Below are 55,882 nucleotides of genomic sequence, written 5' to 3' on the forward strand. Positions count from 1 at the left end.
CGGCCGTCAGTATGCCCGCCGACGCGCCGACCAGCCCGAGCGCCACCAGCCCATCGTCAGGCATCTACATAACGAACCTGGGCTGCCGTACTAGATTTGCCTCACTGAGGTAGCCCTCAATTGCCATTGATCTGCCGTCGGAAAGTTCTGCCGTGAACTTGACAGAGGAATCCACACCCATCAAGCTTAGGCTAATCTTCCTCAGGAATGAGGCACTGGGCGAAACGCTCATAAAGCCGTCATTGATAGATGACTCAAGGCGCCGAAGTAGGTCAAGAATGTGGCCAATTTTCTGCGTTTTTTGTATAATTCTCAGCTGATCATTGAGTTGGGCCGACATCCTGCAGTTTGAATTGTATTCAGTGCGTAGATCGTTAAGTTCCCGCTCTTCTGCACTGAGCCTGCGCCTACCGGAGAGGCGTTTTTGAATCCGCTGACTTAGTCCTCGCTGGGCGAAGATCGAGTCAAGCGCGCCGGGGTTGAAATGCTTAATACTCGATGGCGCAACCTTCAGAGTTGCTGCCAACTTTACGATCACCTCACGCTGATCCTCGTTTACTGATTCAAGCTTGCCCCTAAGCGCGCCTGCTTCTTCGTCCACATCTGGTTGATCTCCCGCTATCTTTACAGCGATTCGCCGAAGAAACGAAGCGAAGACTAGCGGTCTAGATTCGAACGGAATTCTCATGAAGAATGCAATATCTTCACGTCGCAATACCAATGCTGCCGCGTCAAATTCTGCGATCGGAGAATCGGGAACGATCCTCAGGCCTTTTCGGCGACGGCTTTCAACAATCGACCGCCTGAAGATCCCTCCGTCTGACAGTTTAACTTCGACCCAGCAGTCTTCGGTTAGTGAATTCAGATTGCGGAGAGGATCTAGTCCGCGACCCGCAGACTTTCCTTGCAAAACAAATTCAATTGCATCTACGACGGTTGACTTGCCAGTGCCGTTGTCGCCCAAAAGAAGACAGCTTACCGGCTTCGATCCTTGTGACGTTAGATCAATCTCAACGCTATGTGGAACTGAGCGAAACCCATGGAGCGTGAGTCGTGTAACTTTAGCACCCGACATGCCTCTCCTTACCAGATTTGTCCCATACGCCTGTTGGCGTATGGGAGACGTTGACAGCGCCCTGGTTGAACCTCAGATTACGCAGCCGCATTCGTCTTGCTTTAGCCTAGGGCCTGTCCAGCGGACAGGATCGGAAGAGGTTAAAAGTGCTTGCTTTGTAATGCCATTAGACATCTTCCAATATGCCACAACCGTCTTGAAGGCGAGAGACGCACGCTAGAAGATTTTATAGTCAATATGCATAGATTCGGGGATATCCGCGTTCTCTGCTGAATGGATGATCGCCGCCAGGGTTGTAGGAAGCCGCCACTCCCTGCACATTTCCTCATACATTCGTCCGAGATTTTCAGCTCTATCAAGCGCTTGTCCGACCAGCATTAAATAGAGTTGCACTGGATCGGCTCCGGCGAGATCTGGGGGAAGTCTTGGAAGTTTTTCTCTGGATAGAAGGTCTTTTAAATTCAGGAGGTCAGCGCGCACATCTCTTAGAGGCGACCAGAACCCTCTATCCGTATTAGTCCAAATATCTAGCTCAAGACTGGTTTCAAAAAAGACTTCAAGCATCTCGCCGACCGGGGAGCCTCTGAAAGTCTGCCAGTCTCCAAGCATCTCCGGAGTAGCGATCGCCATCGAGCGATCGAACTCGTAACGCTTATAAGAGAACGATAGGAATGCAGAATATAGCTTCGATCGACGCGCCAGTAACTGTATATAGACGAACTCTAAGTGATTCGAGTCAAGCCTGTTGAAAGTCGGAATTTTAATGGTCGAAGAACCCTGTTCTCGCCAGTTTCGATTCTCGGGCGTCAACACCTTATCGATATAATCGTTCAAGCAAACGTAGTACGCCACTTTGATGGTCAAGTCCACCAATATCAGGAGTACCGGGACGGACGCTCCCATGGATTCGACCGTTCGAAGCTCAACAGTGTCCATCGAAAACTTTACAACTGAAAGCTCAACGGCACTCTCGCTGTCATCATACTTCAGCTTTGCTTTAGCTACGTTTCCTCGATTCCGCACCGTTTCTTTTTCGATTTTGAATGACTGCGAGCTCTTTACTTGGGCATAGAAATGCTCACCCATAGCGTCAGCGCTTCCGTCGCCGTCTGCTATTGGTTCAAATACTTCGATATGTAGGTCAAGACCATAGTCGGGCGCCAGCTCTCGCGTAACCCAATGAGCAGGGAGCAAACGTTCGACCAACTCGATACCCGATTCGCCGGTCACGTGCGTCATGGGTCGACGTTTGGTCCGCGCTCTGGCCATAGCGCAATTTTACGGCACCGCTCCGCACAGGGCGGTGGTGGCGAACGCGTCGAGTTTCCGGCATTCCGGTGCAATACCTCGGCCGGGCATTGATGGCCTGGGTACCACTGGCGTTGACCAGCGGACACACGGCTGGGCTCGGCGGCTCCGAACGGCTGTGCCAGCGATTCGGCAGCGCTGGCACGGCACCGGCGTGGCGTCAGCTAAGCCCGACGTACACGGCGGGGAGCGTCCCCCGAGGCCAAGCTCTGAGTGGCGAACTGAGTGACAACGGCGCGACGCGACCACAGACGCCTGCGGACGCCGAGGGACTGGATTGAAGGCCCCGCGCCTTCGAGAACCAAGGGCAGCTCGCAGGGATTGCGCGTTCACACCGAAGAGGTCACTGGTTCGATCCCAGTATCGCCCACGCGAAGGACGGCCCCTGCTCAACGGCGGGGGCCGTTTTCGTTCGGGTTCGCGTGGTGTCATTCGCGCAGGCTTCGCCTGCTCCCCGGCGGGGGTTCCCACCCGCACCCCCATGCTCGCTGCGCTCGCACTGCCTGCGCTGCGCGCGGCAGGATTCGCGCCTCCGCGCGGGCATCGTCGGGGGTTCAGGTTCTGGGTCAGGTGGGTTTACGTGAGGCCGGACAGCCACACGATCAGCATGACGCCCAGGGTGCCGAGCACGAACCAGACGAGCGCTGTCCAGATCGCCGAGCCGAGGCTTGGAGGTCGTTGCGCGTGTCTGGCCATCGCGTCATCATCCCCTGTCGGGCCGTCCGAGGACGCGTTGAACGCCTTCGCCGGCGCGGACGCCGAGGCGCTCACGCGGGACGGGCCGCGCCGCTGGGCGACGGCCGCCCGGCTGGCCGGTGGCGTCACGATCGGCCCGGCCCTGCCACCGGACGCCGGCGACCCACGTGCGGGCCGCGCGGAGGAGCGCATGACGTCGTACCGCGACCCGGAGACGGCGGCGGCGATCATCGCCGAGGCTCGCGCCGAGCTGGCGGCCGGCCCGCGTACGCGCTCGTCGTGGGCCGTGAGCTGCACTGGTTCGACGCCGACGACCACCGGGCGGAGGCGACGGAACTGCTCGTGGGCGCGTGCCGGGCGCTGGGCCGTGACGCACTGGCCGACATCGCCGAGGTGCACCACGCGAACCGCGATCTACGGTCGGTGGACGTCCTCGCGCACTGAGCGATCTCCGGGGCCGCCCCGGGCCGTGGCAGGGGAGACGCAGCGGCCGGCCCGGGTTGGCCGGGCCGGCCGCGAGTGGCTGGGTGGGTCAGGTGGGGTCGTAGGCGAGGTTCGGGCGGAGCCAGCGTTCGATCTCGGCCACGGGCAGGCCGCGGCGGGTCGCGTAGTCCTCGACCTGGTCGCGGTTGATGCGGCCGACCGTGAAGTAGCGGGAGTCGGGGTGGGCGAAGATCAGGCCGCTGACCGCCGCGGCCGGGGTCATCGCGAAGGACTCCGTCAGGGCGAGGCCGAGCTGGTCGGCTTCGAGGAGGTCGAACAGGGCCTGCTTCAGGGAGTGGTCGGGGCTGGCGGGGTAGCCGAGCGCGGGGCGGATGCCGCGGAAGCGTTCGGCGTGCAGGTCCTCCAGGGCGGGCTCGGCGCCGGGCTCGAACCAGGCTCGGCGGGCCTCCAGGTGGATGTACTCGGCGAAGGCCTCGGCGAGGCGGTCCGCGAGGGCTTTGACCATGATGGCGCGGTAGTCGTCGTTGTCGGCCTCGTACCGGGCGGCCAGCTCCTCGGCGCCGTGGATGGCGACGGCGAAGCCGCCCAGGTGGTCGGGGAACGCCGAGGAGGGGCCGGCGGGGGCGATGTAGTCGGCGAGGCAGCGGTTGGGGCGGCCGTCGGGCTTCTCCGTCTGCTGGCGCAGCATGGGGAAGGTGACGCCGCCGGACAGGACGATGTCGTCGCCGGAGGAGGCGGCGGGCCAGTAGCCGTAGGCGCCGCGGGCGGTCAGGGAGCCGTTGGCGATGATCTCGTCGAGCAGGGCGTTGCCCTCGGCGAAGAGGTCGGCGGCGACGGGCTGGTCGAGGATGGCGGGGAACTTGCCCTTCAGCTCCCAGGCGAGGAAGAAGAACTGCCAGTCGATCATCTCGCGGAGGGTCTTCAGGCCGGGTTCGACGACTCGTACGCCGGTGAAGTCCGGGGTGGGGAGGTCGGTGAACGACACGTCGGACGCGTTCGCGCGGGCCTGGTCCAGGGTGAGCAGCGCGGTGTGGCGGCGCTCGGCGTGCTGGCGGCGCAGGCGCTCCTGCTCCTCGCGGTTGTCGGCGGTGAGCTGCTCGACCCGGTCGGCGTCCAGCAGGCCGGCGACGACCCCGACGACGCGCGAGGCGTCCTGGACGTGGACGGTGTTGCCGTCGTACGCCGGAGCCACCCGCACCGCCGTGTGCTGCCGTGACGTCGTGGCGCCGCCGATGAGCAGGGGCAGCTTCAGGCCGCGGCGCTGCATCTCGGCCGCGACGGCCACCATCTCGTCCAGCGAGGGGGTGATGAGCCCGGACAGGCCGATCGCGTCGGCGCCCTCGGCGACGGCGGTGTCGAGGATCTTCGCCGCGGGGACCATGACGCCGAGGTCGATGACCTCGTAGTTGTTGCAGCCGAGGACGACGCCGACGATGTTCTTGCCGATGTCGTGGACGTCGCCCTTGACGGTGGCCATGACGACCTTGCCCTGGCCGCTGCGGCCGCTGGTGACCGTGCCGGCGGCGCGGGCGGCCTCCTTCTCGGCCTCCATGAACGGCTCCAGGTACGCCACCGAACGCTTCATGACGCGGGCGCTCTTCACGACCTGGGGCAGGAACATCTTGCCGCTGCCGAAGAGGTCGCCGACGACCTTCATGCCGTCCATCAGCGGGCCCTCGATCACTTCGAGGGGGCGCTTGGCGGCCTGGCGGGCCTCCTCGGTGTCCTCCTCGATGAAGTCGACGATGCCGTGCACGAGCGCGTGCGACAGCCGCTCGTTGACCGGCGACTCGCGCCACGACAGGTCGACGACCCGCTGCGTCCCGGAGCCGCTGACGGTGCCGGCGAACGTGACGAGCCGGTCGGTCGCGTCCTCGCGCCGGTCGAACAGCACGTCCTCGACGAGCTCGAGCAGGTCGGCGGGGATGTCGGCGTAGACGGCGAGCTGGCCGGCGTTGACGATGCCCATGTCGAGCCCGGCGCGGACCGCGTGCAGCAGGAACGCCGAGTGCATGGCCTCGCGGACGACGTCGTTGCCGCGGAAGGAGAACGACAGGTTGGAGATGCCGCCGCTGGTGCGCACGCCGGGGCAGCGCTGCTTGATCAGCGGCAGCGCGTCGATGAAGGCCTTGGCGTAGCCGTTGTGCTCGGCGATGCCGGTGGCGACGGCGAGCACGTTCGGGTCGAAGATGATGTCCTCGGGTGCGAATCCCGCCTGGTGTACGAGCAGGTCGTAGGCCCGCCCGCAGATCTCGACCTTGCGCTCGGTGGTGTCGGCCTGGCCGAGCTCGTCGAACGCCATGACGACGACGCCGGCGCCGTAGGAGCGGATGGTGCGCGCCTGCTCCAGGAACGGCGCCTCCCCCTCCTTGAGGCTGATCGAGTTGACGACGCCCTTGCCCTGCACGCACTTGAGGCCCGCTTCGAGGACGCTCCAGCGCGAGCTGTCGATCATGATCGGGATGCGGGCGACCTCGGGCTCGGTGGCGATGAGGTTGAGGAACGTGGTCATCGCCTGCTCGCTGTCGAGCAGGTCGGCGTCCATGTTGACGTCGAGGAGGTTGGCGCCGCCGCGGACCTGCTCGAGCGCGACGTCGACCGCGCCCTGGTGGTCGTCGGACTCGATGAGCCGGCGGAAGCGCTTCGAGCCGGTGACGTTGGTCCGCTCGCCGATCATGACGAAGCCGGTGTCGGGACCGATCTCGAACGGCTCCAGGCCGCTGAACCGGGTCGCCGGAGCGGGCGCCGGGACCTGCCTCGGCGCCATCCCCTGCACCGATTCGGCGATCTTGGCGATGTGCGCGGGTGACGTACCGCAGCAGCCGCCGACGACGTTGACGAGGTGGTCGGACACGAAACCGGCGAGGAGGCCACCGGTCTCGGCGGGCGTCTGGTCGTAGCCGCCGAACGCGTTGGGCAGACCGGCGTTGGGGTGCGCGGCGACATACGTGCCGGCGAGGCGGGCCAGGTCGGCGACGTGCGGGCGCATCTCGGCCGCGCCGAGCGAGCAGTTGACCCCGACGATGAGCGGCTCGGCGTGCTCGACGGACCGCCAGAACGCCTCGACCGTCTGCCCGGACAGCGTGCGGCCGCTCAGGTCGACGATCGTGACCGAGATCCACAGCGGCAGGTGCGGCGCGACGTCGCGGGCCGCGGCGACGGCGGCCTTCACGTTGAGCGTGTCGAAGATCGTCTCGATGAGCAGCAGGTCGACGCCGCCCTCGGCGAGCGCGCTGATCTGCTCGGCATACGTGGCGCGGACCGTGTCGAACGTCACGGCCCGGTAGGACGGGTCGTCGACCTTCGGCGACAGCGACAGCGTGACGTTGAGCGGGCCGACCGACCCGGCGACGAACCGCGGCCGGTCCGGCGTGGAGAACTCGTCCGCCGCCTGCCGCGCCAGCCGGGCACCCTGCACGTTCATGTCGCGGACCAGCGACTCCAGACCGTAGTCGGCCTGGGCGATGCTGGTGGCGGTGAACGTGTTGGTGGTGGTGATGTCGGCGCCCGCGGCCAGATACTGGCGGTGGACGTCGAGGATCACGTCGGGCCTGGTCAGGATCAGCAGGTCCGGGTCGCCGGTGACGTCCTTCGGGTGATCCGGCGCGATCAGGTCCGCGCGGTAGTCTTCGGGGGTGAGCCCGGCCGCCTGGAGCATGGTGCCCCACGCACCGTCGAGCACGACCACCCGCTCGTCGAGGAGCTTGCGCAGATCTGCGATCGGCATGGATCCACCTTCCGTGGGTCAGACGGAAGGCGCCCTTGCGGAGTGTGATGTCAGGTCGAGCGTGGCGGATCGTCGATGATCCGTTGCAGCGCCTCTCGTCCCGGTCGTCGATTCTAGCCTGTTACCGTGGTTGGCCGTCACGCAGTCGAGGCGAACCAGGGAGTTCCCTAATGAGCGCGCAGAGTTCGGAATCGGTCGCGGTCAACGCGGCACTCGACGTGGTAAGGGCCGTCGAGCCGCGGATCGCGGACGCCATCGGCGCTGAACTGACCGCCCAGCGCGAGTCGCTCAAGCTCATCGCCAGCGAGAACTACGCGTCCCCCGCGACGCTGCTCGCGATGGGCAACTGGCTGTCGGACAAGTACGCGGAGGGCACCGTCGGCCGCCGCTTCTACGCCGGCTGCCAGCAGGTCGACACCGTCGAGTCGATCGCCGCCGAGCACGCCCGGGAACTGTTCGGCGCGTCACACGCCTACGTCCAACCACATTCTGGGATCGATGCGAATCTTGTCGCGTTCTGGGCGGTTCTGGCGCAGCGGGTGGAGGCGCCGTTCCTGAAGGAGAAGTCGGTCCGCCAGGTCAACGACCTCACCGAGAGTGACTGGGCACAGCTCCGCCGCGACTTCGGCGACCAGCGGATGCTCGGCATGTCCCTGGACGCCGGCGGGCACCTCACCCACGGCTTCCGGCCCAACATCTCCGGCAAGATGTTCCACCAGCGCAGCTACGGCACCAACCCGGAGACGGGCCTGCTGGACTACGACGCGCTGCGCGAGACCGCCCGCGACTTCCGCCCGATGATCATCGTCGGTGGCTATTCGGCGTACCCCCGCAAGGTGAACTTCGCGAAGCTGCGCGAGATCGCCGACGAGGTCGGCGCCACCCTCATGGTCGACATGGCGCACTTCGCCGGGCTCGTCGCCGGCAAGGTCTTCACCGGCGACTTCGACCCGGTGCCGCACGCCCACATCGTGACCACCACGACCCACAAGACGCTGCGCGGCCCGCGCGGCGGCATGGTCCTCTGCCAGGCGGAGCTCGCCGACCAGGTCGACCGCGGCTGCCCGATGGTCCTCGGCGGTCCCCTGCCGCACGTCATGGCCGCGAAGGCCGTCGCGCTGGCCGAGGCCCGCACCCAGTCGTTCCGCGACTACGCCCAGCGGGTCGTCGACAACGCCGCCGCGCTCGCCGAGGGCCTGCAGCGCCGCGGCGTCCGCCTCGTCACCGGCGGCACCGAGAACCACCTGGTCCTCATCGACGCCTCCCAGCTCAGCGGCACCCCGACCGGGCTCACCGGCCGGCAGGCGGAGGCGGCGCTGCTGGACGCCGGCATCGTCACCAACCGCAACGCGATCCCGCAGGACCCGAACGGCGCCTGGTACACGTCCGGCGTGCGCGTCGGCACCCCGGCGCTGACCACCCGCGGCCTCGGCGTCGCCGAGATGGACACGATCGCCGAGCTCATCGCCACCGTGCTGACCAGCACGAAGCCCGCCGCCGACTCGAAGGCGAAGTACACCCTCGACGAGTCGGTCGCCGCCAAGGTGTCCGGTCAGGCGTCCGAGCTGCTGGCGGGCTTCCCGCTGTACCCCTCGATCACGCTGCACTGAGGTTTCCCGCCGCTCGTGGCGACCGCTGATCCTCCCCCGCCGGACATCGACCGGCGGGTGGGGGGTGGCCGCAACGGGCGCGTCCCAGCGCCGAGGGCCCCCCGGACCGTGATCGAGCGATCACGGTGGGGAGCATGCTCGGCGGCGCCGAAGAGGCACCCGGACGCCGCGCGCCGACCGGCCGCGGCGGACATGGCCGGGGAGCACACGCGGATGCGGCAGGACGTCGCTGAGCGGCGCCAGGCCACCCGAGACCGTCAAGGCCACGAGCGCGTGTCTCGACCAGGATTCAGCGACGAGCACTGCGGCGCAGGCGCGTTCCGGCGTCCGGTGCCGCGGGTCAGCTCATCGCGGGAAGCCCACACCCGCCGCCACCCGCCCAACGCCGCCCGCCCCGCTGCGGCCTGCCCGCCGCCCGGTGCTGGCCGGCAGCGGACGGCGGGTGCCGCCGGTGGACGGTCGTCAGCCGGCGACGGTCTCGGGCTCCGGCTCGGCGGTGGCGCGGCCACGGAGGTCGGCGTGGGCGTCATACTCGTGGATCCAGCTGACCATGTCGGGCAGGTTGGTGAGCCGCTCGTTGCGGGCCTGGGCCTCGGGGCCGTCGGGGACCTGGAAGCACTTCGCGTTGCCGCGGGAGCCGAGCTGCAGCTGGCGGGCGCGCGGCTTGCGGACCGTCTCGTAGGCGGCGAGGGCCTCGCTCACCGGAAGGTCCCGCCGGCCGAGGAAGTGGGCGAGGACCGCGGCGTCCTCGACGGCCTGGTTGCTGCCCTGGCCGGCGTGCGGCAGCATCGGGTGGGCGGCGTCGCCGAGGAGGGTGACCCGGCCGGTGCTCCACTGGCGCAGCGGCTCCCGGTCGAAGAGCGCCCAGCGGCCGGTGTCCTCCACTGCGGAGAGCATCGTGAGGACCGTGTCGTTGAAGCCGTCGAACGCGGCGACCGCCTGGCTCGCGTCGCCCTTCGCCGACCAGGACTCGTCGGTCCAGGCGGCGTCGCGGGTGTATGCCACGAAGTTGATGAGCTCGCCGCGGCGGACCGGGTAGACGACGAGGTGGCTGATCGGGCCGAGGAAGAACGTGAGGCCCATCGTGTCGCCGCCGGGGACCTTGTCGATCGGGACGAGACCGCGGAAGCAGCTCATGCCGGCGAAGACGGCCTCGTCGGGGCCGGCGACGTGCTGCCGGACGGTGGAGCGGACACCGTCGGCGCCGATGACCACGTCGGCCTGGACCCGGGTGCCGTCGGCGAACGCCAGGTCGACCTCGTCGGGCGTCTCGCCGATCGTGACGCAGCGCTTGCCGAGGTGGACCTGGCCGCCGCCGGCGCGGAACGCGTCGAGGAGCACCTGGTGCAGGTCGGCGCGGTGCAGGCCGAGGAACGGGGCACCGAAGCGGCCCGTATACCAGTCGCCCATCGGGTGCTCGTAGAACAGGTCACCGGTGCGCCAGTCGTGGAACTGGATGCGTTGCAGGTCACACCCGACCTCGCGCAGCGCCGGGCCGAGCCCGAGCCGGTCGATCAGGCGGGAGCCGTTGGCCCCGAGGGCCACGCCGGCGCCGATCGCGCTGAACGTCGCGGCCTGGTCATACACCTCGACCTCGTGGCCTTCGGCGCGCAGTGCGATCGCCGCGGTGAGACCACCGATCCCCGACCCGATGACTACGACACGTGACGTCATGGCACCCCCAGACTCGTACGCCGCACAGCGGCCACCGCCGCATTGCGACAACTGCCGCGAAGCGACGACCAGGACAGCGACGGGAGCCTATCACCGCAAAATCCACAGTGGATGATGTGATTCCGGCCCCTGTGGACAACGCCCGGGCTGTGGACGGCCGCCGGGTAGCCTTGCCCGGTGCGTACGGCGGAGGAACAGATCAGAGCGGTGCTCGACGGCAGCGTCGGATATGAACGCGGCCTCGACACCCTCACCGTCGCGCCCGCCGCCGACGTCGACGCCGCCCTGTTCACCGCCCTGCTGACGGCCTGCGCGCGGCTGTTCGACCGCGGCTGGCAACCCGGTGAACTGCACCGGGTCGTCGGGCGGCGCGGCACCGTGCCGCACACCCACGTCGTCACCGACGCGGTCGTGGCGCACCTGCGCGGCTTCCGGCCGGCGCTGGTCGACCCGCGCTGGCGGGCCCAGGCCGACGCGCTCGGCGCCACCGTGTGGTGGAAGACCGACGGCGCCTACCTCGACGGGCTCGCCGCACGATGGCGGGTCGACCGGGTCGAGGTCCTCGACACGATCCTGGTGCTGCTCGGCATCCTGCGCACCCTCCCACCGATCGAGACCCTGATCCCGCCGCCCGGGACCGCCCCCGCACCGGCCGCACCCACCGGCAGCGGCGTCGACGTGCGGCTGCTCGACCGGGTCCGGGCACTGCTGGCGAAGGCGGAGTCCACGACGTACCCGGCCGAGGCCGAGACCTACACGGCGAAGGCGCAGGAGCTCGTCGCCCGGCACAGCATCGACGAGGCCCTGCTCGTCGCCCGCGGGGCCACGAAGGCGGTCGTGCCGTTCGCCCGCCGGATCGGCGTCGACCATCCGTACGAGAGCGAGAAGGCCGCCCTCCTCGACGCCGTCGCCGGCGCGAACCGCTGCCACGCCGTGTGGTCACCCGAGCTGGGGTTCGCGACCGTGTTCGGCTTCGACACCGACATCGACGCGGTCGACCTGCTCCACACGTCGTTGCTGGTGCAGGCGAACCGGGCGATGTCAGCGGTCGAACCGCCCGGCGGGAAGGCGGGCCGCGCGCGGCTGAAGACGTTCCGGCAGTCGTTCCTCGTCGGGTTCGCCGTCCGGATCGGCGAACGCCTCGAACAGGCCCGCGAGGAGGTGCAGGTCGCCGTCGACGCCGGTGACCTGCTGCCGGTCCTCGCCGCCCGCGACGCGCAGGTCCGCGAGACGATGGACCGGATCTTCCCCCGTACCGTCAGAGGCCGCGGCACCCGCGTCGACAGCGACGAGGGCTGGGACTCCGGCCGCGCCGCCGCCGACCGCGCCGCGCTGCACCACGGCTGAGCGTCTTCTCAGGGTCGGGTCTCCGGGTGCGGCCGGGGTCACGCCCTGATGCCGCTGCGGATCGAATGTTGCGAGTCTGCTCACATGACCCCAACGCTGATCCGCCTCGGCGCCCCTGTCCTGCTGTTCGTCTACGGCACGCTCCGCCTGATCGACGGCCGCGACGGCCACCACGACAAGGACGGCGCCCTGTGGAACATCGGCCACGTCTGCTTCTTCGTCGCGTTCACGCTGCTCGCCGCGTTGATCGTGCACGTGTACCGGACGCTGCGCCCGACGGCCGTGACACCGGTGCGCCGGGGGCTGGTGACCGGTGCGACGGCCGCCGGGATCTTCGGCGCGGCCTGTTTCCTGTGGGTGATCGCCGGGGACCTGTCCGCGTCGTTCCCGCGGCTGCCGGACGCGCTGCAGATCGCCGGGCCCGCCCTGTTCCAGATCGGCCTGCTGGTCCTGCTGGTGCTGCTGGTACTGGCCCGGCTGATCCCCGTCTGGAGCCCGGTGCTGGTGGTGGCGGCCTTCGCGGCGATCGGCGTCGACCTCGACCTGATCCCGGTCGCCGCGGTCCTGCTGCTCGCCGGCCTGCTGCCGCTGGGCCGCGCGCCACGCACCCTCACCCCGGCAGGCTAGGCGGACAGCCGCCGCGCCGTGGCGGCCGCGATCCAGTTCCACGCGACGGCGACGCCGAGGAACAGGGTCAGCGCGCCGCCGCGGCCACCGGTCATCGCCCACGCCAGGCCGAGCGTGAACAGTACCCCGGCGACCCTCCCGGAGACGGCCCACGCCCGCTGCCCGCCGGCGCGGAACCGGGCCGCGAGCACGAAGCACAACGCGATCATCGAGAAGAACGACAGGCTGCCACCGACGTTGTGCAGGATCATGTGACCGCTCATCGTGGTCAGCCGCCCGTCCGGGGTGCCGAGGGGGAACCCTTCGCTCGCGTCCATCCGGAAGACGGCCGCGACGACCAGTCCCACGCCGATCATCGCGAACAGCCTCGCCGTCCACGCGCTGCGCAGGACCCGCCCCGCCCCGGCGGCCGCGACGATGCTGAGCAGGCCGGTGACCACGAAGCTCGTCGTCTGCACCCAGCCGAGGTCGCCGAGCGCGAGCATGCTCACGGGGTGGCGGAGGATGTCGTACCCGTCGCGGGTCGCCGCCTGCACCACCGCCGCGACGGTGAACACGGGTGCCGCGGCGACCCCGGCGGCGGTCAGGAGCTTCGCGTGGTCGCGGGTGGCGGTGATGGCGATGTCGGTCATGTCCCGGTCCTTCGTCCGTCGGTCCTGTCGCGCCGGATGTCCTGCGCTCACTGACGCGTCGAACGGCCGACCCGGATTTCGACACGGCCCCTGAACCGGCGCGTCGCGGGGTGCGTGGACGAGGTATGCGGATCCTTTTCAGCGCGTGCCCGATGTACGGCCACGTCAACCCGATCCTGCCGCTCGTCCTCGCCGCCCGCGACGCCGGACACGACGTCGTCGTGGCGACCGGCGCCGACATGGCCGCCCGCCTCACCGGCCGCGGGATCCCCACCTGGGCCGCCGGCCCGACCCACCGCGAGGCCGGCGGCGGCCCGGACACGAACTGGCTCGAGTACTTCGCCGCCTCCGCCCGGGCCCGCGCCGCCGACCTGGTGCCGCGCGCGCTGGACTGGAAACCCGACCTCGTCGTCTCCGAGGACACCGAACTCGCCGGCCCGGTCGCCGCCGCCGTCACCGGCGCCCGCCAGGTCGTCCACGGCATCGGCATCATGCCGCCGATGCGGGTGTGGGCCGCGTTCGGCCCGGTCCTCGACGCCCTGCTCGCCCGCTTCGGTGCCGGCGCCGACCACCGCGCCGCCACCTACCTGGAACTCTGCCCTTCCGGCCTGGGCGACCCGGGCGGCGCTCCCGCGGCTGAACGGATCTGGCGGCACACGCTGCCGCTGCGCCCCGTGTCCGGCATCCCGTCACCCGGCGAACGGCTGCCGGCCGCGGTGGAGGCGCTGCCGTTCGACCGGACCGTCCACGTCACCCTCGGCACCGTCTTCCACGGCAACCGCAACGTGCTGCACACCGCGATCGCCGCCCTGTCGACGCTGCCCGTCAACGTGATCGCGACCGTCGGCCCGGACGTCGACCCCGCCGGTTTCGGCCGCCAGCCGCGGCACGTGCTGCTGGCCCCGTACGTGCCGCACACCCTGCTCCTGCCCCGCTGCGCCGCCGTCGTCTCCCAGTGCGGCGCCGGGATCATGTTCGGCGCGCTCGCCCACGCCCTGCCGCACCTGGTCCTCCCGCAGGGCGGCGACCAGTTCATGAACGCCGAAGCCGTCGAACTCGCCGGCGCCGGCCTGGCCCTGCACCCCGCCGAGGTCACCGGCACCGCAATCACCGGCCACGTCACCCGCCTGCTCGACGACCCTTCGTTCACGACGGCGGCGACCTCGCTCCGCACCGCACTCGCTGCCATGCCCGACGCCGCAACGGTCCTCCGTACCCTCACCGCCTGATCTCTTGTTTCGCAGGTGAGCCGATCGGGTCGCGGGTCGTGTCCGGCCCACGTCCTTCTCAACGCCGGCGCCGCGTGGAGTGGACCTGCCACCCGGGAACGGTCGACATGCTCATCAACCGAACAGGAGTCCGCGGGCAACACCGCGAACGCGACGCCGCTTCCCGCACCGCACGGCATGGATCGGCCCGCGTGATCTCAGCACCGGCGCCGTGGCATCGCCCCACCGCCCCGGACAGGCGAGGCAACCGCGTTCGCCATGCCCAGCAACATGTGGACAGCGGCTGCGGACGGCGACGACCACGCAACGACGACGAACGCTTCCCACCCGCGCGGACCGCGTCGCAGGCCACCTCCATCAGGAGCGGCGAGCCGCGACCGGAGCACGGGCCGGACTTGCGCACGCCGCTGCACGGGCCGGGCTTGCGGGACGGCCCTGCGCGAGAAGGCGGCGCCGGGAAGGTGGTCGGTGAGCGGGGGGTCATGAGGTGAGGGCGAGGGGCTCCGTCGCGGGCGGGCTCGACGTGGTGCGCCTGCGGAGGGAGAGCAGTGTGCCGGTGAGGGTGAGCACGAGGCCGGTGGCGGTGGCGGCGGCCGGGAGGGTGGTGGGGATGCCGAGGTAGACGGTGATGCCCAGGATCCGGGAGAGGCCCCACGGGAGGAGGGCGAGCTGGTCGTTCCAGACGGTGAGGGCACGCTCCAGGCCGACGGCGGTCACCAGGGCGCCGAGCAGCGCGAGCGGGACGCCCGTGGCGAGCAGCAGGATGCCGGTGACCCGGCGGCGGGGCAGGGCGTAGCCGGCGCGGAGGGTGCGGGCGGTGGCCACGAAGAGCCAGCCGAACGCGGCGAACGCCACGCAGATGTAGACGGACCTGGCGGTCGGGGCGGTCCAGAACTGGAGCCAGTAGTGGCCTGGGCCGCGCACGGACAGAACGGCGAGGAGCAGGACGGAGCGCAGGAGGGCCACGCCGCCGATCGTCGCGTGCAGGAGGAAGGGGTCGCGGCGGCCGATCAGGAGACGGGCGGCGAGCGTGAACAGGAGCCAGGCGCCGAGGGTCGTCAGCAGGTGGGCCGGGGCCGCGAACCAGGTGAGGACCAGGCGGCTCGCCACCAGGGCCGCGGCCGGCACGGCGAGCACGAGCACCCGGTCGGCGCGGGTCGGTGACCAGCCGGCACCGTCGGGCGAGCGGTCGGCGAGGCGCCAGGGGCGGGCGGCGCCGAGCCACAACGCGTGCAGGGCGAGGGGGCGGCGGGCGCGCAGCGCGCCGGACACCAGCGCCGCCAGCAGGAGAGCGAGCAGGGCCCTGGCCAGCCACGCCATGACCGGGTCGCGGTCGGCCCGGGCGGCGCCCAGGTCGGCGGCGGTGAAGTTGTAGGCGGGCAGGTCCACGTCACCGGAATAGCGGGTGACGTGGGCGGCGCGGGCGGTCAGGTAGCGGCTCTCCGCGTAGCGCCACGCGTCGTACGCTGCGGCGTCGCCGGTGTCGAGCCACTGGACGTGGCGCAGGACCATGGTGCGGTACGCGCCGAGCGTGCCGAACAGGTCGACGGCATAGGTGAGGGTGTCGATCAGTTTCGCGCGCAGCACCGGGTCGCGCCACGTGGCGGGGTCGGTCGCGGTGATCGTGGCACGCATCCGCGTGGCGACGTCGACCGCCTCCTCCCCCTCGGCGACGGCCGCGTCCACGGCACCGGCGGAGGCGGTGACGGCGTAGATGCTGTCGAGGGCGGCGGAGTCGCCGGTGACGATGTCCCACTCGAAGATCCACATCATGGGTGGGGGCTCGAGGCCGAGGGCGCGCACCGAACGGTCCGCGTAGGCGCCGATGTAGAGGCCCTTCGTCACCGCCTCGCGGGACATGGCGAGCATCTCGCAGACGGCGGCGACCGTCGCCGGGTCGGTGGAGAACGTCTGCCGGACCCAGTCGGCGGTCAGCTGCTCCGCCGGGGCGTCGGGGTCCCGCGCGAGCCGGCCGAGGGTGTAGGCGTTCAGGTCATACAGCTGCCAGAACCCGGTCCGCAGATACAGGGTCATCGGGCCGGCGCGCAGCGGGCCGCCGTCCTGCGTCCACGTCCAGATGCCCTCGACGTGCGGGTTGGCGGCGAGGAAACGGCGCAGCGCCTGCTGGTGCAGGCCGGTCAGGTCGTTGGGCAGGGCACCGAAGCCCTCGAACTCGCGCCGTGCCTGGAACTCGACGATCCGCCGCTGGGTGCCGGTCTCCAGCGTGCTGTTGAAGGGCAGGTGGCTGTAGAAGTCGCCGAGCGTGTATTTCGTGGAGACGATGAGGTGCGGGTCGTCGATGCCGCCGAGGACCTCGTCGTAGGACGCGGGGTTGGTGTGCAGGTCGCCGACGGCGCCGACGCCGACGGTCCAGGTGCGGAAGATCAGGTCCTTGCCGGCGGTGCCGGCGGTCTGCAGCAGGGCGCGCAGCATGGCACGGACGGCACCGGCGTCGGTGACCGCGATCTTCGACGAATAGTCCCAGCCTGGCTGCCGGTAGACGTCGCCGCCCTCGCCGATGCGGACCATGAGGCCGGCGGTGAACGGCAGCGCCGTGAACAGCTCGGCGAGGCCCAGCTGATAGACCTCCCAGAAGCGGGGGTCGCCGACGGCGAGGCCGCCGAACTCGTGCCGCAGATAGCGCTCCAGCGGCGGTGACACGGCCAGCATGTCGGTGAGCAGGTAGACCTTCATGCCGAGGTCGGCGGCCTGGCGGAACACCGGGCCGAACGCGGCGACGAGCGCGCGGGCGCGGGCGACGTGGTCGTCGCCCTCGGGATAGACCGCGTGGCCGTCGCCGACGAGCGAGAACGTCACATACTCCAGGAAGCCGGGGACGACGACGCCGTTGTAGCCCTGGGCGAGGGAGTGCTCGACGAACTGCCGGAACTGCCCGGCGATCCGGTCGACGGCGGCCTGGTCGACCCACGGCGCGGCGGGCAGCAGGGCACCGCCGACGACGTCGGTGTTGAGCGAATAGTCGGTGCCGGCGGCGAACGCGGCCGGGTCGGGCTCCCGGCCCACGGACCCGGCGTCGGTGAGCCGCAGCCCGAGCCTCGGCGCGAACACGGCCGGGCCGTCGGCGGGCAGCACCGCGGTGCCGGAACGGATCCGGTCGGCCACGGCATAGAGCCCGGCGGCCGCACCGGCGGCGCTGTCGGCCTCCACGGTGATCCCGGCGTCGTCGCCGCCGAGCCGATAGGCCTCGGGCGACGGGGAGAACGGCGTCCCGCCGACCACCACCGTGAGCTGCGCGCCGGCCGGCTCCTGGCCGATCACGGGCCGGGGCAGGCCGCGCTGGACGAGCGCGTCGGCCACGGCGCCCGCGGCGAGCGTCAGCCGCGGCTCGGCCGGCACGGCGATCACGGAGATCGACGGCGCCGCGGCCACGGGTGTCACCGGCGCGGCGGAGGCCCGCTCGACGGGCACGGCCACCGGGCTGAAGGACAGCCCGAGCGCGCCGCCGACGCCCCATGCGACGAGCGCACCGAGCACCAGCAGCACCGACGCCGCCGTCAGAGGAGCACACACCCGTCGCATGCGGCACATCGTAGAGCCGCCCACCGACAAAAGCGGAGAAAGATCAGCCGGCGCCGAAGCAGACGAAACTGCCCGCGCTGAAGCGCACCTCCGGTGCCGCGGCGGACTGCGCCAGCGCCAGCGCCTCGGCCGGCGCGTGCCCCGCGCCGAGGTGGAAGTACAGGTCGCGCATCAGCAGCCGCGTCGCGCCGTCGTCGACCGGCCCGGTGCTCGCCACCACCGTCGCGGTGCCCATGTTGAGCAGCGCCGAGACGAGGCCCATCAGCTCGTCGCCGGGGTGCACGTCGGCGAGGCCCGTGTCGCACCCCGACAGCACGAGCAGCGCCGGCGGCCGGCGCAGCGCCGACAGGTCGTAGACGGTGAGCGGCCCGTCGGCCAGCATCAGGAACGAGAACAGCGGGTTGTCGACCCGGAACTCGCCGTGCGAGGCGATGTGCCCGATCGCGGCGCCGTCGAGCGCGGCGAGCGCCGGCGCCACCCTGGCCCGCTCCCCCACCAGCACCGTCGGCGCGACGCGCTGGTCGGCGGCGATCTGCTCGACCTCGGCCGCCGCCTGCGCCGCGGACGGCGCGCCGACCAGGACCGTGGGGCCCTCGGCCGCCGGCTGGGTCGCGACCCGCCACCAGATCGCCGCGGACGGCGCGACGGACAGCGACCGGCCCCGCAGCCGGGGCAGCATCGTCCACGGCATGGCGTGCAGCGCACCGGTCGGCACCAGGACCAGCGGGCCGTCGCCGATCAGGTCGGCGACCGGGTCGAGCAGCAGCCGGTCGAGGGTCCCGGCGCCGCGGCCGACCCGGTCGCCGCTGGTGCCGCCGTGCCCGAGGATCTGCCCGCTGAGCGCGATCCGCAGGTGCTCCAGCTCCGTCGCCACGGGGGCGATGGGCCCCACGACCCGGTGCGCGACCCGGTAGCGGCCGCCGGCCGGGAACACCACGAGCGCGTGCAGCACCCCGTCGATCGCGAGCAGCTCCAGCAGCACCCGCCCGTCCAGCGCGGCGACCAGCGCCGGGAACGGCACGTCGGTCCGCGCGGTCGGCCCGGCACCGGGGACCCGCCACGATCGGCGCCGGATCTCCGCCTCCAGGGACCGCTGCCGGCGCAGGAGACGCCCGGCGCGTTGCGGCCCGGCGGGCGCGGCGGCCAGCTCCCCCGTGATGCGGCGCAGCTCGCTGAGGTGCCGGGCGACGACCGGGTCGCTGGACGGGTGGGTCGGCGGCAGCGACAGCGCCGCCGACCGGCACCGCTGCGCCCAGGTCAGCGCCTCCCGTGGGCCGCCGTGGTCCAGGGCGAGCCGCAGCCGGAGCCCGGCGAGCGCGGCCGCCTCGACGCTGCCGCGGACCCGCAGCTCGGTCGCGCCGAGACTGGCCCGGAACTCGTCGGCGATCCGCAGCCCGGCGGTCGCGGCCCGGGCCGCCTCGGCGGTCGCGCCGCGGGCGAGCTCGAGCCGGGCACGGACGTGCGACCAGCGCACCCGCAGCGGCGCCGGGCCGAGCTTCGCCGCGGCGGCGGCCTCGTCGAGCAGGTCGGCGGCGGTGCCGTGCTCGCCGAGGTCGACGGCGAGCTGCGCGGCGTCCAGCAGCGCCTCCCAGCCGGGCTGCGGCCAGCCCGCCTCGACCAGGGTCCGCCCGGCGGTCCGCAGGTCGCGCAGGGTGCCGCGGTGCGCCCGGCCGGACGCCACCACCGCCGCGAGCTCCGCCACGTGCGCCCGCGCGATCCACACGGCGCGTTTCTGCCGGGCGAAGACCTTCCGCGCGGCCGCCGCGGCGCCCCGCGCCTCCGAGAAGGAGGAGGGACCCGTCACCAGCGCCAGCCGGGCCATCATGAGGTGCGCCTGGCCGAGCACCGAGTCGAGATGTCCGTCGGTACAGGCGGCGATCGCCGCCCGGATCGCGGTCCCGGCCTCCGGCAGCAGCCGTACCGACAACAGCAGATCCGCCCGGTCGAGCAGGCTGACGGCGTCGACCCCGGTCTTCCACAGCCGGTCGTGCGCTCGGTCGTAGCGGGCGAGCGCGGTCGGCACGTCACCGGCCTGCGCGGCCACGAAGCCGAGGTTGTGCTCGACCTGCGCCGCGGCCGTCGGCATGCCGAGCCGGTTGTACAGCGTCTGCGCCGCCCGCAGGTCGTCCTCGGCGAGGCGCAGGTTGCCGCGGAAGCCGTGCAGCACCCCGCGGTTCGTCAGCGTCCGGGCCTCCCACACCGCGTCACCGGAGCGCCGGAACGCCTTCAGCGCGTCCCGGTACAGCTCCATGGCCTCCTGGTCGAAGCCGAGCCGGCGCAGGATCAGCGCGCGCTGCATCGTGGCCCGTGAGCGCCGCTGCCCCCGCAGCTCGGCCAGGGCACGGTCGATCTCGCGCAGGGCCGCGGTCGGCCGGCCGAGGTCGTCGAGGATGAGCGCGTGACTCATCCGGGCCTCCGCCTCGTACTGCGTCAGGCCGTGCCGGCGCGCGACGGTGATCGACGCGCGCAGGTGCCGGGCGGCGTCGGCCGCGTCGTGCCTGGCCCGGGCGGCCAGGCCGAGAGCCCGCAGCGCCACCGCCTCGGCGGCCCGGTCACCGGCGCGCCGGGCGTCACGCAACGCCGCGTCGGCGCGCTTCTTGGCCTTGACCGGATCGGCCATCACAATCGGCAACAGCCGCTGCGCCAGCTCGTCGGCGGTGGTGGACACCTCCGATGTGTATCACGGCACCCGGCCGGCGTCTCTTGTCAGCGGTCAGCCTGAAGATGAGCGCACGCAATTCCCGACTGAGGAGCAAGCATGTCCGTTGCACGAGATCGTCTCGAACGGTGGCTGCACACCCGCGACGCACGCATGTCCGGACTGCCGTGGTTGCGCACCGAGTCGCGCGGCGGCCGGACCGTGCGGTTCGTCGCCGACGAGATCCTGGTCCAGGACGCGGGCACCGCGGTCGCCCACCGCACCCTGGTCGGCCTCGGCCACCGCACGAGCGAGATCATCGAGGACGAGCCGGCGGCCGGTCTGCGCCGGTTGAAGACGTCGGGTCTGGACGTGTCCGACGCGGTGCGCCGGCTGCGCGGGCAGCTGCCGGAGGGTTCGGTGGCCGGTCCCAACCACGTCTTCATGTCGACCCCGCACGAGCACGGCGGCCCGTTCGGACCGCCCGTGGCGGCCGACGCCCTCCCGGCGAAGCTGGGCCCGTCCGCCGACAACGCGTCGGTGCGGGTCGTCGTCATGGACACCGGCATCTGGCTGGACAGCCCGCTGCCCGCGGGGTGCTACTCGGCGACGCCGGAGAACCATGAGACCGTCACCGACGGCGACGCCGACGGCATGCTCGACTCCGACGTCGGCCACGCCAACTTCATCGCCGGTGTCGTCGCGCAGGGCACGACCGGCGCGCAGGTCCGCATCGTGAAGGTCCTGGACAGCTTCGGCGTGTGCACGGAGGCGGACCTGGCCGCCGCGATCACCGCCCTCACCGACACCGACGTGCTCAACCTGTCCCTCGGCGGCTACTCGATCGGTGACCTGCCGCCGGTGGCGCTGTCCTCGGCGCTGCAGACGTTCCTGTCCGGCGGGGACCGGGTCGTGGTCGCCGCCGCCGGCAACAACGGCATCGCCGACCGGCCGTTCTGGCCGGCCGCGTTCAACACCGGCGGCGCGGACTGGGCGGGCAGGCTCCTCGCCGTCGCCGCGCACGACGGCACCGCGGTCTGCGAGTGGAGCAACACCGGCCCGTGGGTGAGCGTCGCGGCACCCGGCGCGGACATCGTCAGCACGTACATCAACCACGAGCTGTTCAGCAGCGGCTGGGCGGCGTGGAGCGGCACGTCGTTCGCCACGCCCAAGGTCGTCGCCGCGATCGTCGACCGGGTCGCGACCGCCGGGTCGGTGGCCGCCGCGGCCGCCGCGGTCCGCGCCGAGGCGCAGGGCAGCCCCGTCGGCGGCTACCCCGCCCTGCACTGACACCGGCGGCTCCTCGGATCGTGCACCACGGCGTTGACACGCCGTGGTGCACTGTTGCGCGTGATCGAACCCGAGGAGCCCAGCCATCCCGTATGGCTGACCCCTGAGAAGGACCCTGAGCGGGACCCGGCGCCGGCCGCCGCCGACGGGTCCCGCCAGACGCTGCTGCTCGTCGGCGGCGGCGCGGCGGTCCTGGTGCTCGTCGCCGGCCTGGCCGCGTTCGCCCTGTTCAGCGGCGGGTCCGAGCCGGCCCGCCCGCGTGCGAGGTCGGCGGCGGCGGAGCCGGTCGTGGCCGTCTCGCCGGCGCAGCCGGCCCCCGGGGAGAGCACGACGCCGGGCACCACGGCCCCGAGCCCCGCGAAGGCGACGGCCTCGCCGACGCCGAACAGGCCACGGGTCATGACGGCGTCGATCAGCGTCGAGCCGGCCGGCATGACCGGCCCCTGCCCCCGCGTCCCGCGGTCCGTCCGGGTGAAGGTCACCGTCACGATCAGCGTCTCCACGCCCGACGTGCAGCTGCGGTACACCGTGGACGGCGGCAAGGAGCACAGCGCCACCCTGAAGTCGAAGACCTACACGGACTCGTGGGAGGCCGAGGTACGGCGCGCCGCCGGCACCTCCACGTCCACGCTGAAGGTCACCGCGCCCAGCGCCGCCTCCGACACCGCGACGTTCACGTACACCTGCAACTGAGCGCCTTTTCAGATAGAACACCAGTTCGAACATGAATGTTCGTGAATCCCGCACTATTGGTTACCCTCGATGTACCAATAGTGACGGGATCGACGAATGCCATGATCACCGAAGGTACGTTGCTGGTGCACTGCTCGGCGAACCAGGCGCTGCGCTGCGCGCCGATCGCCGAGCGACCCGGCGCGGGTCTCGTCGTCTCGCCGTACCAGCGCGACGAGGCGGGCCTGCTCGCCACCGCCGCCTACCTGCTGCGCCAGCGCCGGTTCGAGGCGCCGCTGCTGCTCGACGCGGCCCGCTACGCGGGGCAGGCGCGGCTGCCGGCGAGCGCGCCGTTCAACCCCCGATGGCTGCGCCGCCAGCGTGAGCTGGGCATCCCGGTGCTCACCGACTCCGGGTACGTCGACCGCGACGACGAGCCGGGCCTCGCCGGCATCCTGCACCGCGCCGCCGTGCTGCCCGACACGATCGCCGTCCTGCCACTGCACCCCGTCTGGCTCCAGGACCGGATGCACCGCACCGTCCTGACCGGCCACATCCGCGCGGCGGACACCCCGGTCGCGCTGGTGCTGGAGGCGCAACGCGACCCCTTCGGCCTGCCCGGCGTCGTGGAGGGCCTGCTGGCCGTCCTCGGCTGCGGCGTGCCGACGCTGCTGCTGCGCTGCGACGTGTCAGCGCTCGGCGCGCTGTGCCACGGCGCGTCGGCGGCCGCCGTCGGCACCGTCGCGGGCCTGCGCCACCTGACCCCGCGACCGGCGCTGAGCGCCGCCCCGGCGGCAGGGTTCCGGCCCGCCGCGCCCTCCGCGGTGTTCGGCCCGGCGCTGTCCTACCGGCGGATCGGCGCCATCGCCAGGGCGCACCGCCGCCACCCGGACCCCGGCCTCTTCGGGTGCGCGTGCAGCGTCTGCGACGGCCGGGACGTCGACTGGATGGCCGAGCTGGACGAACGCGAGCGTGAGGTGCCCGCGTTCGAGCACTCGATCCGCGTCCTGCAGGACCTCCGCGACGACCTGCTGCGGCAGGCGGACACGGCCGGGCAGAGCTGGACGGCGCGGTGCGCGGACGCCGCCTACCGCTCGCGCGAGCTCGGCTGGGACCCCGCCCCGATGCTGCGGCACTGGCAACACCACCGGCCGTCGCCGACCCGAGTGGCCGACACAGACCCGAGGTGGTGTCGCCGCACAGCCTCCTGAACACTAGCACAACCGAAAAAATAATCTGTCGGTGTTGCACCCACCGTAGCAGATCGGACGCTCAGAGCCAGCCGTTGGCCTGGGCGACGCCGACCGCCTCGATGCGGTTGCGGGTGCCGGTCTTCGTGATCGCGGCCGACAGGTAGTTGCGCACCGTGCTCTCCGACAGGTGCAGCCGCGCGGCCACGTCGGCGACGGTCGCGCCGCCCGCGGACTCGCGCAGCACGTCGCGCTCCCGGTCGGTGAGCGGGTCTGGGCCGGCCGCGAGCGCCGCCGCCGCGAGGGCCGGGTCGACGACGCGGTCGCCGGCGCGGACCCGGCGGACCGCTGCGGCGAGCTCCTCGACCGGCCCGTCCTTCACCAGGAAGCCGCTCGCCCCGGCCTCCATCGCGCGGCGCAGGTACCCGGGCCGCCCGAACGTCGTGAGGATCAGCACCCGGCATGCGGGCAGCCGGCGGCGCAGCTCCGCGGCGGCGGTGATCCCGTCGCCGCCGGGCATCTCGATGTCCAGCAGGGCCACGTCGGGGCGGACCTCCACCGCGACGGGCACGATCCGGTCGCCGGTCGCGACCTGCGCGACGACCTCGATGTCGGGCTCCAGGTCCAGCAGCAGCGCCAGTGCGCCGCGCATCATGCCCTGGTCCTCGGCGAGCAGCACCCTGATCACAGCGGCAGTCTCGCGACCAGCGTGAAACCGCCACCGGCGCGGGCGCCCGCCTCCAGGGTGCCGCCGGCCGCCGCGAACCGTTCGGTGAGCCCGCGCAGCCCGTTGCCGAACGCGCCGCCGCCGGGCTTCGCGGCGGTCGCGCCGTCGTCGGCCACGCGCAGCGCCGCGGCGCCGTCGGCGGTGGAGATCTCGATGTCGCAGCGCTCCGCGCCGCTGTGCCGGACCACGTTCGTCGTCGCCTCCCGCAGCGCCCAGGCCAGCAGCCGGTCGGCGTCGTCGGGGAGCGGGTCCGCGGTGCGCTGCACCGTCGCGGTGATCCCCGCGCTGGACAGTACGCCTTTCGCCCGGGTCAGCTCGACGGTGAGGCCGCTCTCCCGGTAGCCGGTGACCGCCTCCCGGATCTCGACGAGCGCGCGCCGGCCGATGTCCTCGATGTCGGCGGCCTGCGCGGCGGCCGTGGCCGGGTCCCGCTCGGCGATGCGGCGCACCACCTCCGCCTTGACGACGATCACCGACAGCGTGTGCCCGAGCAGGTCGTGCAGGTCGCGGGAGAAGCGCAGCCGCTCCTCGGCGACGGCGGCGGTGGCGAGCGCCTCCTGCGCCCATTGCAGCTCGCGGATCAGCCGGCTCATCCGGCGTACCGCGCCGACCAGCGCCGACGAGAGCACCGCGCTGACCAGGGTGCTGATCAGCCGGGCCGGGTCCGCGTGGTGCAGCAGCCCGAGCAGCACCAGCGCCACCAGCACCGAGCCGAGGACGACGAGCGCGACGGTGAGCCGCTCCCGGCCGGCGTAGACGGCGGTGCCGCACGCCGCGACGAACAGCATCAGGACCAGCCAGCGTTCGCCGTACGCCGCGGCGAGCCCGGCGCCGAGCGCCGCGACGGCCGCGAAGCCGGCGCTCGTGACCCGGTCCAGGTCCTGCCGGTGGTCGAACGCCATCGTGGTGGTGATGACGTAGACGAGCGTGAACAGGGCCAGCCCGGCGCCGGCGACGACGCCGCCGGTGGTGGCGGTGACCGAGCTGGCCGGGTCGAGCAGCGGGAACGTCCACACGCCGATCCAGAGCAGCCCGCCGATCGAGGGCCTCCAGCGCATACCGGTCACTCTAGAGGCCCGCGGTGCTGCGGACCGACCGGCGGAACCCGGCGACGGCGAGGGCGGTGAACACCACCATCCACGCGGCGAGCGTCAGCACGTCCGTCATGGTCGGCGCCCCGCCGAACGCCACCTGCCACGACATGTCGGCGTAGGCGTGGGTCGGCAGCCACCGGCCGACCGCGGCGACCCAGCCGGGCAGCGCGTCCAGCGGCAGCCACAGCCCGCCGACGATCGACATCCCCAGGTACACGAGCAGGTTCAGCGGCTGGACGGTCTGCGCCGTCGCGAGGTACCCCATGCCGAGCCCGAGCAGCGCGAACGGCAGCGACCCGAGCCACAGCAGCGGCACGATCGCCAGCCACTGCCCGGCGTCGAGCCGGACCCCGTTCACGGCCACCGCGGCGGCGCACAGGGCGACGACCGGGACGATCGCCGTGGCCATCGCGGTGAGTCCTTTGCCGACGACGACCCGTACCGGTGACAGCGGGGTCAGCCGCAGCTGCCGCATCCAGCCGATCGACCGGTCGATCACGACCCCGGACGCGTAGTTGAGCAGGGCGCCGATCGCGCCGTAGCCGGCCATGGCGACCATCGTGTACGTCGCGGCGACGTCCTTGTCCTGGCCGGTCAGCCCGTCGAGGTTGGTGAAGAGCAGGTAGCTCATCAGCGGCATCAGCACGGCGAAGATGAGCATCCCGGGCATCCTGCCCAGCCGCCGCAGCTCCAGCCTGATGTAGGCGGCCATCGTCATGCTCCCGTCTGCGTCAGCGTCATCGCGGCGGTCCGGTCCGCGTCTCCGGTGCCGTCGCCGGTGCCGGTGCCGGTGCCGGTCAGGGTCAGGAACGCCTCCTCGAGGCCCGCGCCGGCGACCTCGAGGTCGTGCAGCAGGCCCGCCCCGGCGAGGGCGAGCACGGTGGCGTCCGAGTCGGTGGTGGTGAGCACGACCCGCCCGTCCCGCCGGGCGACGGTGACGACCCCCGGCAGCCGCTCGAACCCGCCGTCCTGTTCGGTCACGCTCACGGTGCGGACGGTGACCATCCGTTTCACGCTCGCGGCGGTACCGTCGGCGATCACCCGGCCGCGGTCGAGCACGACGATCCGGTCCGCGTTGCCGTCGGCCTCCTCCAGGTAGTGGGTGGAGAACAGGACGGTGCGCCGCTGGGCGGCGTAGCCGCGGATCGAGGCCCAGAACGCGCGCCGGGACTGCACGTCGAGCGCCGCCGTCGGCTCGTCGAGGATCAGCAGGTCCGGCCGGCCGACGACGGCCATCGCGAAGCGCAGCCGCTGCTGCTGCCCGCCGGAGAGCCGCTCCACGGTGCGCCCGGCGACACCGCCGAGGTCCGCGAGCTCCAGGGCCTCCCCGACGGGCATCGGGTGCGGGTACACCGCGTGCAGGAACTCCAGCAGGTCGCGCACGGTCGAGCGGGGCGGCACGCCACCGGCCTGCGGCATCGCGCCGACCCGGCCCCCGGCGACCGCGCGGGCGACCGGCCCGCCGAACAGCCGTGCCGTGCCGGTCCGCGGCGGCAGCATCCCGAGCAGCAGGAGCAGCGTCGTGGACTTGCCGGCCCCGTTCGGCCCGAGCATCGCGACGATCTCGCCCGGCTCGACGCGCAGCGACACGTCGCGCACCGCGAGGCCGCCGCCGCTGTACGCGTACGACACCTGGTCCAGCTCAACCGTGCTCATGCCACGAAGCTACGGCCGCCGGTCTCCCGGTGGCAGGTCCGCCGGTACCGGACCGGCGGTGACAAATGTACCGCCGGTCCGGACGGTGGCCCGGCGGCGGCTCAGCCGGTGGGGGTCAGGTCGGTCGAGGCGCGGAACGAGCCGTCCATCTCGAACGGCACCGACTCGTGCTCGTGGGTCACCAGCCAGCGGCCGTCGACGCGGCGCAGGCCCAGCGTGACCCGGAACCACAGGCTGAAGGGCTCGGTCGAGCCGCGCGGCACGGCGGTCAGCCGGTCGATGCTGGTCGCGAACGCCACGTCGCCGTCGGTGCTGATCTCCAGCCGGGTGACCTCGCGGCGGGGCGGGGCCTCGAAGGTGGCCATCCAGGCCTCCAGCGGGGCCGGGTCCCGGCCGTCGCCGGGCTGGCGCAGCGGCGGGGCGAGGGTGTATTCGACGTAGCTGGGCGCGTAGTGCGCCAGGATGGCCTTGGCGTCACCCTGCTCCAGCAGCGCGGCCTTGCCCTCGATGACTTCCCGGATCTCGTCCATGACAGTTCCTTCCTTCGCTCTTGCCCGGGATGTCGAAGCCGGGCCGGTCGGTTTCGACATCCCGGGCAAGAAAGAAAGAAGAAAGAAGGAGAGCAGTCATGAAGTACCTGATCCTGATCCAGTCGAACCCGCAGTCCCTCGCCGTCTGGGAGACGCTGACCGACCAGCAGCGGACCGACTTCGGCCTCGGTCACCTGCGGCTGAGCGACGAGATGCGCGAGGCCGGGGTGCTGGTGGTCAGTGAAGGGCTGGGCGACCCGGCCCTGGCCACCCAGGTCTCGGTCCGCGACGGCAGGACGATCACCTCCGACGGCCCGTACGCCGAGGTCAAGGAGCACCTGGCCGGCTTCTACCTGATCGACGTCGCGGATCTGGACGAGGCGGTCGCCTGGGCGGCGAAGGCGCCGGACGCCGCGTACACCCGGGTCGAGGTGCGCCCGGTCCTCGACATGAGCGCCTGGGAGCAGTGACCGGGCTGCCGGACCTGCTGCGTGCGTGCGCGCCGCAGGTCCTGGCCGCCGTGGTACGCCGGTACGGCGACTTCGAGGCCTGCGAGGACGCGGTGCAGGAGGCGCTGCTCGCGGCCGCCCGGCAGTGGCCCGCGACCGGCGTCCCGGAGCAGCCGCGGAACTGGCTGATCACCGTGGCCGGCCGCCGGCGGGTGGAGCTGCTGCGCAACGAGACGGCCCGGCGGCGCCGCGAGGAGGCGGTCGGGCACGAGCCCGCGCCCGAGGTGCGGGGCGACGACGAGCTGGCGTTGCTGCTGCTGTGCTGCCATCCCGCGTTGAGCGTGCCGGCGCAGGTCACGCTCACGCTGCGGGCGGTCGGCGGGCTCAGCACGGCGGAGATCGCCCGGGCGCTGCTGCTGCCGGAGGCCACCGTGGGCCAGCGGATCAGCCGGGCCAAGCAGCGGATCCGCGACACCGGCACCCGCTTCGAGCTGCCCGGGCCGGTCGAGCTGGGCGAGCGGCTCACCGCGGTCCGGCACGTGCTCTATCTGATCTTCAACGAGGGGTACACGGCCAGCTCCGGCGACGCGTTGAACCGGGTGGAGCTGACCCGGGAGGCGATCCGGCTGACCCGGCAGCTGCACCGGCTCCTGCCCGACGACGGCGAGGTCGCCGGGCTGCTCGCGTTGATGCTGCTCACCGACGCGCGCCGGCCGTCGCGGACCGGGCCGGACGGCAACCTGGTCCCGCTCGCCGAGCAGGACCGCGGCCGCTGGGACGCGGCCGCGGTCGCCGAGGGCGTCGCGATCGTCACCCGCACGCTGGCGCGGGCGCCGATCGGCCCGTTCCAGCTGCAGGCGGCGATCGCGGCGGTGCACGACGAGGCGGCGCGCGCCGAGGACACCGACTGGCCGCAGATCCTCGCCCTGTACGGGATGCTGCACGCGCTCGCCCCGAGCCCGATGGTCACGCTGAACCGGATCGTGGCGCGGGCCATGGTCGACGGCCCGGAGGCCGGGCTCGCCGAGCTGGACCGGGTCGCCGGGGACGTCGCCGGGGATGCCGCCGGGGACCCGGTGCTGGCCGGGCACCACCGGACCGCGGCGGTGCGGGGGCATCTGCTGGAGCTGGCCGGCGACCTGGCCGGGGCGCGGGAGCAGTACCGGCTGGCGGCCCGGCGCACGCTCAGCCGCCCCGAGCAGCGCTACCTGGAGTCGAGGGCGGCACGGCTTCAGCCGCGTTCGTGAGCCGGGCGGCCGTCCCAGCGCCACACGGAGCGGGTGGGGTGGGTGGGCAGGGCGAGGCGGCCGGTGGCCCACAGGAGGGTCTCCCACGGGTCGGGGTGCTCCGGCATGCCGGGGAAGAGCCGGTCGAGGGAGCGCCGGCACAGGTCGCCCGGTGGCGTCCACGGCACGGCGAGGCCCTCGGCGGCGTCGAAGGTGTGGACGAGGACCTCGACGACGCCCATGGCGGCGAAGCCGGAGGCGTCGCTGACGCCGTACGGGTGGTAGGCACGCCGTTGCGGCGGGGCGAGCGCGACGGCGCCCGCGAGCATCGCGGCGCAGCCGGACAGGGTGCGCAGCAGGCCGAGCGTGCCGCCCGGACGCTCGACGAACACGGTGCTCTCGGGGCCGCCCTCGTACCGCGCGTGGTAGGCGATCGGCAGGTAGGCGTCCAGGGGCGGGTCGGGGACGCCGATCTGGCCGGCGTAGGCGAACAGGTCGTCGGCGGCGTGCTCGACGGTCTCCCAGCACGACCAGGTGAGGGTGCCGGCGCGGCGGTCCCAGCCGTCGTCGGGCACGCCGGAGAGGGCCTCGCGGGCCAGGGCCACCGCGAGCAGGACGTCCTCGGGCGTCGTCACGACGCGTACAGCTTCCGGACCACGGCCTCGATGTCGGGCTCCTCGATGGTGAGATCGTGCACCTGCGCCCCGGCGTCGTGCAGTGGGGACGCCACGGCGGACAGGATAGCGGCGACGGTCGTCTCGCCGGGGGCGAAGGACAGCCGCTGGCGCAGCCCGTCCGCTTCGAGGCCGACGAGCCGGGTGCCGGGGATGCCGGTCAGCGGCGGTGCCGGGTCGGTGAGGTCCAGCACGACGATGCGTTCGGCGCCGACCTGCGCGGCGAGTCCCGTGAGGGTGCCGTCGAACGCGAGCCGCCCGTGGTCGACGACGAGGATGCGTTCGGTGAGGCGGCGCACGTCGCCCATGTCGTGGGTGGCGAGCAGCAGGCTGGTGCCGTGCAGGGCGCGCTGCTCGGTGAGGAACGTCCGCAGCCGCTCCTTGCTGAGCACGTCGAGGCCGATCGTGGGCTCGTCGAGGACGAGCAGCTCCGGCTCGTGCAGGAGGGCGGCGGCGACCTCCCCGCGGATGCGCTGGCCGAGGGACAGCTGCCGGACCGGGGTGTCCACGAACTCGGCGAGGTCGAGCCGGTCGACGAGCTCCCCGGTCCGGGCGGTCAGCGCGGCGGGCGGGAGCCGGTGGATCGCGCCGAGGGCCCGGAACGAGTCGCGCAGCGGCAGGTCCCACCACAGCTGGCTGCGCTGGCCGAAGACGACGCCGATGCGGCGGGCGAGCTGCCGGCGGTGCTTCAGCGGCTCCAGCCCGCACGTGCGGACCGTGCCGGACGTGGGTTTGAGGATACCGGTGAGCATCTTGATGGTGGTCGACTTGCCGGCGCCGTTCGCGCCGATGTAGCCGACGGCGGCGCCGCGCGGCACGCTGAGGGTCAGCCCGTCGACGGCGGTCTTGGCCCCGAATTCCCGGCGCAGGCCGGCCGTCTCGATGATGTTCATGATCCGGCTCCCGTGTAGTGCCGCAGGCCCGCCCGCCAGCCGAGCAGCGCCACCGTCCAGACCGCCGCGGCGGCGACCGGCGAGCACCAGCCGAGGATCCCGGCGCCCGGCAGGTCCAGCAGGGTCAGCACCGGCAGGTAGGCCACGAACGCCGCCGGCACGACGAACGTGAACAGCACCCGGGCGGGCGTGCTGAACACGCTCGCCGGGAACTGGGCGGCGTAGTTGCCGCCGTAGACGAACGAGGCGGTGAACTCGGTGCCCTCGACCAGCCAGAACTGGACGGCGGCGGCGGCGACGAACAGCCCGGCGAACAGGGCCGCGCCGGACACGACGGTGACCGCGAGCAGCGCCGCCTTCGCCGGGGACCACGCCACGGCGGAGTGGGCGAGGGCGACGGCCGCGACGGCGGTGCCGGCGGCGGTCCGGCCGAAGCGCCGCAACGAGATCTCGGCGGTGACGAGCTGGGCGAGGACCGGCAGGGGGCGCAGCAGGAACGCGTCGAGGGTGCCGGCCCGCAGGTAGGTCGGCAGCGCGTCGAGGTGCCCGACGGCGAGGTCGGCGAGGCTGAAGGACACGTGGCCGATCGCGAAGACGAGCACCGCGGCGGCGAAGTCGAGGCCGCCGAGCGCCGGGATGTTGGCGAAGATGACGTAGAGCTCGCCGAAGCCGCTGACGGTCGCGCCGAGGCTGGCCACGACCTCGATCGCGAACGACGCGCGGTACACCGTCTGGGCCCGCATCCGCATGTGGACGAGGACGACGTAGGGGTTAGCCACCCTGGATCACCAGCCTGCGGGTGCCGAGGGCGAAGACGAGGCGGCCGGCGACGAGCAGCCCGGCGGCCCACACCGCCTGCACGGCGAGGAGCCTGACCGCGTCCCAGCCGGCGGCCCGGCCGGTGAGCACGTCGATCGGGGTCTGCAGCATCGACGGGAACGGGGTCGCGGCGGCCACCGCGGCGAGCCACCCGGGGAACCACTGCACCGGCACGGCCAGGCCGCACAGGATGTTGGTGACCAGGAGGTACAGCGTCATCGGGCCGCGCAGGTCGAGCAGCCAGAACGCGCTCAGGTTGACCATCCACCGGCACGCGAACGACACCACGACCGCCAGCACGACGCTCACCAGCCCGAGCGCGTAGGCGGCCGGGTCGCCGGGCAGGGCGATCCCGGTCACGAGCGCGCCGACCGCGAGTGGCGGCAGCCCGCGGGGCAGGAACACGAACGCGGCGCGGCCCAGGTCGGCGGCGAGGTGCGCGAGCATCGGGTCGACCGGGCGGGCCAGGTCGACGGCGACGTCGCCGGTGCGGATCCGTTGTGCCAGCTCGGTCCAGGCGAAGAAGAAGACGGGCCCGATGAGGGCCTGGCCGAGCCACACGTAGGTGACGCCGTCGAGCGCGTCATAGCCGCCGAGGGTGCCGCCGGCGGCGGCGACGGTCGCGGTGATGACCCCGGCGCGGATCAGCCCGAACACGGAGTTGGTGAACGCGCCGGCGAACGCCGCGAGGCGGTAGGTCGACCATCGCCGGAAACCGATCCCGACGAGTGTCGACCAGAGGCGCACAGCGCGTCACACTACCGCATACTCCCGGTGCGGAACGCCTGCCGATACGCCGACGGTGAGGTGCGCATCGTGTTGGCGAAGTGGTGCCGGTAGGTGACCGGCGTGTCGAAGCCGACGGCCGCCGCGATCTGCTCGATCGGGCTGTCGGTCGACTCCAGCAGGGCGAGGCTCGCCTGGACGCGCTGCCGGATCAGCCACCGGACGGGACTGGTGCCGGTGACCCGGGTGAAGTGCCGCAGGTAGGTGCGCGGCGACATGTGCGCCTGCCGGGCGAGGACGTCGACGCTGAGCCGCTCCGCGAGGTGTTCCAGGGCCCAGCCGACGCTGCGGGAGATCCGGTCGTCGCCGTCCGGTGCGGCGCCCGTCGAGGGCATCGGGGTCTCGATGTACTGCGCCTGCCCGCCGTCGCGGTGCGGCTGGACGACGAGCCGGCGGGCGACGGCGTTGGCGATCGCGGCGCCGTGGTCGGCGCGCACGACGTGCAGGCACAGGTCGAGGCCGGCGGCGCTGCCGGCGCTGGTCCACACGTCGCCGTCGGCGAGATAGAGGACGCCGGGATCCACCAGCACGGACGGGAACCGGCGCTGCAGGAGGTCGGCGTATCGCCAGTGGGTCGTGGCGCGGCGGCCGTCGAGCAGCCCGGCGGCGGCGAGCGCGAACGCCCCGGAGCAGATCGACAGGATGCGGGCGCCGCGGGCGTGCGCGGCCCGCAGCGCGTCGAGGACGGCGGCGGGTGGGTCGCGGTGCACGTCGGCGACGCCGGGGACGATGACGGTGCCGGCGGCGGCGAAGTCGGCGAGCCCGAACGGGGTGCTGAGCGTCGCCCCGCCGATCATCGGCACCGGCGCGTCGCTGGGCGCGCAGACGACCAGCCGATACCACGGCCGGTCGAACTCGGGCCGGGGCAGGCCGAACACCTCGGTGACGATGCCGGTCTCGAACGCCGACATGCCCGGGTAGACGAGGACCGACACGTCGAGCATGGCGGTATCTTAGTGCACAGTGGCATTCACGCCACTGTCGGCGGGCGGTCGCCGCCGGCACGATGGGCGCATGACGAACACGGCCGCCATCGAGCACTTCTCCGCCCGCCTGCGCTTCGAGACCGACGTCAGCGACGTCCACGCCGCGCTGGAGGCACGCGCCGGGGCGGGCACCCCGGACTACGTCGTCGTCGACTCGCGCGGCGAGCAGGCGTGGGCGCAGGGGCACCTGCCGGGCGCGGTGCACCTGCCGACGGCGCAGATCGCCGGCCGCGCCGCCGGGATGATCCCGGCCGGCGCGCAGGTCGTCACCTACTGCTGGGGGCCGGGCTGCAACGGCGCGACCCGGGCCGCCCTGGAGTTCGCGAAGCTCGGCTACCAGGTGCGGGAGATGCTCGGCGGCTACGAGTACTGGGTGCGGGAGGGTTTCACGTTCGAGACGGCGACCGGCCCGGACCGCCACCCGGCCGACGAGCTGACCGCGCCCCGCTGGGCCGTGTCATGTGACTGTTAGGACCGTCTTGCCGATCGCGGTGCGCCCCTCGATCGCGGCGTGCGCGTCGGCGGCCCGCTCCAGGGGGAACGTCTGCCCGATCAGCGGCGTCAGCCGGCCGGCGGCGACGGCGTCGAGGGCCCGGACGAGGTAGGCGCGGAACCCGTCCGGGGCGAGCTGCACGGCCTCGATGCCGGTCGCGGTGATCCCCCTGGCCCGGGCGACGTCCGGGTCGGCGGTGGCGAACGACCCCGCCGGGGTGCCGTGGGAGGAGAAGCGGCCGCCCTCGGCGACGAGGTCGAACGCGGCGCGGCCGTAGTCGCCGCCGGCGCCGTCGAGGACCACGTCGAGGCCGCCGGTCAGGTCCCACACCCCGTCGGTCCAGTCGGCGGCGCCGTAGTCGGCGACGGCGTCCGCGCCCAGCGCGCGCAGCGCGGCGAGCTTGGCCGGGCCGCGGGCGGCGGCGACCACCGTCGCGCCGGCCGCCCTCGCGGCCTGCACGAGCAGCGCGCCGAGACCGCCCGCGGCGGCGGTGACGAGGACCCGGTCCCCGGCGACGACCTTCACGACGTCCAGCAGCGCCAGGGCGGTGACCCCGTCGTGCAGGACCGCGGCGGCCTCGCGCGCGCCGACGCCGTCCGGGATGTCGAAGAGCGCGTCCTCGCGGGCCGCGACCCGGGTCGCGTAGCCGCCGCCGTCGTGCCCGAGCCGGGCCAGGACCCGCCGGCCGTGCACGGTGCCGGCGGCGCCGACGCCCGGCCGGTACGGCGGCGTCACGGGGAAGTACGGGGCGCCGCCGCCGGCCCGGACGCGGGTCTCCAGCCACAGCGTGTCGGCGGCCTCGACGTCGAGGACCACCTCACCGCCGGCGGGGACCGGGTCGGGGACGTCGCGCAGCTGCAGGACTTCGGGACCGCCGAAGCGGGCCACCTCGATCGCCTTCATGCCCACCAGCCTGGGACCTGAAGCGAGGTTGAGGTCAAGAGCCCGCTCACATGACGGCGGTCAGCCAGTGCCGGCCGGGGTCCAGGTGGCGTTCGAAGCGCAGCCCGGCGCCGGACAGGGCGGCGTGCAGCTCGTTGCGGCTGAGCCGCCGGGTGGCGAAGCGGTGCGTCCAGGTCGTGCCGGGTTCCTCGGTGTCGCGGTACGTGCACTGCGCCTGCAGCACGGTGCCGTCGTGGGACAGCGGCGTGTCGGTGATCTCCACCCGCCCGATCCGGCCGGTGACGGGGCGCATGTCGGCGAACACCCGGTCGAACCAGGCCGGTGGCAGCCACTGGATCACGACCCGCCCGCCGGGGGCCAGGTGCCGCCGGCAGGCGGCGAGCAGCCGGCCCCGCAGCCGGTCGTCGGGCGTGTTGAAGAGGTGGCTGGCCAGCAGTACCGCGGCGAACCGGCGATCGAGGTCGAGGCTCTCGATGTCGGCGAGCACGGTCGTGGCGCCCTCGACGTGGGCCAGCATGTCGGCGGAGTTGTCGACGGCGGTCACCGGGTGCCCGAGGTCGAGGAGGGCGTGGGTGAGCCGGCCGGCGCCGCAGCCGAGCTCGAGGATCTCCGCGCCGGCCGGGACCGCCGCGTGCACGAGCGCCGGCTCGCCGGTCGTCGGCAGCAGCGCGTAGACGCCGACGGGGCTGCCGTCCCGCGTCACCGCGCCGCCGGGATCGGAGGGGTCCACGCCGTTCACGGTCCCACAGTTCGGGTGACTTCGCGGGCCCGTCCCCCGCCGGGAGGCATGGGCGCGCCGCCGATGGGCAGGACGTGGTCGTGGAGAGACAGTTCACGAGCGACGTCACGCTCGACGTCAACGGTCACACGTACGAGCTGCGCGTCGACAACCGGGCGACCCTGCTCGACGTGCTCCGCGAACAAGTGTCGCTGCCGGGCACGAAGAAGGGCTGCGACCACGGCCAGTGCGGGGCCTGCACGGTGCTGCTGGCCGGGCGGCGGGTCAACAGCTGCCTGATCCTCGCCGTCAGCTGCGACGCGGCGGCCGTGACGACGGTGGAGGGGCTCAGCAGCCGCACCGCGATCCACGCGGCGGCGCCGCCCGACGAGCCGCCGACGCTGCACCCGATGCAGGAGGCGTTCGTGGCGCACGACGCGCTGCAGTGCGGCTTCTGCACCCCGGGGCAGATCTGCTCCGCGGTCGGGATGCTCGAGGAGGCCGAGGAGCAGGAGGCGGACCTCGACGAGCACGAGATCCGCGAGCGCATGTCCGGCAACATCTGCCGCTGCGGCGCGTACGTCAACATCGTCGCCGCCATCCAGGAGGTGGCGGCCCGGTGAAGCCGTTCGAGTACCAGCGGGCCGGCGGCCCGGAGTCCGCCGTCGCCACGATGACGCACCCGGGTGCGGCGTTCCTGGCCGGCGGGACCAACATCGTCGACCTGATGAAGCTCGGCGTCACCGTGCCCGACCTGCTCGTCGACGTCAGCGGCCTGCCGCTGCGGCAGATCGAGCCGCTGCCCGACGGCGGGGTCCGGGTCGGCGCGCTCACCGCCAACAGCGACCTCGCCACCGACCCGGTGGTGCGCACCAGGTTCCCGGCGGTGGCCCTCGCGCTGCTGTCGGGCGCGTCGGCGCAGCTGCGCAACCGGGCCACGATCGGCGGGAACCTGCTGCAGCGCACCCGGTGCCGGTACTTCACCGACGTCACCAAGGCGTGCAACAAGCGGCGGCCCGGCACCGGCTGCGCCGCCCGCGACGGCGAGCACCGCGACCTGGCGATCCTCGGCGGCTCGCCGCAGTGCGTCGCGACGAACCCGTCGGACCTCGCGGTCGCCCTCGCGCTCGTCGACGCGCGGGTCGAGCTGCTCACCCCGGACGGGCCCGCGGACATGAGCGTGCACGAGCTCTTCCGGCTGCCCGGGGATCACCCGGAACGCGACACGAACCTGCCGCCGGGGGCGCTGATCACGGCCGTGCTGCTGCCGCCCGCCCCGATCGCGCGGCTGTCGACGTACCGCAAGGTGCGCGACCGCTCGTCGTTCGCGTTCGCCGCCGGGTCGGTCGCCGCCGCCCTCGACGTCCGCGACGGGATCGTCCGCGACGTGCGGCTGGCGTTCGGTGCCGTGGCGCACCGCCCGTGGCGCGCGCACGCGGCGGAACGGATGCTGCACGGCGCGACCGCGACGGTCGACAACTTCGAACGCGCCGCGGACGAGGAGCTCGCGGCGGCGCGGCCGTTGCGCGACAACGCGTACAAGGTGCCGCTGATCCGCAACCTCACGGTCGGGGTCCTGCGGGGGATGACGGAGGCCAGCTGGTGACCACGTTCACGTCCGCGTCCTCCGAGCGGGTGACGCACGCCGCCGTCGGTGTCGGCAGCCCGCGCATCGAGGCGTGGGACAAGGTGACGGGGCGGGCGCCGTACGCCGCGGACCACCCGGTGCCCGGCGCCGCCTACGCGTGGGTGGTCCAGTCGACGGTGGCCCGCGGGGTCGTCCACGACGTCGACACGTCCCGCGCCCTCGCCGAGGACGGGGTCCTCGGGGTCCTCTGGCACGGCAACGCGCCGCACCTCGAGCCGGTCGGCGACCCGGAGCTGATGGTCCTGCAGTCGCCGCGGATCGCCTACCGGGGGCAGGTCGTCGCGGTCGTCGTGGCGTCGTCGCCGGAGGCCGCCCGGGCCGGCGCCGACCTGGTGCGGGTCCGTGAGGACGGCACCACCGCCGACACCGTGCTGCGCATCGACCATCCCGCGCTGTACCAGCCGGTGCAGGTCAACGCGGGCTACCCGGCCAGGTCCGCGATCGGCGACGTCGACGCCGGGCTGGCCGCGGCGTCGGTCCGCGTCGACGCGACCTACCACACGCCGGCGGAGCACCACTGCGCGATGGAGCCGCACGCGACGACCGCGTTCTGGGAGCGCGGCTGCCTCGTCGTCTTCGAGGGGACGCAGGCGTCGACGGCGGTCCGCGACGCGCTCGCCGGCCTGTTCCGGCTGCCGCCGCAGTCCGTGCGGGTGGTCAACGAGCACGTCGGCGGCGGCTTCGGCGGCAAGGCCGCGACGAAGGCGAACACGGTCCTCGCGGCGATGGCGGCGCGGCTCGTCGGCCGGCCGGTGAAGCTGGCGCTGACCCGGCAGCAGCTGTTCGCGCTCGCCGGCTACCGCACGCCGACGATCCAGCGGATCCGGCTCGGGGCGACCGCGCAGGGCCGCCTGCTCGCCGTCGGTCACGACGCGGTCAGCCAGACGTCGCAGCTCGCGGAGTTCGTCGAGCAGAGCGCGGTGCTGTCGCGGCACATGTACGCCGCGCCGAACCGCCTCACCACCCACCGCGTCGTGGCGCTGGACGTGCCGACCCCGGTGTGGATGCGGGCACCGGGCGAGTGCCCGGGCGCGTTCGCCCTGGAGTCCGCGATCGACGAGCTGGCGTCCGCCGGCAACTGGGACCCCGTGCAGCTGCGGATCGACAACGAGCCGCCGGTACACCCGGAGGAGCGGATCCCGTTCTCCAGCCGGCACCTCGTGGAATGCCTGCGGGAAGGCGCGGAACGCTTCGGCTGGGCGGCGCGTGACCCGCGCCCGGCCGTGCGCCGCGACGGCGAGTGGCTGCTCGGCACCGGGGTGGCGGCCTCGACGTACCCGGCGATCACCTGGCCGTCCACGGCCCTGGCCCGGGCGACCGCGGACCAGCGCTTCGACGTGGAGGTCAACGCCGCCGACATCGGCACCGGCGCCCGCACCGTCCTGCGCCAGATCGCCGCGGACGCCCTCGACGTGCCCGCCCACTGCGTGGGCATCACCGTCGGCGACTCGGCGATCGGCCCGGCCACCGTCGCGGGCGGCTCGATGGGCACCGCGTCGTGGGGCTGGGCGGTCACCAAGGCGTGCCGCCTGCTGCGCGAGCGCATCGACCGCGACCACGGCGGTCAGGTCCCCGACGGCGGTGTGGCCGTCCGCGCCGACACCACCCTCGACGTCCGGGACCGGCCCGAGTTCGCCCGGCACGCGTACGGCGCCCAGTTCTGCCAGGTCCGGGTGTCCACGGTGACGGGCGAGGTCCGCGTCGACCGGCACCTGGGCGTGTTCGCCGCCGGCCGTATCGTCAACCCGACGACCGCCCGCTCGCAGCTGCTCGGCGGCATGACGATGGGCCTGTCGGGCGCCCTGCTCGAACGCTCCGTCATGGACCCGCGCACCGGCGACTTCGTGACCGGCGACCTGGCCGCGTACCACGTCGCGGTCAACGCCGACGTCCCCCGCATCGAGGTCGCCTGGCTCGACGAGCACGACCCCCACCTCAACCCCATGGGGGTCAAGGGCATCGGCGAGATCGGCATCGTCGGCACCGCCGCCGCCGTCGCCAACGCCGTCCACCACGCCACGGGCATCCGCGTCCGCGACCTCCCGATCGGGCTGGAGCACCTCGTCCCCAGATCCCGCTGACCGTTCGCGACGACCTGATCCGCGGCCCCTCGACACGTCGGGGGGCCGCTTCCGGCATCCAGTGATAATGCGTATTAGTCAGGGACGCGAACCGGTAACGAAAGCGCTCCGGGAGCTTGACGGGCCTGCCGGGACGAGCGCAGGATTCGTGGCCTGAGCGTGCTGATACGCATTATCCAAGGAGATCACCGTGGGACGTCGGGTCACGCAGCGCGACATCGCGCGGATGACCGGCGTCAGCCAGGCGACCGTGTCGGTGGTGCTGAACGACCGGGCCGACAGCGGGGTGCGGATCGCGCCGGAGACGCGGCAGCGGGTCCTCGACGCGATCCGGGCCACCGGCTACGTCGCCGACGTCGTCGGACGGCGGCTCGCCGACCGCAGCAACCGGATCCTCGGCGTGTTCACCTACGAGCCGGTCTTCCCCAGCACCACCGCGGACTTCTACCACCCGTTCCTGGTCGGCATCGAGCAGCGGGCCGAGCAGGTCGGCTGCGACCTGCTGCTGTTCACCTCGGGGCCGAACCGGATGCGGCTCGCCGACGGGTGCATCGTGCTGGGCCGGTCGATCGGCAAGGACGAGCTGGCCCGGCTCGTCGGCGAGCACCACCCGTTCGTCAGCGTCGGGCGGCGCGACTCGCCCCACGTGCCGTACGTGGGCGCCGACTACGAGGCGGCGACCGCGCGACTGGTCGCGGCGGCCGTCGCGCGTGGCCACCGGCGGTTCGCGTACATCGGCACCGGCGGACCCGCCGAGTCGCACCTGGACCGCCTGCGGGGCTTCGCCGACGCGTGCCTGGCCGCCGGCGTCCACGCCACCCACGAGCGCCGCGACGTGCCCCTCGACAGGATCGACGACGTCACCGCGATCTTCCTGGAGGAGCCCGCGGACGCCGCCGAGCTGATCGCCGCGCTCCGGCACCACGGCAGGGAGGTGCCGCGGGACGTCTCGGTGGTCGTGCTCGGCGAGCCGACCCGGGCCGGCGCCACTCCCCCGCCGCTGGACGTGACCCGCTTCAGGACGCCGCGGCGGGAGATGGGCTGGCAGGCCGTCGACCACCTGGTCGACCTGGTCGGCGGGCAGCCGGCCCGGCAGACGTTGCTGGCCTGCGAACTCGTCGCAGGTGAAACCCTGGAACAAGCAAGATCGAGGAGAGACACGTGAAGGAGATCACGGCGGACGTGCTCGTCGTGGGCGGCGGGCTCGGCGGGGTCGCGGCGGCGCTCGCCGCGCTGCGCGCCGGGCGGACGGTCGTGCTCACCGAGGAGTTCGACTGGATCGGCGGCCAGCTCACCAGCCAGGCCGTGCCGCCGGACGAGCACTCCTGGGTCGAGCAGTTCGGCGTGACCGCGAGCTACCGGGCGCTGCGCGACGGGATCCGCGACTACTACCGGCGCTACTACCCGCTGACCGACGCGGCGCGGCGCTGGACGCACCTCAACCCGGGCGCCGGCGGCGTCAGCCGGTTGTGCCACGAGCCCGCGGTCGCGAAGGCCGTCCTGGAGGCGATGCTGCAGCCGTACCGCGGCGGCGGCCGGCTCACCGTCCTGCAGCCCTGGCGGGCGACCGGCGCCGAGACCGACGGCGACCGGGTCACGTCCGTGACGGGCCGGCACCGCGACACCGGCGAGAGCACCGTCGTCACCGCGCGGTACGTGCTGGACGCCACCGAGACCGGCGAGCTGCTGCCGCTGACCGGCACCGAGTACGTGACGGGCTTCGAGTCGCAGGACGACACGGGCGAGCCGAGCGCGCCGGCGGCGGCGCAGCCGGGCAACATGCAGGCGGTCTCGGTGTGCTTCGCGATCGACCACGTCGACGGCGACCACACGATCGACCGGCCCGGCGCGTACGGCTTCTGGCGCGCCTACACGCCGCCGTTCTGGGGCGGTCCGCTGCTGTCGTGGCGCTCACCGCACCCGCGCACCCTGGAGATCTCCGAGCGCAGCTTCACCCCGAACCCCGACGACCAGCCGGTCGGTCTCGTGGCGGACCAGCGGCTCAACCCGGGCGACGCGAACCTGTGGACGTTCCGGCGGATCGCGGCACGCAACCTGTTCACGCCCGGCGCCTACGCCAGCGACATCACGCTCGTCAACTGGCCGATGATCGACTACTTCGAGTCGCCGGTCATCGACGTGCCCGACGCCGGTGAGCACCTGTCGCGCGCCCGGGAGCTGTCGATGTCGGTGCTGTACTGGCTGCAGACGGAGGCGCCCCGCCCCGACGGCGGCACCGGCTTCCCCGGGCTGCGGCTGCGCGGCGACGTCACCGGATCGGCGGACGGGCTGGCCCAGGCGCCGTACGTGCGCGAGTCGCGGCGCATCCTCGCCGACTACACGATCGTCGAGCAGGACCTGTCCTTCGCCGTGCGCGGCGACAAGGGCAGCGTCAACTACCCGGACTCCGTCGGCGTCGGCATGTACCGCATCGACCTGCACCCCTCCACGGGCGGCGACACGTACATCGACGTGCCGTCCAGCCCGTTCCAGATCCCGCTCGGCGCCCTGCTCCCCCGCAGGGTCAGCAACCTCCTGCCGGCGGCGAAGAACCTCGGCACGACCCACATCACCAACGGCTGTTACCGGCTGCACCCCGTCGAATGGAACATCGGCGAGGCGGCCGGCGCCCTGGCGGCGTTCTGCCTGGACGAGCGCACCACCCCCCGCGCCGTCCGCGCCGACCCGTCGCTGCTCGCCGCGTTCCAGTCCCGCCTGACGAACGACGGCGTCGAGCTCGCCTGGCCCGACGTCACCGCCTACTGAAGACACCCCCACTTCTGGAGACCCCCATGCGAATGAAGCAAGCCATCGCGGTGGCCACCGCGGCCCTGCTCGCCCTCACGGCGTGCGGTTCCAAGGAAGAACCGAAGGACGACGGCCCGGTGTCGTTGCGCATGACGATCTGGACCGCCAACGAGGCCCACCTGAAGCTGTTCAACGAGATCGCCGCCGAGTACAAGACCGCCCACCCGAACGTCACCGAGATCAAGTTCGACTCGCTGCCGTTCGACACGTACACCACCGCGCTGACCACCCAGATCGCCGGCGGCAACCAGCCGGACCTCGCGTGGATCCTGGAGAACTCCGCGCCCGACTTCGTCTCCTCCGGCGCGCTCGTCCCGCTCGACGACACGCTGAAGAAGACCCCGGGCTACCAGTTCGAGGACCTCGGCGCCAGCCCGAAGAAGCTGTGGCAGAGCGACGGGAAGCTGTTCGCCTACCCGTTCTCCACCTCGCCGTTCGGTGTCTTCGTCAACAATGACCTGGTGAAGGCCGCCGGCAAGCAGACCCCCGCCGAGCTGATCGCGGCCGGCAACTGGAACTGGGACACGGCGCTGGAGACCGCGGCCGCGGTCAACGCGAAGTCCGGCAAGGGCGGCCTGGTCGTGCGGGACTTCGACTACAAGTCGTGGCAGAACCTGGCCAGCTTCTGGGGCGGCTGGGGCGCGCAGGCGTGGAGCGCCGACGGCAAGACCTGCGGCTTCGACAAACCCGAGATGGTCGAGGCGATGACCACCCTGCACAAGGCGATCTTCACCGACAAGGCGCTGCCCGGCCCGGGTGTCAGCGCCGACTTCTTCGCCGGTGACGCCGCCATGACGATCACCCAGATCAGCCGGGCGTCGCTGCTGAAGAACCAGTTCGCCTGGGACCTGGTGCCGCTGCCGAAGGGCAAGGTCGGCGACTACGCGGTGTTCGGCCAGGCCGGCATCGGGGTGTTCAAGAAGGGCAGGCACGCCGCCGCCGCGCAGGAGTTCCTCGCCTTCATGAGCAACCCGGCGAACTCGGCGAAGCTCGCCGCGTACTTCCCGCCGCCGCGCACCTCGCAGCAGACCGCGGAGACCCTGGCCAAGACCAACCCGCTGCTCAAGCCCGACCAGCTGCAGAAGGTCGTCGTCGACGGGATCGCCAAGGGCGCCGTCGGCCCCAGCCACGCCGGCTTCGCCGAGCTGTCGCAGACCGTCCGGGCGAGCCTCGACCCGCTGTGGCAGCCGCAGGCCGACGTCAAGGCGGTGCTGTCCGGCGTGTGCGCGAAGATCGCCCCGCAACTGGCGAAGCAGTGAACCTTCGCAACAAGACCGCTGACCGGCTGGCTGGGTGGCTGTTCATCGCCCCCCAGCTGGCCGGATCGGCCGTCTTCGTCTTCGCGCCGCTGTGCCTGGTGCTCTGGTACAGCCTGCACGAGTGGAACGTCCTGGCGGGCAGCTTCGAGTTCGTCGGCGGCGAGAACTACCAGGCCCTGCTGGACGACCCGACGCTGCCGTCGGTGCTGCGGGCCACCGGGATCTTCTCCGTCGGCCTGGTGGTGTTCAACCTCAGCCTGGCCTTGCTGCTCGCGGTGCTGCTGAACCAGCGGCTGCGGGGCCTCGCGGTGTACCGGACGCTGTTCTTCTCCCCCGTCGTCGTGTCGCTGGTGGCCTGGACGATCGTGTGGGGCTTCCTGCTGCAGTCCAACGGCGGCGTCAACGGGCTGCTGCAGACCGTCGGGATCGAGGGGCCCAACTGGCTGCGGACCGGGCCGACCGCGATGGTGTCCGTGATCGCGGTGCAGGTGTTCAAGAACGTCGGGCTCAACATGGTGCTGTTCCTGGCGGCGCTGCAAGGTGTACCGGGCGAGCTCTACGAGGCCGCGCAGCTGGACGGCGCCTCGGCGTGGACCCGCTTCCGGCGGATCACGGTGCCGATGATCAGCCCCGCGATCCTGCTCACGTCGATCATCACGGTGGTCGGGTCGCTGCAGGTCTTCGCGCAGATCGCCGTGCTCACCCAGGGCGGGCCCGGCACCTCCACGACGGTGCTCGTCTACTACCTCTACCAGCAGGCCTTCCAGTTCCACCACTTCGGCTACGGCTCGACCCTGGCCATCCTGCTGTTCGGAATCGTCCTCGTCCTGACGCTCGTGCAGTGGCAGCTGCGCCGGAAGTGGGTCGTCCATGAGCAGTAAGACGAAAGTCCTCGTGTACGGGCTGCTGTCGGTGCTGTGCGTGCCGTTCGTGTTCCCGACCTGGTGGATGGTCACGTCGTCGTTCAAGTCGACGAGCGAGATCTTCGCCTACCCGCCGAAGCTGCTGCCCTCGGAATGGCACTTCGGCGCGTACCGGGAGGTGTTCCGGCTGCAGCCGTTCGCGGAGCAGTACTGGAACAGCCTGTACATCGCCGCGATCGTCACCGTCGGCACGATGGCGGTGGCGTCGCTGGCCGGCTACGCGTTCGCGCGGATCCGGTTCCCCGGGCAGAACGCGCTGTTCGTGGTCGTGCTCACCGGGCTGCTCATCCCGAGCGAGGTGACGATCGTGCCGCTGTTCCAGCTGTTCAACAGGTTCGGGCTGATCGACACGCACTGGCCGCTGATCCTGGTGCCGATCTTCGGGGCGCCGAGCGTCCTGGCGACGTTCATCATGCGGCAGTTCTTCGTCACGCTGCCCAAGGAGCTGGAGGAGGCGGCGCGGGTCGACGGGCTCGGCCGGTTCGCCACGTTCCGGCTGGTCGCGCTGCCCCTGGCCCGCCCGGCGCTCGGGGCGGTCGGCATCTTCACGTTCCTCAACAGCTGGAACCTGTTCCTGGAGCCGGTGGTGTACCTGTCGAGCAAGGACAAGTACACCCTGCCGCAGGCGCTGACGCAGTACGTCGACGCGTACGGCGGCCCGATGTGGGACGTACAGCTGGCGGCCGCGTCGCTGACCGCGCTGCCGGTGCTCGTGGTGTTCGTGATCGCCCAGCGCCAGTTCGTTGAAGGGCTCGCCCACACAGGGCTCAAAGGGTGATAGACCTTCGTCCGTGAGCAGAAGAGTCACGCAGCGGGACATCGCGCGGATGACGGGGGTGAGCCAGGCGACGGTGTCGCTGGTGCTCAACAACCGCACCGGTGACGACGTGCGGATCGCGCCCGAGACCCGGCAACGGGTCCTCGACGCGATCCGCGCCACCGGCTACGTCGCCGACCCGGTGGCCCGGCGGCTCGTCTCGGGACGCAACCGGATCCTGGGCGTGTTCACGTACGAGCCGGTGTTCCCTTCGACGGCGGCGGACTTCTACCACCCGTTCCTGGTCGGCATCGAGCAGCGGGCCGAGCAGCTCGGCTGCGACCTGCTGCTGTTCACCTCGCACGCGGAGAGCCGGCGGATCTTCCACGCCGACAGCCGGATCGGGATCGCCGACGGCACGATCCTGCTCGGCCGCCGGGTCGACCGCGACGACCTGGGCCGGCTGGTCGGCGAGGGGCACGCGTTCGTGTCCGTCGGCCGGCGCGACGACGCCGGCGGGCCGGTGCCCTACGTCGGCGCCGACTACCCCGCGGCGGTCGCGGCGCTGCTGGACCGGGCGGCCGCGCTCGGGCACACCCGGGTGGGCTACCTCGGCACCGGCGGGCCCGCCGAGTCGCACGCCGACCGGCTCCGCGGCTTCCTCCACGACGGCCGGGCGGACCTGGTACACCTGCCGCAACCGGCGCGGGAATGGCCGGCGGCGATCGGGCGGGAGCGGCTCACCGCCGTGTTCCTGGAGGAGCACGCCGAGGCCGTCGACCTGGTGGCGGCGCTGCGGGCGGACGGCCGGGAGGTGCCCGGGGACGTGTCGGTGGTGGCGCTCGGTGAGCCCAGCGGCGCCGGACCGGTCGACGAGACGATCACCAGGCTGCGGATTCCGCGCCGGGAAATGGGCTGGCAGGCGGTGGACCAGCTGACCGACGCAATCGAGGGTGGTGGTGTCGTGCAGCGGTTGCTGTCGTGCACGGTCCATGAAGGCGCGACCCTCGCCGCCGTTTCCCGCCGAATGTGATCGAGCCGCGCCCCTGCTGGGACGCGGCTCGATCGCGTTTCTCACCGGAAATGCGACGCTGCATCGACCGGTTTCGCCCGACCCTCGAAATTGCGGGCCGGCTGATCGTGTTTAGCGGCCGGCCTCGGCGTGGTAGCGGTCCACCACGTCCTGCTTGATCCGGCCCCGGTCGGAAACGTCGATCCCCTTGGCCTGCGCCCATTCCCGAATGGCACGGTTCTGGTCGCGGTCGCCGCGGGTGACGCCCCGGCCACGCACCTCCCGGCCGCGCACGGTGCTGACCACGCCGCCACGTCCGATTTTCGTCGCGGCGGCGACGAACGGGGCGACGGCGTCGCGCAGCTTCGCGGCGTTGGAGGCGGACAGGTCGATCTCGTACTGCACGCCGTCGAGCGCGAACACGATGCTCTCGGCGGCCGGCTTGCCGTCGATGTCGTCGATCAGCTCGTGGATGACGCGTTTCGCCATGAGTGGCCTTTCTTCAGGTGCTGCCAATGCGTGCCGCATCATCGACACGTGCGTGCCGCATCATTTGGACACGAACAAGATACTCAGCGGGATAGTAGCCCCCGATCGGGGCGACATTACTCCCACCGTACCGTTCTCGCTCACCTGGCGCTGAATCCGCACCGTCTCGAAACGCATACAACATGAAACGCGCACGATCGGTTAAGGCGTTCGGGTCCGGCAAGTCACCCGGGCCGGATGTCCTTGGCTCATCCTCGCCGCCCGCATGATCGCTGTCGTGAAGTCAGGCAAGCAGGCTTTCGCGCGGTCGGGCCGACATCCGGCGCTTTCCGCGAGGTCAGGCCAGCATCCGGAGCGAGAGCAGCAACGCCGCGCCGACGACGAGGAGCAGGCCTGCGACCGAGACGATCCGGACCAGCCAGGAGCCTTCCCGCACCATGCGGGTCCAGCGCTGCAGTTGCCGCTTGGTGAACGTCAGCAGCCGCCGGGCCCAGTGGAACTCCATGGCCAGGATCGCCAGCCCACCGAGGATGACGAGCCAGCCCGGCCCGGGCAGCGGCAACAGCACCACGCCGACGGCGATGACGAGCGTGCCGACCAGCGCGACCACGATTTTGACGCCGAACCGGCCGATCCGCGTCGCATAGAGCCGCTCGCGCCAGCCCAGCATCCTGTGTGCGACCCGGCGCCAGAACCCGCCGGGCCTCAGGCCGGCCTCGAAGTCGGCGGCCTCCTGCGTCCCTTTACCCGCTTCGGCACCCCGCTCCGGCGCAGCGACACGCCGGAAGTCACCCGGTGGGGAGCCAAGCGGTCCGGAATCAGGCGTAACGCCCGACCCGTCCGCCTCACTGTCGCGCAATTTCCGTTCCCATCACTGGATAACCCGTCACTCCCACGAACCACTGGACGTTACCCGAATGAATTGACGTACGGCCCACACGTCACGTCAAGGACCCCGGTCACGCACTGAAAACCGGACATCGCGCGCACGTTGTTCGGTTGACGGCAAATCGGGCCCAGAAACACTACAGAGTGAGATCGCAGAATCACTACGCGTAACACTGGGAATCGCCTCAACATAAGAGAGGCGGGGCACGGCATGCTCCGCAGCGGTGCCGGGGGGAGTACGACATGAGCGCTATCCGACCATCGACCGTCGAGGTCGAGACATCCCTACGACTCGTCGCGCCCGACGCGACTGCATTGCCGGTGCGAGCCAGCTTGCGATACGACCCGAACGACCCGTACGCGGTGCACGTCCTCTTCCACGCCGAGTCGGCCGGGGGCGAGCCGGTCAGCTGGTCCTTCGCCCGTGAGCTACTGTTCACCGGCCTGGACGAGCCCGCGGGCATCGGCGACGTGCGGGTCTGGCCGTGGAACGGGCCGCGCGGTGACTTCGTCGCACTGGCGCTGTCCTCACCGGACGGCAACGCACTGTTCGAGGTCCCACGCAGCGTGCTGGTGCGCTTCCTGCGCCGGACGTACAGCGTCGTGCCGCGCGGGCACGAGACGGACCACCTGGACGTCGACAACGCGGTCAACCGGCTCCTCGCCGGCCGCTGACCGAACGGCTCCTCACTGGTCGACCGGCACGGTTGCCCGAACGGTCACCGACCAGCCTGCTCCACCTGGACCGCGTCGGCCGGGCGCCACACCGGCGGCCACCCTCCGTCAGCAGCCCGCCAGCTGCGGAAGGGTTCGGCCGTGGGGTGGCGCCCGACGCTTGTGCCGGGCCTTTCAGGCGCCGCCGTCCGGCCTCGTGCCGGCCCTTCAGGCACCACCATGCGGCGCCTGTGACCGGACCTTCAGGCGCCGCCGTTCGGCGCTCGTGCCGGGTCCTTTTCAGGCGCCGCCGTGCGGCGCTTGTGCCGGGCCCTTCAGGCGCCGCCGTGCGGCGGGGCACCCGTGCCGCTGAAGCGGACGTTGCCCCAGGGGTCCACCTCCAGCAGCCGGGCCGGCACCGGGTCGGCGGGCGCGCACCGCAGCAGCACGTCGCGGCGGCCCGCCCGCACCAGCGCCGGCACCAGCGCCGACACCACGGCGTCCCCGCTCATCCGGCCACCCCAGTGGTAGCGCCCGTCGAGCGGCTGGAAGTGGCCGGTCAGGTGCAGCACCACGGCGTGCGCGGCGCCGTCGACGAGCAGCTCGGCCTTGACCGGTGTCGGTTCCTCGGGCATGGTACTGATGAGTACCAAGTCCTGCCGGAGCCGTCAAGGAGCAGCGATGCCGACAACAGACGAGCGCGAGGCCCGCGAGGTCACAGCCGCGCGGCTGCTGAAGATCTCCGCCGGCAACTCCTACGACCCTGACGTCGACATCGACTGGCGGGCCCCGCTCGACCCCGATCGCATGTTCGCGCCCGAGCACCGGCTGTCACTGGCCGGAACCGCCCTGTGGGACGGGCTCAGCCGGGAGCAGCGCGTCGAGCTGTCCAAGCACGAGGTGGCCAGCATCGCCAGCGTCGGCATCTGGTTCGAGATGCTGCTCATGCGGCTGCTGCTGCGGCACGTCAGCGACCAGGACCCGCGCACCGGTCACGTGCAGTACGCGCTCACCGAGGTCGGCGACGAGTGCCGGCACTCGATCATGTTCGCGCGGATGATCGAGGCGTTCGGCACGCCCGCGTACCGGCCCGCGCCCCTGGAGCGCGCGCTCGGCAGGTATCTCGGCGCGACCGCCGGCGGGGTGCAGACGTTCGCCGCCGCGCTCATCGCCGAGGAGATCCTCGACGCCCTGCAGCGCGAGGCCATGGCCGACGACAGCCTCCAGCCCCTCGTGCGGATGGTGTCGCGGATCCACGTCGTGGAGGAGGCGCGGCACATCCGCTACGCCCGCGACGAGCTGGCCCGCCAGGTCGCCGGGGCCGGCCCGGTCAGCCTGGCCTACTCGCGGCTGATGATCGGGCGGGCCGCGTGGACCGTCACCCACTCGCTGATCCACCCGGGCGCCTACGCCGCGGTCGGCCTCGACCCGGTCCGGGCACGGGCGGCGGCGTGGCGCAACCCGGCCTTCCGGGAGACGCTGCGCTGGTCGGCGGAGCGGGTCACGACCTACCTGCAGGAGCTCGGGCTCGTCGCCGGACCAGCCAGGCGACTTTGGCGGTCCTCGGCGCTACTGTGAGCGCCATGAGATGGGTTCTGGTGGTCGTCGGCGCCCTGCTGGTCCTCTCCGGCATCGTCTGGACCCTGCAGGGGCTCAACCTGCTGGGCGGCAGCGCGATGTCGGGCCACGCGATCTGGGCGGCCGTCGGCCCGATCGCGGCGATCGTCGGCGCGGTGCTCTTCCTCCGGGGCGTCCGGCGTCGCTGAAAGGCGTTGAGAGACCCAGATCACGGGACGATGCGTGTCGGGCGCGCTACTGTCTAGTGAGTCGGTGTGCTGTGTGTCCCCGGGCCTCACCACACTGCCTTCACGGAATACCGTTCGGCTGGAGCCGTGATGCGCCTATCGCCGCGAGGCGACCTGGCACACCGACCCTAAACTTTTCTAGCTCAGCACCGCGTAGACCACGATGTTCTCGCGGTATGAGTGCCGGGCGGCGTCGAACTCGCCGCCGCACGTGATGAGCCGCAGCTCCGGCAGCGGCGTCGGCCCGTAGACCTTCGCGCTGGGAAACCTGGCCTTCGCGTAGTGCTCGCGGGCCGTCACCGTGAAGGTGAGCCACGCGCCGCCGCGCTCCACCTCGACCCGGTCGCCGGCCTTCAGCTCGTGCAGCTTGTAGAACACCGCCGGTCCGGTCTTCGAGTCGACGTGCCCGGCCAGGACCGCCGGCCCCGGGTCACCGGGCGCGGTGCCGGCGGCGAACCAGCCGGCCTCGTCGTACACCTTGGGGCTCTGCAGCTCGCCCCGCGGGTCGACGGTCAGCGACTCCAGCCCGGTGTCGACCCCCAGCGAGGCGATCCGCAACCTCGTCGGCGGTGCCTGCGCGGCGTCGTCGGCGAGGGGCGCCAGGTCGATGCGGTGCGGCACGATCCAGGTGGACTCGCCGGCGTCGATGTCGACCCGGCGGCCGACGAGCGTCGCCGCGCCGATGTAGACCGGCGCGGCGAGCGCGAGGACGCAGGCGATGAGCGTCACGGTCCGCCGCCGGCCGGGGCTCAGGCGGAAGGCACGGTGCCTGACGACCTGACCGGCGGACCTGACCATGCGGCTGGGCTATTGCAGCGGCGCCGCGACCCGGTGCCGGCGGCGCAGGACCACCAGGCCGGCCGAGATCAGCACGACCAGCAGCGCGGCGCCGCCGAAGACCGGCAGCCAGACGCCGGAGCCGTCCTGCGCGGTGCCGCCGCCACCGGTGTCGACGCCGCCCGCGGGCACGCCGTTGCTGGTCGCGTCGGTCCGCAGCTGGGCGGTCAGGCCGTTCTTGCCGTCCAGGACGATCAGCGAGTAGACGGCGCCGGCCTTGAGCGGCGCGCTGACCGTGGTCGCGGCGGTGGTGACGCTCGGCGCGGAGAGCCGCAGCGTCCACTTGCCCGGGTCGACCACCTGGTAGTCGGTGGTCGTGGCGAACTGCACCTCGCCGGCGATCTTCGCGCCGCCCGCGATCGCGACGTCGAGCGTCGGCTGCTTCACCGAGGCCTGCACGACGCGAACCTTGGCCTTGCCCGGGTCCGGCAGCGCCAGGTCGTCGGGGATGACCCGCAGGCCGAGGTCGGCGAACTTGCCGACGCCCGCGACGGTGTAGGCCTTGCCCTCCACGACCGTCGCCTGGGTGCTCAGCACGGGCGGGCTGTCCGCGGCGGCGCCGGGCAGCCGCATCGCGACCGCGTAGGTGCCGGGGGCGAGCGGCAGGTACTTCGACACGACGCCGTAGCCGACCGCGTCGAACTTCTGCGTCGCCATCGAGCCGTTGACGGCGCTCAGGTAGACGTCGACGGCGGGGGTGTCCGGCGACAGGTGCGCGAGCCGCACATAGCCGACCCCGGCGGCCGACGCCGGGGCGGCGCCGACGAGCGAGGCGCCGAGACCGAGGAGTGCCGCCGCGGCGAGCGCCGCGACGCGTGTCATGGCCCGCCGTCGCAGGAAGGCAGCGATCACGTTCATGCCCTTTGCTCGAAGAGACCCGCCCGGAGGGGTTCGAGGTGCGGGTGTTACGCACCCGAGCGACGGCAGTTGAGTAATCCGCCCGGGCACCATAAGCACTGACCGATGTGCACGATGCCGAACGGCGCGCCGAATTGCAACCACCGGACGGTGCTTTTCCGCTACGAGAGGGTTACTCATCGGTAACGATCACTGTCTTGCCGCGGGCCGTCCGGGCTGACGGCCCGCCCGCACCGGTGCCCTGCTGGTGCCCTACCGGGGGCTGCCGAAGTCCTGGGTCCAGATCGGGGTCTTGCCCTGGTACGCGAGGCCGACGCCGAGGTCCTTCAGCCCGCAGTTGAGGATGTTGGCCCGGTGACCGGCGCTGTTCATCCACGCGTTCATGACGTCGGCCGGCGTGCGCTGCCCCTTCGCGATGTTCTCCGCCGCGCCGGACCACTTGTAACCCGCGTTCGTGATGCGGGTGGCGAAGCTGGTGCCGTCCTGCGAGTCGTGCGAGAAGTAGTCGTTGGTGGCCATGTCCTGCGAGTGCTTGCGGGCCGCGGTGGTGAGCTTCGCGTTGTACGCCAGCGGCTTGCAGCCGGCCTTCGCGCGCTCGGTGTTGACGATGGCGAGGACCTGCGCCTCGTAGGAGGTGTTGCCGCCGGCGGCCGGGGCCGTCGTCTTCGGCTTCGCCGGCGGCGTGGTCGCCGCCTTCGTCGGCGCGGCCGAGGACGCGGGGGTCGTCGGGGCGGGCGAGGCGGTCGCGCCCTCGACCCCGCCGGACGGCGCGGCGCCCGACGGGTCGCCGCCGCTCATGTCGCCGGCGTTCGCCGGGTCGCCGGTCGCGTCGCCCGCGACCGAGGTCCGGGCCGCGTCGCCGGTGTCGCTCCGGTTGCCGAGCAGCACGGCGCCGCCGAACGCGGTCGCGCCCACGACGAGCAGCGCGGCGACCCCGACGCCGACGATCACGGCCAGCCGGGTGCCGCGGCGGTGCCGGGGCTCGTGCTCGTCCACCTCGGGCGCCTGCCCGTGACCGGCCTCGCCGTAGCCGGCGTTGCCGTAACCCGGGTCACCGTAGCCGGCGTCGCTGTAGCCCTGGTCGCCGTTGCCGCCGTTGCCGTGGCCCGGGTCGCCGTAGCCGGTGTTGCCGAAGCCGGCGTTGTCATGGCCGGCGGCGCCGTACCAGTTGGCGCCGTGGCCGGCGTCGTGGTGGGCGGGCTCGGTGTTGCGGGCGTCGTACGGGCCGAACGCGGACACCAGCTGCCTCCTGAGGCACAGACGACACAAACGCATGCGAGCCTATGAGGCGCTCCGCCGTCGATTCCAACCAGCGACGCCGATTTCACGACGATCTAAGCGAAACTTATGCCTCGGTCGCGCAGAGCAACGCCGTCACGGCGCGGCGCAGCACCCCGGTCGCCGCGGGGACGTCCAGATGCAGCTCGTCGCGCAGCATCGACCACGACGCGAACGTCGTCGCGACCGTCAGCGCGTGCAGGGTGTCCTCACGGGCGGCGCCGGTGCCGTCCAGCTCGGCGACGAAGAGCTTCTCCAGCTCCTCGCGGGCGTTCGTGACATACCAGGTCCGGTTGTGCCGCAGCGCCGCCGAGAACGGCTCCCGCAGCCGGGCCGCGCGGGCCGCCGGGGCGATCAGCTCCAGCAGCCGGGCGCGCTGCTCGCAGTACGCCTCGATGCGCTCGGACAGGGGCAGGTCCTGCGGGACCGGACGGTGCTCGGCGGCCTGCCGCTCCATGAGGCGCGAGCCGGCCGCGGCGAACAACCGCTCCATGTCCTTGAAGTTGGTCCACAGCGCGCGCAGGGACACCCCCGCCCGCTCGGCGATCCGCTCCGCCGTCGGCTTGAGGTCGCCCTCCTCCAGCAGCGCGAGGTGGGCGTCGACGATGGCCCGCCGGGTCCGCTCCGCGCGCAGGGTGCGACCGTCGATCCTGCGCTGCCCGACGACCGCCTCACTCATGACGCACCGCTCATGACTGATCAGCCTACGTGTGTACGGTGAGGTGCGTGGCACTGCGCACCGTGCATGAACTCGACATCGATCTCCCCGTCATCGACCTGGGTGAGCTCGAGCCGGTCAGCGCGCCGTGGGGCGGCAACCTCAACGACGCCCACGTGCAGACCGGCCGCGCCATCCGCACCACCCTCATCGACGCCCGGCTGCGCCGCTCCCACCTGGAGAATCTCGACCTCAACGGGGCCGTCTGGGAGGACGTGACGGTGTCCGGCTGCCGCTTCGAGAAGGTCGACTTCAGCGCGGCGCGGCTGACCGGGCTGACCGTCGAGCGGGTCCACTTCGTCAACTGCAAGCTCACCTGGGCGCACATCGCGGAGTCGCGGTTCGGCGACGTCCTGTTCGAGGGGTGCCGCCTGGACGCCGCCAACCTCGACGACATCACCACCATCGGCCCGACCGGGTTCGTCGGGTGCGTCCTGGTCAACACCACGTTCCGGGACTGCGTGCTGCCACAGGCGGCGATGTCGGGCTGCCGGCTGCGGCAGATGTCCTTCACCAGCTGCGACCTGCGCGGCGCCGACCTGCGCGGCAACCAGCTGTCGGAGGTCAGCGGCGTGAGCAGCCTGCGCGGCGTGACGATCGAGCCGGCGCAGCTGCCGGGCCTCACCGACGCGGTCATGCGCGACCTCGGCGTGGTCGTCCGCGGCCCGAAGGGCTGACCTCCCCGGCGTTCACCAGGCCGTTTCGCTTGTCCGGCTCGTCGCTCGTCGGGCCTTTTCGCTTTGTCTGGCTCGTCGTTTGTCTGGCTCGTCGTTTGTCTGGCTCGTCGCTCGTCTGGCTCGTCGCTCGCCGGGCCCTTTTCGCTCGTCTGGCTCGTCGCTCGTCGGGCGGGCATTCGCCGGGCGGGCGCTTGCCGGGCGGGCGCGCCCGGTGGGGTCATCGGCGTGGGGATGCGGGGCCGCGGCGGGACCTGCCGCGGGCCGACGGGTTGACCCGCCAGCGGGGACGGCGGCGCAGCGGCTGGACGGGCTCGTCGACGCACGGCGCCGGCGGTGCGGCCGCGCCGAGGTCCGCGGCGCCCTGACCCGGGCCCGGCAGCAGGTCACGCGGGTCGGCGTCGACCGCGCCCTCGACGCTGACGAAGGCGGCGATGCGGTCCATCCCGACGGCGACCTGCGCCCACGCCCGGATCGCGGGCGAAGGAGCGGCGAGCCGCAGCTCCCCGCCCCGCCGCCGGGCGAGGTCGGCGACCCTGACAAGCAGGGCGGCGCCCGCGGTGTCGCACACCGTCACCTGGGAGACGTCCAGGACGAGCCGCGGCTCGGCCGCGACGAGACAGCCGGCGAGCACCGGTTCGACGGTCTCGACGGTCCCTTCCACGAGCAACCCGTGCAGGGCAAGCACCACGGCGTTCATCGGACTCGACGGTACCGGCACACCCCGCTCCAATCGTCTCCTTCGGTCGGATGACCCCGCACGGGCCGACCCGTCATGCGCGCATCGCATCCAGGGCCTTCTTCAAGGCCTTCGGCTGGGTCGGGGTGGTCGGCGCGCCGGGCCGGAGCTCCTGCGTCCGGGCGCCGATCTCCTGAACTCCTTGCACAGCCGGTTGACGTTCCTGTGGTCTTCCTCGAGCACGACGATGGCGTCGGTGGACATGGCGACTCCTCACGGGCGGCGCCTGACTTCCGCCCGGTTACCCGCCTGTGAGCAGCACAAACAGTCAGCGCCGGGTGCTGAGCACCATGCCGGAGCCGTGGTCGAGCTCGACGGACACCAGGTCGTCGTGGTCCAGCAGCGTCCGGCGTACGCCGTCCTGGCGGGCCGCGAAGTCCTCGGGCCAGCCGTCCGCGGGCCGCATGTCGTCGACGACGAGGACGCCGCGCGGGCGCAGCGCGGCGATGGTCAGGTCGAGCCCTTCGATCTTGCCGCCCCGCGCGTCGGCGAAGATCAGGTCGAACGCGCCGACCGCGGTCGGCAGGAACGTCATGGCGTCGGTCACCCGCAGGTCCACAAAGGACGGCCAGGCCCCGGCCGCCGCGACGGCGGCCGTCTCCGCGTCGAGCTCGATCGACGTCACGGTCACGTCGGTGCGCTCCCCGAGCCCGCTGACGATCCACGCCACCCCGACCCCGGCGCCGGTGCCGAGCTCGAGCACGTTGCCGCCGGGACGGACGCCCGCGGCGAGGGTGGCGAGCAGACGGCCGACGGGGCGTTCGCAGGACAGCGGAAAGCCGCTGGTCTCGGCGCGGGCAT

General features: G+C 72.2%; 53 protein-coding genes (1 of these 53 cut by a window edge). 24 read left to right on the forward strand and 29 right to left on the reverse strand.

Annotated elements, in window-relative coordinates; translation table 11 throughout:
- Nucleotides 1-64: 64 nt before the first annotated feature.
- The 3 genes from ACZ6TV_RS28780 to ACZ6TV_RS28790 form a co-directional block, all read right to left on the reverse strand.
- Complete coding sequence (locus tag ACZ6TV_RS28780) at nt 65-1,075, reverse strand: AAA family ATPase (protein WP_465300413.1); 1,011 nt, start codon at nt 1,073-1,075, stop codon at nt 65-67.
- A 216-nt stretch (nt 1,076-1,291) separates the two neighbouring features.
- A complete protein-coding gene (locus tag ACZ6TV_RS28785) occupies nt 1,292-2,314 on the reverse strand; it encodes a DUF4365 domain-containing protein (RefSeq protein ID WP_465300414.1) in 1,023 nt (340 codons plus the stop codon).
- A gap of 645 nt (nt 2,315-2,959) precedes the next feature.
- A complete protein-coding gene (locus tag ACZ6TV_RS28790) occupies nt 2,960-3,310 on the reverse strand; it encodes a hypothetical protein (protein WP_465300415.1) in 351 nt (116 codons plus the stop codon).
- 48 nt (nt 3,311-3,358) lie between these two features.
- Between ACZ6TV_RS28790 and ACZ6TV_RS28795 the strand changes: the two genes are divergently transcribed.
- Entirely contained in the window at nt 3,359-3,523 is a 165-nt protein-coding gene (locus tag ACZ6TV_RS28795; protein ID WP_465300416.1) for a hypothetical protein, read from the forward strand.
- An 88-nt stretch (nt 3,524-3,611) separates the two neighbouring features.
- On the opposite strand, the gene metH is transcribed toward ACZ6TV_RS28795, so the two are convergent.
- Nucleotides 3,612-7,250 carry a methionine synthase gene (gene metH, locus ACZ6TV_RS28800; protein WP_465300417.1) on the reverse strand — a complete coding sequence of 1,213 codons (3,639 nt, stop codon included), beginning with the start codon at nt 7,248-7,250 and terminating at the stop codon, nt 3,612-3,614.
- A 170-nt stretch (nt 7,251-7,420) separates the two neighbouring features.
- Here metH and ACZ6TV_RS28805 point away from each other — a divergent pair, with 170 nt between their 5' ends.
- Entirely contained in the window at nt 7,421-8,860 is a 1,440-nt protein-coding gene (locus ACZ6TV_RS28805; protein ID WP_465300418.1) for a glycine hydroxymethyltransferase, read from the forward strand.
- A gap of 462 nt (nt 8,861-9,322) precedes the next feature.
- Here ACZ6TV_RS28805 and ACZ6TV_RS28810 read toward each other — a convergent pair whose 3' ends face one another.
- Nucleotides 9,323-10,534, reverse strand: coding sequence for an FAD-dependent monooxygenase (locus ACZ6TV_RS28810; RefSeq protein ID WP_465300420.1), 1,212 nt, complete (start codon nt 10,532-10,534; stop codon nt 9,323-9,325).
- A gap of 177 nt (nt 10,535-10,711) precedes the next feature.
- On the opposite strand from ACZ6TV_RS28810, the gene ACZ6TV_RS28815 reads away from it, so the two are divergent.
- On the forward strand, nt 10,712-11,881 hold the full coding sequence (locus tag ACZ6TV_RS28815; RefSeq protein WP_465300421.1) for a DUF2786 domain-containing protein: 1,170 nt from the start codon (nt 10,712-10,714) through the stop codon (nt 11,879-11,881).
- Between the two features lie 84 nt (nt 11,882-11,965).
- A complete protein-coding gene (locus ACZ6TV_RS28820) occupies nt 11,966-12,508 on the forward strand; it encodes a hypothetical protein (RefSeq protein ID WP_465300422.1) in 543 nt (180 codons plus the stop codon).
- Here the strand turns inward: ACZ6TV_RS28820 and ACZ6TV_RS28825 are convergent.
- Entirely contained in the window at nt 12,505-13,140 is a 636-nt protein-coding gene (locus tag ACZ6TV_RS28825) for a DUF998 domain-containing protein (protein ID WP_465300423.1), read from the reverse strand. The genes ACZ6TV_RS28820 and ACZ6TV_RS28825 overlap by 4 nt on opposite strands.
- 125 nt (nt 13,141-13,265) lie before the next feature.
- On the opposite strand from ACZ6TV_RS28825, the gene ACZ6TV_RS28830 reads away from it, so the two are divergent.
- The gene (locus tag ACZ6TV_RS28830) at nt 13,266-14,369 is read left to right on the forward strand and encodes a glycosyltransferase (protein WP_465300424.1); all 1,104 of its coding nucleotides are present in this window, start codon (nt 13,266-13,268) and stop codon (nt 14,367-14,369) included.
- 480 nt (nt 14,370-14,849) lie between these two features.
- Here the strand turns inward: ACZ6TV_RS28830 and ACZ6TV_RS28835 are convergent, their stop codons facing one another.
- Together ACZ6TV_RS28835 and ACZ6TV_RS28840 are read right to left on the reverse strand one after the other, a co-directional pair.
- Complete coding sequence (locus tag ACZ6TV_RS28835; protein ID WP_465300425.1) at nt 14,850-17,909, reverse strand: hypothetical protein; 3,060 nt, start codon at nt 17,907-17,909, stop codon at nt 14,850-14,852.
- A gap of 43 nt (nt 17,910-17,952) precedes the next feature.
- Nucleotides 17,953-20,577, reverse strand: coding sequence for a CHAT domain-containing protein (locus tag ACZ6TV_RS28840; protein WP_465300426.1), 2,625 nt, complete (start codon nt 20,575-20,577; stop codon nt 17,953-17,955).
- 90 nt (nt 20,578-20,667) lie between these two features.
- On the opposite strand from ACZ6TV_RS28840, the gene ACZ6TV_RS28845 reads away from it, so the two are divergent.
- The 3 genes from ACZ6TV_RS28845 (at nt 20,668) to ACZ6TV_RS28855 (ending at nt 23,720) form a co-directional block, all read left to right on the forward strand.
- The gene (locus tag ACZ6TV_RS28845; protein ID WP_465300427.1) at nt 20,668-21,837 is read left to right on the forward strand and encodes a S8 family peptidase; all 1,170 of its coding nucleotides are present in this window, start codon (nt 20,668-20,670) and stop codon (nt 21,835-21,837) included.
- 60 nt (nt 21,838-21,897) lie between these two features.
- Nucleotides 21,898-22,530, forward strand: coding sequence for a hypothetical protein (locus tag ACZ6TV_RS28850; RefSeq protein WP_465300428.1), 633 nt, complete (start codon nt 21,898-21,900; stop codon nt 22,528-22,530).
- Nucleotides 22,531-22,631: 101 nt separating this feature from the next.
- Nucleotides 22,632-23,720, forward strand: coding sequence for a hypothetical protein (locus ACZ6TV_RS28855; protein ID WP_465300429.1), 1,089 nt, complete (start codon nt 22,632-22,634; stop codon nt 23,718-23,720).
- 61 nt (nt 23,721-23,781) lie between these two features.
- On the opposite strand, the gene ACZ6TV_RS28860 is transcribed toward ACZ6TV_RS28855, so the two are convergent.
- The 5 genes from ACZ6TV_RS28860 to ACZ6TV_RS28880 form a co-directional block, all read right to left on the reverse strand.
- Nucleotides 23,782-24,387 (reverse strand): response regulator, encoded by a 606-nt coding sequence (locus ACZ6TV_RS28860; RefSeq protein ID WP_465300430.1) that lies wholly within the window; start codon nt 24,385-24,387, stop codon nt 23,782-23,784.
- Nucleotides 24,384-25,484: a sensor histidine kinase gene (locus tag ACZ6TV_RS28865; protein WP_465300431.1), complete on the reverse strand. Its 1,101-nt coding sequence runs from the start codon at nt 25,482-25,484 to the stop codon at nt 24,384-24,386. The genes ACZ6TV_RS28860 and ACZ6TV_RS28865 overlap by 4 nt, the downstream gene beginning before the upstream one ends.
- Nucleotides 25,485-25,494: 10 nt before the next feature.
- The gene (locus tag ACZ6TV_RS28870; protein WP_465300432.1) at nt 25,495-26,232 is read right to left on the reverse strand and encodes an ABC transporter permease; all 738 of its coding nucleotides are present in this window, start codon (nt 26,230-26,232) and stop codon (nt 25,495-25,497) included.
- Between the two features lie 2 nt (nt 26,233-26,234).
- Nucleotides 26,235-27,176, reverse strand: a complete 942-nt coding sequence (locus ACZ6TV_RS28875) for an ABC transporter ATP-binding protein (RefSeq protein WP_465300433.1) — start codon at nt 27,174-27,176, stop codon at nt 26,235-26,237.
- Nucleotides 27,177-27,277: 101 nt separating this feature from the next.
- Nucleotides 27,278-27,706 carry a YybH family protein gene (locus ACZ6TV_RS28880; RefSeq protein WP_465300434.1) on the reverse strand — a complete coding sequence of 143 codons (429 nt, stop codon included), beginning with the start codon at nt 27,704-27,706 and terminating at the stop codon, nt 27,278-27,280.
- A 98-nt stretch (nt 27,707-27,804) separates the two neighbouring features.
- Here ACZ6TV_RS28880 and ACZ6TV_RS28885 point away from each other — a divergent pair, with 98 nt between their 5' ends.
- Both ACZ6TV_RS28885 and ACZ6TV_RS28890 read left to right on the forward strand, forming a co-directional pair.
- On the forward strand, nt 27,805-28,176 hold the full coding sequence (locus tag ACZ6TV_RS28885) for a YciI family protein (protein ID WP_465300435.1): 372 nt from the start codon (nt 27,805-27,807) through the stop codon (nt 28,174-28,176).
- The gene (locus ACZ6TV_RS28890) at nt 28,164-29,402 is read left to right on the forward strand and encodes an RNA polymerase sigma factor (protein WP_465300665.1); all 1,239 of its coding nucleotides are present in this window, start codon (nt 28,164-28,166) and stop codon (nt 29,400-29,402) included. Before ACZ6TV_RS28885 ends, ACZ6TV_RS28890 begins: the two co-directional genes overlap by 13 nt.
- Here the strand turns inward: ACZ6TV_RS28890 and ACZ6TV_RS28895 are convergent.
- From ACZ6TV_RS28895 to ACZ6TV_RS28915, 5 genes are read right to left on the reverse strand one after another with little or no spacing between them, the layout of a single operon-like run.
- Nucleotides 29,387-30,016: a maleylpyruvate isomerase N-terminal domain-containing protein gene (locus ACZ6TV_RS28895; protein ID WP_465300436.1), complete on the reverse strand. Its 630-nt coding sequence runs from the start codon at nt 30,014-30,016 to the stop codon at nt 29,387-29,389. The genes ACZ6TV_RS28890 and ACZ6TV_RS28895 overlap by 16 nt on opposite strands.
- Nucleotides 30,013-30,948, reverse strand: a complete 936-nt coding sequence (locus ACZ6TV_RS28900; RefSeq protein WP_465300437.1) for an ABC transporter ATP-binding protein — start codon at nt 30,946-30,948, stop codon at nt 30,013-30,015. Before ACZ6TV_RS28900 ends, ACZ6TV_RS28895 begins: the two co-directional genes overlap by 4 nt.
- Complete coding sequence (locus tag ACZ6TV_RS28905; RefSeq protein ID WP_465300438.1) at nt 30,945-31,727, reverse strand: ABC transporter permease; 783 nt, start codon at nt 31,725-31,727, stop codon at nt 30,945-30,947. The genes ACZ6TV_RS28900 and ACZ6TV_RS28905 overlap by 4 nt, the downstream gene beginning before the upstream one ends.
- Complete coding sequence (locus ACZ6TV_RS28910; RefSeq protein ID WP_465300439.1) at nt 31,720-32,514, reverse strand: ABC transporter permease; 795 nt, start codon at nt 32,512-32,514, stop codon at nt 31,720-31,722. Before ACZ6TV_RS28910 ends, ACZ6TV_RS28905 begins: the two co-directional genes overlap by 8 nt.
- Nucleotides 32,515-32,525: 11 nt before the next feature.
- Nucleotides 32,526-33,497: a helix-turn-helix domain-containing protein gene (locus ACZ6TV_RS28915; protein WP_465300440.1), complete on the reverse strand. Its 972-nt coding sequence runs from the start codon at nt 33,495-33,497 to the stop codon at nt 32,526-32,528.
- Nucleotides 33,498-33,567: 70 nt separating this feature from the next.
- Between ACZ6TV_RS28915 and ACZ6TV_RS28920 the strand changes: the two genes are divergently transcribed.
- A complete protein-coding gene (locus ACZ6TV_RS28920; RefSeq protein WP_465300441.1) occupies nt 33,568-34,011 on the forward strand; it encodes a rhodanese-like domain-containing protein in 444 nt (147 codons plus the stop codon).
- On the opposite strand, the gene ACZ6TV_RS28925 is transcribed toward ACZ6TV_RS28920, so the two are convergent.
- Nucleotides 33,997-34,935, reverse strand: a complete 939-nt coding sequence (locus ACZ6TV_RS28925; RefSeq protein ID WP_465300442.1) for a zinc-binding dehydrogenase — start codon at nt 34,933-34,935, stop codon at nt 33,997-33,999. The genes ACZ6TV_RS28920 and ACZ6TV_RS28925 overlap by 15 nt on opposite strands.
- Nucleotides 34,936-34,981: 46 nt before the next feature.
- Nucleotides 34,982-35,665, reverse strand: coding sequence for a class I SAM-dependent methyltransferase (locus ACZ6TV_RS28930; RefSeq protein ID WP_465300443.1), 684 nt, complete (start codon nt 35,663-35,665; stop codon nt 34,982-34,984).
- Between the two features lie 83 nt (nt 35,666-35,748).
- Here ACZ6TV_RS28930 and ACZ6TV_RS28935 point away from each other — a divergent pair, with 83 nt between their 5' ends.
- From ACZ6TV_RS28935 to ACZ6TV_RS28975, 9 genes are all read left to right on the forward strand, one after another.
- On the forward strand, nt 35,749-36,276 hold the full coding sequence (locus ACZ6TV_RS28935) for a (2Fe-2S)-binding protein (RefSeq protein WP_465300444.1): 528 nt from the start codon (nt 35,749-35,751) through the stop codon (nt 36,274-36,276).
- Nucleotides 36,273-37,259, forward strand: coding sequence for an FAD binding domain-containing protein (locus ACZ6TV_RS28940; RefSeq protein WP_465300445.1), 987 nt, complete (start codon nt 36,273-36,275; stop codon nt 37,257-37,259). Before ACZ6TV_RS28935 ends, ACZ6TV_RS28940 begins: the two co-directional genes overlap by 4 nt.
- A complete protein-coding gene (locus tag ACZ6TV_RS28945; protein WP_465300446.1) occupies nt 37,256-39,382 on the forward strand; it encodes a xanthine dehydrogenase family protein molybdopterin-binding subunit in 2,127 nt (708 codons plus the stop codon). Before ACZ6TV_RS28940 ends, ACZ6TV_RS28945 begins: the two co-directional genes overlap by 4 nt.
- 190 nt (nt 39,383-39,572) lie before the next feature.
- Entirely contained in the window at nt 39,573-40,547 is a 975-nt protein-coding gene (locus ACZ6TV_RS28950) for a LacI family DNA-binding transcriptional regulator (protein WP_465300447.1), read from the forward strand.
- Nucleotides 40,544-42,148 (forward strand): FAD-dependent oxidoreductase, encoded by a 1,605-nt coding sequence (locus ACZ6TV_RS28955; protein WP_465300448.1) that lies wholly within the window; start codon nt 40,544-40,546, stop codon nt 42,146-42,148. The genes ACZ6TV_RS28950 and ACZ6TV_RS28955 overlap by 4 nt, the downstream gene beginning before the upstream one ends.
- Nucleotides 42,149-42,174: 26 nt before the next feature.
- On the forward strand, nt 42,175-43,449 hold the full coding sequence (locus tag ACZ6TV_RS28960; RefSeq protein WP_465300449.1) for an ABC transporter substrate-binding protein: 1,275 nt from the start codon (nt 42,175-42,177) through the stop codon (nt 43,447-43,449).
- Nucleotides 43,446-44,330, forward strand: a complete 885-nt coding sequence (locus tag ACZ6TV_RS28965; protein ID WP_465300450.1) for a carbohydrate ABC transporter permease — start codon at nt 43,446-43,448, stop codon at nt 44,328-44,330. Before ACZ6TV_RS28960 ends, ACZ6TV_RS28965 begins: the two co-directional genes overlap by 4 nt.
- The gene (locus ACZ6TV_RS28970) at nt 44,320-45,150 is read left to right on the forward strand and encodes a carbohydrate ABC transporter permease (RefSeq protein ID WP_465300451.1); all 831 of its coding nucleotides are present in this window, start codon (nt 44,320-44,322) and stop codon (nt 45,148-45,150) included. The genes ACZ6TV_RS28965 and ACZ6TV_RS28970 overlap by 11 nt, the downstream gene beginning before the upstream one ends.
- 13 nt (nt 45,151-45,163) lie before the next feature.
- A complete protein-coding gene (locus tag ACZ6TV_RS28975; RefSeq protein ID WP_465300452.1) occupies nt 45,164-46,162 on the forward strand; it encodes a LacI family DNA-binding transcriptional regulator in 999 nt (332 codons plus the stop codon).
- A gap of 111 nt (nt 46,163-46,273) precedes the next feature.
- Here the strand turns inward: ACZ6TV_RS28975 and ACZ6TV_RS28980 are convergent, their stop codons facing one another.
- Together ACZ6TV_RS28980 and ACZ6TV_RS28985 are read right to left on the reverse strand one after the other, a co-directional pair.
- Nucleotides 46,274-46,630, reverse strand: coding sequence for a histone-like nucleoid-structuring protein Lsr2 (locus ACZ6TV_RS28980; protein WP_344503368.1), 357 nt, complete (start codon nt 46,628-46,630; stop codon nt 46,274-46,276).
- A 337-nt stretch (nt 46,631-46,967) separates the two neighbouring features.
- Nucleotides 46,968-47,489, reverse strand: a complete 522-nt coding sequence (locus ACZ6TV_RS28985; protein ID WP_465300453.1) for a TIGR02611 family protein — start codon at nt 47,487-47,489, stop codon at nt 46,968-46,970.
- Between the two features lie 272 nt (nt 47,490-47,761).
- Here ACZ6TV_RS28985 and ACZ6TV_RS28990 point away from each other — a divergent pair, with 272 nt between their 5' ends.
- Nucleotides 47,762-48,193, forward strand: a complete 432-nt coding sequence (locus tag ACZ6TV_RS28990) for an SsgA family sporulation/cell division regulator (RefSeq protein ID WP_033356715.1) — start codon at nt 47,762-47,764, stop codon at nt 48,191-48,193.
- Between the two features lie 314 nt (nt 48,194-48,507).
- Here ACZ6TV_RS28990 and ACZ6TV_RS28995 read toward each other — a convergent pair whose 3' ends face one another.
- Complete coding sequence (locus ACZ6TV_RS28995) at nt 48,508-48,807, reverse strand: DUF4873 domain-containing protein (RefSeq protein ID WP_465300454.1); 300 nt, start codon at nt 48,805-48,807, stop codon at nt 48,508-48,510.
- A gap of 46 nt (nt 48,808-48,853) precedes the next feature.
- Between ACZ6TV_RS28995 and ACZ6TV_RS29000 the strand changes: the two genes are divergently transcribed.
- Both ACZ6TV_RS29000 and ACZ6TV_RS29005 read left to right on the forward strand, forming a co-directional pair.
- A complete protein-coding gene (locus tag ACZ6TV_RS29000; protein ID WP_465300455.1) occupies nt 48,854-49,750 on the forward strand; it encodes an AurF N-oxygenase family protein in 897 nt (298 codons plus the stop codon).
- 5 nt (nt 49,751-49,755) lie between these two features.
- Nucleotides 49,756-49,938 carry a hypothetical protein gene (locus ACZ6TV_RS29005; RefSeq protein ID WP_465300456.1) on the forward strand — a complete coding sequence of 61 codons (183 nt, stop codon included), beginning with the start codon at nt 49,756-49,758 and terminating at the stop codon, nt 49,936-49,938.
- Nucleotides 49,939-50,115: 177 nt separating this feature from the next.
- Here ACZ6TV_RS29005 and ACZ6TV_RS29010 read toward each other — a convergent pair whose 3' ends face one another.
- The 4 genes from ACZ6TV_RS29010 to ACZ6TV_RS29025 form a co-directional block, all read right to left on the reverse strand.
- Nucleotides 50,116-50,775, reverse strand: a complete 660-nt coding sequence (locus ACZ6TV_RS29010; protein WP_465300457.1) for a class F sortase — start codon at nt 50,773-50,775, stop codon at nt 50,116-50,118.
- A gap of 9 nt (nt 50,776-50,784) precedes the next feature.
- Nucleotides 50,785-51,672 (reverse strand): DUF4397 domain-containing protein, encoded by an 888-nt coding sequence (locus ACZ6TV_RS29015; protein WP_465300458.1) that lies wholly within the window; start codon nt 51,670-51,672, stop codon nt 50,785-50,787.
- 252 nt (nt 51,673-51,924) lie between these two features.
- Entirely contained in the window at nt 51,925-52,911 is a 987-nt protein-coding gene (locus tag ACZ6TV_RS29020) for a CAP domain-containing protein (protein ID WP_465300459.1), read from the reverse strand.
- 106 nt (nt 52,912-53,017) lie between these two features.
- Complete coding sequence (locus ACZ6TV_RS29025; protein WP_465300460.1) at nt 53,018-53,629, reverse strand: TetR/AcrR family transcriptional regulator; 612 nt, start codon at nt 53,627-53,629, stop codon at nt 53,018-53,020.
- 47 nt (nt 53,630-53,676) lie between these two features.
- Here ACZ6TV_RS29025 and ACZ6TV_RS29030 point away from each other — a divergent pair, with 47 nt between their 5' ends.
- The gene (locus tag ACZ6TV_RS29030) at nt 53,677-54,345 is read left to right on the forward strand and encodes a pentapeptide repeat-containing protein (protein WP_354777927.1); all 669 of its coding nucleotides are present in this window, start codon (nt 53,677-53,679) and stop codon (nt 54,343-54,345) included.
- Nucleotides 54,346-54,562: 217 nt separating this feature from the next.
- On the opposite strand, the gene ACZ6TV_RS29035 is transcribed toward ACZ6TV_RS29030, so the two are convergent.
- Nucleotides 54,563-55,042 carry an STAS domain-containing protein gene (locus ACZ6TV_RS29035; protein WP_465300461.1) on the reverse strand — a complete coding sequence of 160 codons (480 nt, stop codon included), beginning with the start codon at nt 55,040-55,042 and terminating at the stop codon, nt 54,563-54,565.
- Between the two features lie 307 nt (nt 55,043-55,349).
- Nucleotides 55,350-55,882 carry the 3' portion of an O-methyltransferase gene (locus ACZ6TV_RS29040; protein WP_465300462.1) on the reverse strand. Its footprint extends 22 nt past the window's final position, so the window shows 533 of its 555 coding nt (coding positions 23-555); its start codon lies off the right edge, out of view; its stop codon occupies nt 55,350-55,352.

It is taken from the genome of Dactylosporangium sp. NPDC051087, from assembly GCF_055586325.1.

Coding starts and splice junctions, on each gene's coding strand:
- ACZ6TV_RS28780 (WP_465300413.1), bottom strand. CDS start 1,075: ATGTCGGGTGCTAAAGTTACACGACTCACGCTCCATGGGTTTCGCTCA.
- ACZ6TV_RS28785 (WP_465300414.1), bottom strand. CDS start 2,314: ATGACGCACGTGACCGGCGAATCGGGTATCGAGTTGGTCGAACGTTTG.
- ACZ6TV_RS28790 (WP_465300415.1), bottom strand. CDS start 3,310: ATGATCGCCGCCGCCGTCTCCGGGTCGCGGTACGACGTCATGCGCTCC.
- metH (WP_465300417.1), bottom strand. CDS start 7,250: ATGCCGATCGCAGATCTGCGCAAGCTCCTCGACGAGCGGGTGGTCGTG.
- ACZ6TV_RS28805 (WP_465300418.1), top strand. CDS start 7,421: ATGAGCGCGCAGAGTTCGGAATCGGTCGCGGTCAACGCGGCACTCGAC.
- ACZ6TV_RS28810 (WP_465300420.1), bottom strand. CDS start 10,534: ATGACGTCACGTGTCGTAGTCATCGGGTCGGGGATCGGTGGTCTCACC.
- ACZ6TV_RS28820 (WP_465300422.1), top strand. CDS start 11,966: ATGACCCCAACGCTGATCCGCCTCGGCGCCCCTGTCCTGCTGTTCGTC.
- ACZ6TV_RS28825 (WP_465300423.1), bottom strand. CDS start 13,140: ATGACCGACATCGCCATCACCGCCACCCGCGACCACGCGAAGCTCCTG.
- ACZ6TV_RS28830 (WP_465300424.1), top strand. CDS start 13,266: ATGCGGATCCTTTTCAGCGCGTGCCCGATGTACGGCCACGTCAACCCG.
- ACZ6TV_RS28835 (WP_465300425.1), bottom strand. CDS start 17,909: ATGCGACGGGTGTGTGCTCCTCTGACGGCGGCGTCGGTGCTGCTGGTG.
- ACZ6TV_RS28845 (WP_465300427.1), top strand. CDS start 20,668: ATGTCCGTTGCACGAGATCGTCTCGAACGGTGGCTGCACACCCGCGAC.
- ACZ6TV_RS28855 (WP_465300429.1), top strand. CDS start 22,632: ATGATCACCGAAGGTACGTTGCTGGTGCACTGCTCGGCGAACCAGGCG.
- ACZ6TV_RS28865 (WP_465300431.1), bottom strand. CDS start 25,484: ATGCGCTGGAGGCCCTCGATCGGCGGGCTGCTCTGGATCGGCGTGTGG.
- ACZ6TV_RS28870 (WP_465300432.1), bottom strand. CDS start 26,232: ATGGCCGCCTACATCAGGCTGGAGCTGCGGCGGCTGGGCAGGATGCCC.
- ACZ6TV_RS28875 (WP_465300433.1), bottom strand. CDS start 27,176: ATGAGCACGGTTGAGCTGGACCAGGTGTCGTACGCGTACAGCGGCGGC.
- ACZ6TV_RS28880 (WP_465300434.1), bottom strand. CDS start 27,706: ATGGACGAGATCCGGGAAGTCATCGAGGGCAAGGCCGCGCTGCTGGAG.
- ACZ6TV_RS28885 (WP_465300435.1), top strand. CDS start 27,805: ATGAAGTACCTGATCCTGATCCAGTCGAACCCGCAGTCCCTCGCCGTC.
- ACZ6TV_RS28900 (WP_465300437.1), bottom strand. CDS start 30,948: ATGAACATCATCGAGACGGCCGGCCTGCGCCGGGAATTCGGGGCCAAG.
- ACZ6TV_RS28915 (WP_465300440.1), bottom strand. CDS start 33,497: ATGCTCGACGTGTCGGTCCTCGTCTACCCGGGCATGTCGGCGTTCGAG.
- ACZ6TV_RS28920 (WP_465300441.1), top strand. CDS start 33,568: ATGACGAACACGGCCGCCATCGAGCACTTCTCCGCCCGCCTGCGCTTC.
- ACZ6TV_RS28925 (WP_465300442.1), bottom strand. CDS start 34,935: ATGAAGGCGATCGAGGTGGCCCGCTTCGGCGGTCCCGAAGTCCTGCAG.
- ACZ6TV_RS28960 (WP_465300449.1), top strand. CDS start 42,175: ATGCGAATGAAGCAAGCCATCGCGGTGGCCACCGCGGCCCTGCTCGCC.
- ACZ6TV_RS28970 (WP_465300451.1), top strand. CDS start 44,320: ATGAGCAGTAAGACGAAAGTCCTCGTGTACGGGCTGCTGTCGGTGCTG.
- ACZ6TV_RS28980 (WP_344503368.1), bottom strand. CDS start 46,630: ATGGCGAAACGCGTCATCCACGAGCTGATCGACGACATCGACGGCAAG.
- ACZ6TV_RS28990 (WP_033356715.1), top strand. CDS start 47,762: ATGAGCGCTATCCGACCATCGACCGTCGAGGTCGAGACATCCCTACGA.
- ACZ6TV_RS28995 (WP_465300454.1), bottom strand. CDS start 48,807: ATGCCCGAGGAACCGACACCGGTCAAGGCCGAGCTGCTCGTCGACGGC.
- ACZ6TV_RS29000 (WP_465300455.1), top strand. CDS start 48,854: ATGCCGACAACAGACGAGCGCGAGGCCCGCGAGGTCACAGCCGCGCGG.
- ACZ6TV_RS29005 (WP_465300456.1), top strand. CDS start 49,756: ATGAGATGGGTTCTGGTGGTCGTCGGCGCCCTGCTGGTCCTCTCCGGC.
- ACZ6TV_RS29010 (WP_465300457.1), bottom strand. CDS start 50,775: ATGGTCAGGTCCGCCGGTCAGGTCGTCAGGCACCGTGCCTTCCGCCTG.
- ACZ6TV_RS29015 (WP_465300458.1), bottom strand. CDS start 51,672: ATGAACGTGATCGCTGCCTTCCTGCGACGGCGGGCCATGACACGCGTC.
- ACZ6TV_RS29025 (WP_465300460.1), bottom strand. CDS start 53,629: ATGAGTGAGGCGGTCGTCGGGCAGCGCAGGATCGACGGTCGCACCCTG.
- ACZ6TV_RS29035 (WP_465300461.1), bottom strand. CDS start 55,042: ATGAACGCCGTGGTGCTTGCCCTGCACGGGTTGCTCGTGGAAGGGACC.